The organism is Pseudomonas sp. TH43 (genome assembly GCF_016650635.1).
Lineage (GTDB): Bacteria > Pseudomonadota > Gammaproteobacteria > Pseudomonadales > Pseudomonadaceae > Aquipseudomonas.
Genome location: NZ_JAEKFI010000003.1, coordinates 1 through 56089, shown reverse-complemented (window position 1 = coordinate 56089; position 56089 = coordinate 1). Strand labels below are relative to the sequence as shown.

General features: G+C 58.5%; 55 protein-coding genes, 5 tRNA genes and 1 pseudogene (1 of these 61 cut by a window edge). 49 read left to right on the top strand and 12 right to left on the bottom strand.

What is annotated here, in order from left to right; all coding sequences use genetic code 11:
• From JFT81_RS09900 to JFT81_RS09800, 21 genes are all read left to right on the top strand, one after another.
• On the top strand, positions 1 to 108 hold the 3' portion of the coding sequence (locus tag JFT81_RS09900; protein ID WP_201227167.1) for a class I SAM-dependent methyltransferase. It extends 660 nt beyond the left edge of the window; the window shows 108 of its 768 coding nt (coding positions 661-768); the start codon falls outside the window, past its left edge; it ends in the stop codon at positions 106 to 108.
• A gap of 54 nt (positions 109 to 162) precedes the next feature.
• A complete protein-coding gene (leuB, locus tag JFT81_RS09895) occupies positions 163 to 1245 on the top strand; it encodes a 3-isopropylmalate dehydrogenase (protein WP_201227166.1) in 1083 nt (360 codons plus the stop codon).
• A gap of 66 nt (positions 1246 to 1311) precedes the next feature.
• On the top strand, positions 1312 to 2424 hold the full coding sequence (asd, locus tag JFT81_RS09890; RefSeq protein WP_008083209.1) for an aspartate-semialdehyde dehydrogenase: 1113 nt from the start codon (positions 1312 to 1314) through the stop codon (positions 2422 to 2424).
• A gap of 275 nt (positions 2425 to 2699) precedes the next feature.
• Complete coding sequence (locus JFT81_RS09885) at positions 2700 to 3710, top strand: aspartate-semialdehyde dehydrogenase (protein WP_201227165.1); 1011 nt, start codon at positions 2700 to 2702, stop codon at positions 3708 to 3710.
• Between the two features lie 208 nt (positions 3711 to 3918).
• Positions 3919 to 6690, top strand: a complete 2772-nt coding sequence (locus tag JFT81_RS09880) for a FimV family protein (protein WP_201227164.1) — start codon at positions 3919 to 3921, stop codon at positions 6688 to 6690.
• A gap of 248 nt (positions 6691 to 6938) precedes the next feature.
• Positions 6939 to 7763 (top strand): tRNA pseudouridine(38-40) synthase TruA, encoded by an 825-nt coding sequence (gene truA, locus JFT81_RS09875; protein ID WP_242485610.1) that lies wholly within the window; start codon positions 6939 to 6941, stop codon positions 7761 to 7763.
• Positions 7764 to 7827: 64 nt separating this feature from the next.
• The gene (locus JFT81_RS09870; protein ID WP_201227162.1) at positions 7828 to 8448 is read left to right on the top strand and encodes a phosphoribosylanthranilate isomerase; all 621 of its coding nucleotides are present in this window, start codon (positions 7828 to 7830) and stop codon (positions 8446 to 8448) included.
• Positions 8449 to 8671: 223 nt separating this feature from the next.
• On the top strand, positions 8672 to 9592 hold the full coding sequence (accD, locus tag JFT81_RS09865) for an acetyl-CoA carboxylase, carboxyltransferase subunit beta (protein WP_201147088.1): 921 nt from the start codon (positions 8672 to 8674) through the stop codon (positions 9590 to 9592).
• A complete protein-coding gene (gene folC / locus JFT81_RS09860) occupies positions 9589 to 10896 on the top strand; it encodes a bifunctional tetrahydrofolate synthase/dihydrofolate synthase (protein ID WP_201227161.1) in 1308 nt (435 codons plus the stop codon). Before accD ends, folC begins: the two co-directional genes overlap by 4 nt.
• A complete protein-coding gene (locus JFT81_RS09855; RefSeq protein ID WP_201227160.1) occupies positions 10880 to 11530 on the top strand; it encodes an SPOR domain-containing protein in 651 nt (216 codons plus the stop codon). The genes folC and JFT81_RS09855 overlap by 17 nt, the downstream gene beginning before the upstream one ends.
• A 98-nt stretch (positions 11531 to 11628) precedes the next feature.
• A complete protein-coding gene (locus JFT81_RS09850) occupies positions 11629 to 12189 on the top strand; it encodes a CvpA family protein (protein ID WP_201147085.1) in 561 nt (186 codons plus the stop codon).
• Between the two features lie 41 nt (positions 12190 to 12230).
• Positions 12231 to 13736 (top strand): amidophosphoribosyltransferase, encoded by a 1506-nt coding sequence (purF, locus tag JFT81_RS09845; RefSeq protein WP_007913462.1) that lies wholly within the window; start codon positions 12231 to 12233, stop codon positions 13734 to 13736.
• Between the two features lie 148 nt (positions 13737 to 13884).
• Positions 13885 to 15096: an O-succinylhomoserine sulfhydrylase gene (locus JFT81_RS09840; RefSeq protein ID WP_201227159.1), complete on the top strand. Its 1212-nt coding sequence runs from the start codon at positions 13885 to 13887 to the stop codon at positions 15094 to 15096.
• Positions 15093 to 15869 (top strand): SDR family oxidoreductase, encoded by a 777-nt coding sequence (locus tag JFT81_RS09835; protein WP_201227158.1) that lies wholly within the window; start codon positions 15093 to 15095, stop codon positions 15867 to 15869. Before JFT81_RS09840 ends, JFT81_RS09835 begins: the two co-directional genes overlap by 4 nt.
• 168 nt (positions 15870 to 16037) lie before the next feature.
• A tRNA-Val gene (locus JFT81_RS09830) sits at positions 16038 to 16113 on the top strand.
• 56 nt (positions 16114 to 16169) lie between these two features.
• Positions 16170 to 16246, top strand: a tRNA-Asp gene (locus tag JFT81_RS09825).
• A gap of 94 nt (positions 16247 to 16340) precedes the next feature.
• Positions 16341 to 16417 (top strand) — tRNA-Asp (locus JFT81_RS09820).
• A gap of 497 nt (positions 16418 to 16914) precedes the next feature.
• Positions 16915 to 19746 carry a xanthine dehydrogenase family protein molybdopterin-binding subunit gene (locus tag JFT81_RS09815; protein WP_201227157.1) on the top strand — a complete coding sequence of 944 codons (2832 nt, stop codon included), beginning with the start codon at positions 16915 to 16917 and terminating at the stop codon, positions 19744 to 19746.
• Positions 19739 to 20278, top strand: coding sequence for a (2Fe-2S)-binding protein (locus JFT81_RS09810; protein WP_201227156.1), 540 nt, complete (start codon positions 19739 to 19741; stop codon positions 20276 to 20278). Before JFT81_RS09815 ends, JFT81_RS09810 begins: the two co-directional genes overlap by 8 nt.
• Before the next feature lie 2 nt (positions 20279 to 20280).
• Positions 20281 to 21516 carry a cytochrome c gene (locus JFT81_RS09805; RefSeq protein WP_201227155.1) on the top strand — a complete coding sequence of 412 codons (1236 nt, stop codon included), beginning with the start codon at positions 20281 to 20283 and terminating at the stop codon, positions 21514 to 21516.
• Between the two features lies 1 nt (position 21517).
• The gene (locus JFT81_RS09800; RefSeq protein WP_201227154.1) at positions 21518 to 22489 is read left to right on the top strand and encodes an XdhC family protein; all 972 of its coding nucleotides are present in this window, start codon (positions 21518 to 21520) and stop codon (positions 22487 to 22489) included.
• Between the two features lie 127 nt (positions 22490 to 22616).
• Here the strand turns inward: JFT81_RS09800 and JFT81_RS09795 are convergent, their stop codons facing one another.
• Complete coding sequence (locus JFT81_RS09795) at positions 22617 to 23900, bottom strand: FAD-binding oxidoreductase (protein ID WP_201227153.1); 1284 nt, start codon at positions 23898 to 23900, stop codon at positions 22617 to 22619.
• Between the two features lie 185 nt (positions 23901 to 24085).
• Between JFT81_RS09795 and JFT81_RS09790 the strand changes: the two genes are divergently transcribed.
• Positions 24086 to 24162: transfer RNA gene (locus JFT81_RS09790), tRNA-Val, on the top strand.
• Positions 24163 to 24300: 138 nt separating this feature from the next.
• Here JFT81_RS09790 and JFT81_RS29440 read toward each other — a convergent pair.
• The gene (locus JFT81_RS29440; protein WP_242485599.1) at positions 24301 to 24786 is read right to left on the bottom strand and encodes a hypothetical protein; all 486 of its coding nucleotides are present in this window, start codon (positions 24784 to 24786) and stop codon (positions 24301 to 24303) included.
• A gap of 348 nt (positions 24787 to 25134) precedes the next feature.
• On the opposite strand from JFT81_RS29440, the pseudogene JFT81_RS09780 reads away from it, so the two are divergent.
• Positions 25135 to 25589: pseudogene (locus JFT81_RS09780) on the top strand (DUF2214 family protein).
• 214 nt (positions 25590 to 25803) lie between these two features.
• Here JFT81_RS09780 and csrA read toward each other — a convergent pair.
• A complete protein-coding gene (gene csrA, locus JFT81_RS09775) occupies positions 25804 to 25998 on the bottom strand; it encodes a carbon storage regulator CsrA (protein ID WP_003179932.1) in 195 nt (64 codons plus the stop codon).
• Positions 25999 to 26248: 250 nt separating this feature from the next.
• Here csrA and JFT81_RS09770 point away from each other — a divergent pair, with 250 nt between their 5' ends.
• The gene (locus JFT81_RS09770) at positions 26249 to 26617 is read left to right on the top strand and encodes a hypothetical protein (protein WP_008083248.1); all 369 of its coding nucleotides are present in this window, start codon (positions 26249 to 26251) and stop codon (positions 26615 to 26617) included.
• 87 nt (positions 26618 to 26704) lie between these two features.
• A complete protein-coding gene (locus JFT81_RS09765) occupies positions 26705 to 27616 on the top strand; it encodes a siderophore-interacting protein (protein ID WP_201228078.1) in 912 nt (303 codons plus the stop codon).
• Between the two features lie 54 nt (positions 27617 to 27670).
• On the opposite strand, the gene JFT81_RS09760 is transcribed toward JFT81_RS09765, so the two are convergent.
• The 3 genes from JFT81_RS09760 to JFT81_RS09750 all read right to left on the bottom strand — a co-directional run bounded on the left by JFT81_RS09760 (position 27671) and on the right by JFT81_RS09750 (position 29920).
• Positions 27671 to 28360, bottom strand: coding sequence for an endonuclease I family protein (locus JFT81_RS09760; RefSeq protein ID WP_201227151.1), 690 nt, complete (start codon positions 28358 to 28360; stop codon positions 27671 to 27673).
• A gap of 4 nt (positions 28361 to 28364) precedes the next feature.
• Entirely contained in the window at positions 28365 to 28655 is a 291-nt protein-coding gene (locus JFT81_RS09755; RefSeq protein WP_201227150.1) for a DUF1654 domain-containing protein, read from the bottom strand.
• A gap of 176 nt (positions 28656 to 28831) precedes the next feature.
• Complete coding sequence (locus JFT81_RS09750; RefSeq protein WP_201148250.1) at positions 28832 to 29920, bottom strand: asparaginase; 1089 nt, start codon at positions 29918 to 29920, stop codon at positions 28832 to 28834.
• 349 nt (positions 29921 to 30269) lie between these two features.
• Here JFT81_RS09750 and JFT81_RS09745 point away from each other — a divergent pair, with 349 nt between their 5' ends.
• From JFT81_RS09745 to JFT81_RS09710, 8 genes are all read left to right on the top strand, one after another.
• Positions 30270 to 30716, top strand: a complete 447-nt coding sequence (locus tag JFT81_RS09745; RefSeq protein ID WP_201202310.1) for a hypothetical protein — start codon at positions 30270 to 30272, stop codon at positions 30714 to 30716.
• Between the two features lie 201 nt (positions 30717 to 30917).
• The gene (locus tag JFT81_RS09740; RefSeq protein ID WP_201227149.1) at positions 30918 to 31874 is read left to right on the top strand and encodes a sugar ABC transporter substrate-binding protein; all 957 of its coding nucleotides are present in this window, start codon (positions 30918 to 30920) and stop codon (positions 31872 to 31874) included.
• 56 nt (positions 31875 to 31930) lie between these two features.
• Positions 31931 to 33484, top strand: a complete 1554-nt coding sequence (locus JFT81_RS09735) for a sugar ABC transporter ATP-binding protein (RefSeq protein WP_201227148.1) — start codon at positions 31931 to 31933, stop codon at positions 33482 to 33484.
• Positions 33481 to 34458 (top strand): ABC transporter permease, encoded by a 978-nt coding sequence (locus JFT81_RS09730; protein ID WP_158953852.1) that lies wholly within the window; start codon positions 33481 to 33483, stop codon positions 34456 to 34458. The genes JFT81_RS09735 and JFT81_RS09730 overlap by 4 nt, the downstream gene beginning before the upstream one ends.
• A 3-nt stretch (positions 34459 to 34461) precedes the next feature.
• Positions 34462 to 35481 carry a LacI family DNA-binding transcriptional regulator gene (locus JFT81_RS09725; RefSeq protein ID WP_201227147.1) on the top strand — a complete coding sequence of 340 codons (1020 nt, stop codon included), beginning with the start codon at positions 34462 to 34464 and terminating at the stop codon, positions 35479 to 35481.
• Positions 35482 to 35505: 24 nt separating this feature from the next.
• Positions 35506 to 36423 (top strand): ribokinase, encoded by a 918-nt coding sequence (gene rbsK, locus JFT81_RS09720; RefSeq protein WP_201227146.1) that lies wholly within the window; start codon positions 35506 to 35508, stop codon positions 36421 to 36423.
• Positions 36420 to 36824, top strand: a complete 405-nt coding sequence (gene rbsD / locus JFT81_RS09715) for a D-ribose pyranase (RefSeq protein WP_201227145.1) — start codon at positions 36420 to 36422, stop codon at positions 36822 to 36824. The genes rbsK and rbsD overlap by 4 nt, the downstream gene beginning before the upstream one ends.
• A gap of 31 nt (positions 36825 to 36855) precedes the next feature.
• Positions 36856 to 37884 (top strand): nucleoside hydrolase, encoded by a 1029-nt coding sequence (locus JFT81_RS09710; protein WP_201227144.1) that lies wholly within the window; start codon positions 36856 to 36858, stop codon positions 37882 to 37884.
• A 33-nt stretch (positions 37885 to 37917) separates the two neighbouring features.
• Here JFT81_RS09710 and JFT81_RS09705 read toward each other — a convergent pair whose 3' ends face one another.
• Positions 37918 to 38130, bottom strand: coding sequence for a hypothetical protein (locus JFT81_RS09705; protein WP_201227143.1), 213 nt, complete (start codon positions 38128 to 38130; stop codon positions 37918 to 37920).
• Positions 38131 to 38261: 131 nt separating this feature from the next.
• Between JFT81_RS09705 and JFT81_RS09700 the strand changes: the two genes are divergently transcribed.
• Positions 38262 to 38567 carry a hypothetical protein gene (locus JFT81_RS09700; protein WP_201227142.1) on the top strand — a complete coding sequence of 102 codons (306 nt, stop codon included), beginning with the start codon at positions 38262 to 38264 and terminating at the stop codon, positions 38565 to 38567.
• Positions 38568 to 38733: 166 nt separating this feature from the next.
• The gene (locus JFT81_RS09695) at positions 38734 to 39051 is read left to right on the top strand and encodes an I78 family peptidase inhibitor (RefSeq protein WP_201227141.1); all 318 of its coding nucleotides are present in this window, start codon (positions 38734 to 38736) and stop codon (positions 39049 to 39051) included.
• A gap of 72 nt (positions 39052 to 39123) precedes the next feature.
• On the opposite strand, the gene JFT81_RS09690 is transcribed toward JFT81_RS09695, so the two are convergent.
• Together JFT81_RS09690 and JFT81_RS09685 are read right to left on the bottom strand one after the other, a co-directional pair.
• Entirely contained in the window at positions 39124 to 39336 is a 213-nt protein-coding gene (locus JFT81_RS09690) for a cold-shock protein (RefSeq protein WP_003179963.1), read from the bottom strand.
• Positions 39337 to 39626: 290 nt separating this feature from the next.
• Positions 39627 to 39929, bottom strand: a complete 303-nt coding sequence (locus JFT81_RS09685; RefSeq protein WP_201227140.1) for a hypothetical protein — start codon at positions 39927 to 39929, stop codon at positions 39627 to 39629.
• Between the two features lie 371 nt (positions 39930 to 40300).
• On the opposite strand from JFT81_RS09685, the gene thrS reads away from it, so the two are divergent.
• The 10 genes from thrS (at position 40301) to JFT81_RS09635 (ending at position 51236) form a co-directional block, all read left to right on the top strand.
• Positions 40301 to 42223, top strand: coding sequence for a threonine--tRNA ligase (thrS, locus tag JFT81_RS09680; RefSeq protein ID WP_201227139.1), 1923 nt, complete (start codon positions 40301 to 40303; stop codon positions 42221 to 42223).
• Positions 42223 to 42774, top strand: a complete 552-nt coding sequence (gene infC / locus JFT81_RS09675; protein WP_172668659.1) for a translation initiation factor IF-3 — start codon at positions 42223 to 42225, stop codon at positions 42772 to 42774. The genes thrS and infC overlap by 1 nt, the downstream gene beginning before the upstream one ends.
• Before the next feature lie 60 nt (positions 42775 to 42834).
• The gene (gene rpmI, locus JFT81_RS09670; RefSeq protein ID WP_002553160.1) at positions 42835 to 43029 is read left to right on the top strand and encodes a 50S ribosomal protein L35; all 195 of its coding nucleotides are present in this window, start codon (positions 42835 to 42837) and stop codon (positions 43027 to 43029) included.
• Positions 43030 to 43057: 28 nt separating this feature from the next.
• A complete protein-coding gene (rplT, locus tag JFT81_RS09665; protein ID WP_007913489.1) occupies positions 43058 to 43414 on the top strand; it encodes a 50S ribosomal protein L20 in 357 nt (118 codons plus the stop codon).
• Between the two features lie 109 nt (positions 43415 to 43523).
• Positions 43524 to 44540 (top strand): phenylalanine--tRNA ligase subunit alpha, encoded by a 1017-nt coding sequence (gene pheS, locus JFT81_RS09660; protein WP_003226365.1) that lies wholly within the window; start codon positions 43524 to 43526, stop codon positions 44538 to 44540.
• Between the two features lie 26 nt (positions 44541 to 44566).
• Positions 44567 to 46945, top strand: coding sequence for a phenylalanine--tRNA ligase subunit beta (gene pheT, locus JFT81_RS09655; RefSeq protein WP_201227138.1), 2379 nt, complete (start codon positions 44567 to 44569; stop codon positions 46943 to 46945).
• 3 nt (positions 46946 to 46948) lie between these two features.
• Positions 46949 to 47251 (top strand): integration host factor subunit alpha, encoded by a 303-nt coding sequence (gene ihfA, locus JFT81_RS09650; RefSeq protein ID WP_002553164.1) that lies wholly within the window; start codon positions 46949 to 46951, stop codon positions 47249 to 47251.
• A complete protein-coding gene (locus JFT81_RS09645; RefSeq protein WP_003179985.1) occupies positions 47232 to 47588 on the top strand; it encodes a MerR family transcriptional regulator in 357 nt (118 codons plus the stop codon). Before ihfA ends, JFT81_RS09645 begins: the two co-directional genes overlap by 20 nt.
• 89 nt (positions 47589 to 47677) lie before the next feature.
• Positions 47678 to 47754: transfer RNA gene (locus tag JFT81_RS09640), tRNA-Pro, on the top strand.
• Between the two features lie 299 nt (positions 47755 to 48053).
• A complete protein-coding gene (locus JFT81_RS09635) occupies positions 48054 to 51236 on the top strand; it encodes an AAA domain-containing protein (protein WP_201227137.1) in 3183 nt (1060 codons plus the stop codon).
• A 60-nt stretch (positions 51237 to 51296) separates the two neighbouring features.
• Here the strand turns inward: JFT81_RS09635 and JFT81_RS09630 are convergent, their stop codons facing one another.
• Together JFT81_RS09630 and gspH are read right to left on the bottom strand one after the other, a co-directional pair.
• Entirely contained in the window at positions 51297 to 51908 is a 612-nt protein-coding gene (locus JFT81_RS09630; protein WP_201227136.1) for a prepilin-type N-terminal cleavage/methylation domain-containing protein, read from the bottom strand.
• On the bottom strand, positions 51905 to 52366 hold the full coding sequence (gene gspH / locus JFT81_RS09625) for a type II secretion system minor pseudopilin GspH (protein WP_201227135.1): 462 nt from the start codon (positions 52364 to 52366) through the stop codon (positions 51905 to 51907). Before gspH ends, JFT81_RS09630 begins: the two co-directional genes overlap by 4 nt.
• Before the next feature lie 114 nt (positions 52367 to 52480).
• Between gspH and JFT81_RS09620 the strand changes: the two genes are divergently transcribed.
• A complete protein-coding gene (locus JFT81_RS09620) occupies positions 52481 to 52912 on the top strand; it encodes a type II secretion system protein N (RefSeq protein WP_201227134.1) in 432 nt (143 codons plus the stop codon).
• Between the two features lie 4 nt (positions 52913 to 52916).
• Here the strand turns inward: JFT81_RS09620 and gspI are convergent, their stop codons facing one another.
• Positions 52917 to 53303 (bottom strand): type II secretion system minor pseudopilin GspI, encoded by a 387-nt coding sequence (gene gspI, locus JFT81_RS09615; RefSeq protein ID WP_201227133.1) that lies wholly within the window; start codon positions 53301 to 53303, stop codon positions 52917 to 52919.
• A 147-nt stretch (positions 53304 to 53450) separates the two neighbouring features.
• Between gspI and gspG the strand changes: the two genes are divergently transcribed.
• Genes gspG through gspL form a run of 3 tightly spaced genes read left to right on the top strand, consistent with a single transcriptional unit; the run spans position 53451 to position 56070 of the window.
• The gene (gspG, locus tag JFT81_RS09610) at positions 53451 to 53900 is read left to right on the top strand and encodes a type II secretion system major pseudopilin GspG (protein WP_201227132.1); all 450 of its coding nucleotides are present in this window, start codon (positions 53451 to 53453) and stop codon (positions 53898 to 53900) included.
• A gap of 8 nt (positions 53901 to 53908) precedes the next feature.
• Complete coding sequence (gspK, locus tag JFT81_RS09605) at positions 53909 to 54895, top strand: type II secretion system minor pseudopilin GspK (RefSeq protein ID WP_201227131.1); 987 nt, start codon at positions 53909 to 53911, stop codon at positions 54893 to 54895.
• The gene (gspL, locus tag JFT81_RS09600; RefSeq protein ID WP_201227130.1) at positions 54892 to 56070 is read left to right on the top strand and encodes a type II secretion system protein GspL; all 1179 of its coding nucleotides are present in this window, start codon (positions 54892 to 54894) and stop codon (positions 56068 to 56070) included. Before gspK ends, gspL begins: the two co-directional genes overlap by 4 nt.
• The last annotated feature ends 19 nt before the right edge of the window (positions 56071 to 56089 follow it).

Genomic DNA, 56089 nt, shown 5'->3' with positions numbered 1-56089 from the left:
ATTCGTCAGTTGCAGCAATCGATGGGCAACGAAGTGCGCGAATATTTTGAGATTGATGGCGACGGCTCGTTCAGTACAGATGTAATCGTACTGATGGCTGAGCGATAAGAATTTTTCCGGGCGCGCACTGAGTGGCGCACCGACTGAAGACACGAGGAAAGCATGAGCAAGCAGATACTGATTCTCCCAGGTGACGGTATTGGTCCGGAAATCATGGCCGAAGCGGTCAAGGTGCTGGAGCTGGCCAACGACAAATACAGCCTGGGCTTCGAGCTGAGCCATGACGTGATCGGTGGCGCCGCCATCGACAAGCACGGTGTGCCGCTGGCCGACGAAACCCTCGACCGTGCCCGCGCTGCCGATGCGGTGCTGCTGGGCGCTGTCGGTGGCCCGAAATGGGACACCATCGAGCGTGACATCCGCCCTGAGCGCGGTCTGCTGAAAATCCGTGCGCAACTGGGTCTGTTCGGCAACCTGCGTCCGGCGATTCTGTACCCGCAATTGGCTGACGCCTCCAGCCTGAAGCCGGAAATCGTTGCCGGTCTGGACATCCTGATCGTCCGTGAGCTGACCGGCGGCATCTACTTCGGCGCACCACGCGGCACGCGTACCCTGGAAAACGGCGAGCGTCAGTCCTACGACACCCTGCCGTACAGCGAAAGCGAAATCCGCCGCATCGCCCGCGTCGGTTTCGACATGGCCATGGTGCGTGGCAAAAAGCTCTGCTCGGTGGACAAGGCCAACGTGCTCGCCTCCAGCCAGCTGTGGCGTGAAATCGTCGAAGAAGTGGCCAAGGATTACCCTCAGGTCGAACTGAGCCACATGTACGTCGACAACGCCGCGATGCAACTGGTGCGCGCACCGAAGCAGTTCGACGTGATCGTGACCGACAACCTGTTCGGCGACATCCTTTCTGATGAAGCGTCGATGCTCACCGGTTCCATCGGCATGCTGCCGTCGGCTTCGCTGGACTCCAACAACAAGGGCATGTACGAGCCTTGCCACGGTTCGGCGCCGGACATTGCCGGCAAAGGCATTGCCAACCCGTTGGCGACCATTCTGTCGGTATCGATGATGCTGCGTTATAGCTTCAATCTGCACGATGCCGCCGATGCCATCGAAAAAGCCGTCAGCGTTGTGCTCGACCAGGGGCTGCGCACCGGCGACATCCATTCGGCCGGTTGCACCAAAATCGGTACGCAGGAAATGGGCGACGCAGTAGTCGCCGCGCTGCGGAATCTGTAATCTCTCGGGCCCGCTGCGAAATTCAATACAAAGCAGCGGCCCACTTTTCAAGAAGGTGTAGTTGCGATGAAACGTGTAGGTCTGATCGGTTGGCGCGGGATGGTCGGTTCCGTGCTCATGCAGCGGATGCTGGAAGAGCAGGATTTCGATCTAATCGAGCCGGTGTTTTTCACCACGTCCAATGTCGGTGGCCAAGGCCCGTCCGTGGGCAAGGACATTGCTCCGCTCAAGGATGCTTACAGCATTGATGAGCTGAAGACCCTAGACGTGATTCTGACCTGCCAGGGTGGCGACTACACCAGCGAAGTGTTCCCGAAGCTGCGCGAAGCCGGCTGGCAGGGTTACTGGATCGACGCGGCGTCCAGCCTGCGCATGAACGATGATGCAGTCATTATTCTGGATCCGGTCAACCGCAAGGTCATCGACCAACAGCTCGACGCGGGCACCAAGAACTACATCGGCGGCAACTGCACCGTCAGCCTGATGCTGATGGGCCTGGGTGGTCTGTTCGAGGCTGGTCTGGTCGAGTGGATGAGTGCCATGACCTATCAGGCGGCTTCCGGTGCCGGCGCGCAGAACATGCGTGAACTGATCAAGCAAATGGGCGCGACCCACGCCGCTGTCGCCGATCAACTGGCCGACCCGGCCAGCGCGATCCTCGACATCGACCGTCGCGTTGCTGATGCCATGCGCAGCGAAGCGTACCCGACCGAAAACTTCGGCGTACCGCTGGCGGGCAGCCTGATCCCGTGGATCGACAAAGAACTGCCGAACGGCCAGAGCCGTGAAGAGTGGAAAGCTCAGGCCGAGACCAACAAGATCCTCGGTCGCTTCAAGAGCCCGATCCCGGTCGACGGCATCTGCGTGCGCATCGGTGCTATGCGTTGCCACAGCCAGGCACTGACCATCAAGCTGAACAAAGACGTGCCGATCGCCGACATCGAAGGGCTGATCAGCCAGCACAACCCTTGGGTCAAACTGGTGCCGAACAACCGCGATATCAGCATGCAGGAGCTGAGCCCGACCAAGGTTACCGGCACCCTGAACGTGCCGGTGGGCCGTTTGCGCAAGCTGAACATGGGCTCGCAGTTCCTCGGTGCGTTCACCGTGGGTGACCAACTGCTGTGGGGCGCGGCCGAGCCGCTGCGTCGCATGCTGCGGATCTTGCTGGAGCGTTGATCGCTTGAAGCAATGAAAGAACCCGTACCTTGTGAAAGGTGCGGGTTTTTTTTATGCCCGGAGTTTCTCGGGTGCCTGTACAGGCCTCATCGCTGGCAAGCCAGCTCCCACAGTGGGTGGTGTTGTGCATAAATTTATAGGCACCACAGAAACCTGTGGGAGCTGGCTTGCCAGCGATGAGGCCAGAACAGACACTGCAAATCCCGGCAGAAATTGCCTGTGCGCCAGTCACCCGGTAAAGTGCCGCTCCCCCCGTTTCGCCAGAGGCTCGCACCATGACCCAGACCCTTGATATTGCCGTAATCGGCGCCACCGGTACTGTCGGCGAAACCCTTGTGCAGATTCTCGAAGAGCGCAACTTCCCGGTGGCGAATTTGCATCTGCTCGCCAGCAGCGAATCCGCTGGCAGTTCGGTACTTTTTCGCAACAAGAACGTGCGTGTGCGTGAAGTCGACGAGTTCGATTTCAGCAAGGTCAAACTGGTGTTCTTCGCCGCAGGTCCGGCCATCACCCTGAGCTACGCCGCGCGCGCCCATGCCGCCGGTTGCTCGCTGATCGACTTGTCCGGCGCCTTGCCGGCCGATCAGGCGCCGCAAATCGTGCCGGAGGCCAACGCCGAAGTGCTCGCCAGCCTGAAAGCGCCGTTCCAGGTCAGCAGCCCGAGCCCGTCAGCCACTTCGCTCGCCGTAGTGCTGGCGCCGCTGCTCGATCTGCTTGATCTGCAATATGTCAATGTCACCGCCAATCTGGCCGTTTCCGCCCAGGGTCGTGAAGCCGTTACCGAACTCGCACGGCAGACCGCCGAGCTGCTGAACATGCGCCCGCTGGAGCCGACGTTCTTCGACCGCCAAATGGCCTTTAACCTGTTGGCGCAAGTCGGCACACCGGACGCGCAGGGTCACACGCTGCTGGAAAAACGTCTGGTGCGCGAGTTGCGTCAGGTGCTCGCGCAACCTTTATTAAAGATTTCGGCAACTTGCGTTCAAGCCCCAGTGTTTTTTGGCGATAGCTTTAGCGTGACCTTGCAGTCAACGAAGGCTGTCGACCTGAAAAAGATCAACGCCGCACTCGAAGAAGCGCCGGGTATCGAGCTGGTCGAAGCCGGTGATTACCCGACTGCCGTCGGTGACGCGGTAGGGCAGGATGTTGTCTATGTCGGTCGCGTGCGCAGCGGTGTCGACGACCCGGCGGAACTTAATCTGTGGCTGACGTCAGATAACGTACGCAAAGGGGCGGCGCTAAACGCTGTGCAGGTGGCTGAATTGTTGATAAAAGACCTGCTGTAAAAGATACTTGGCAACAATTTGTCGACTGATTCTAGGTGAGCGCTATGCTTGCCCGAACCGCTTGATAACGTGTCACCCTCCGGGACTTTCCGGGGCATCAAAGAAATGATCGCGCGCGACATCTGTCGTCGTCGCGCGCAATGCCTTACGGCAGCGGTATTCAACATCTTCTCGCTGGCCGAGGAACGTTCAAACAAAGGATGAGGCTATGGTTCAAGTTCGCAAACTGGTGTTAGCAATAGCGGCCGCCTCGGCGCTGTCCTCCGGTATGGCGCATGCCCTCGGGCTCGGGGAGCTGACCCTGAAGTCGACCCTGAACCAGCCGCTGGTGGCTGAAATCGAGCTGCTCGACGTCAAGGATCTCACCGCTGCCGAAGTGGTGCCAAGCCTGGCTTCACCTGAAGATTTTGCCAAGGCCGGTGTTGATCGCCAGGCCTTTCTCAACGATCTGACCTTCACCCCGGTACTCAACGCCAGCGGCAAAAGCGTGCTGCGTGTGACCTCGAGCAAGCCGCTGTCAGAACCGATGGTGAAATTTCTTGTGCAGGTGATGTGGCCGAACGGTCGCTTGCTGCGCGATTACAGCGTGCTGCTGGATCCGTCGAAGTTCTCGCCGCAGACTGCCGACGCCGCCGCGCAACCGGCACCGTCACAGACCATCGCCGCGCCGACCACTGGCGCCACGCACCCAACGCAGTACACCACCACGCCGCGCGACACCCTGTGGGAAATCGCCGCGAAGGCGCGTACTGGCGGTTCCGTGCAGCAGACCATGCTGGCCATTCAGGCGCTGAACCCGGATGCGTTCATCGGTGGCAACATCAATCGGCTGAAAACCGGTCAGGTGCTGCGTCTGCCGGATGCCGTGCAAAGCACCGCGCTACCGCAGACGAAGGCGATTGCCGAAGTCGCGGCGCAGAACGAAGCCTGGCGTCAGGGTCGTCGCTATGTCGCCAAGCCTGGCACTGGCCAGCAGCAGCTCGACGCGACCAACCGTGGTCGCGCCAATACCGGTGCAGCGCCAAACGCCCAGGACAACTTGAGCCTGGTGTCTGCCGAAAGCGCCAAGGCGCGCGGCAAGGGCCCGGCAGGCGACGCCAAGGCGTTGAGCAACAAACTGGCGGTCACTCAGGAAAGCCTCGACACGACCCGTCGTGACAATGAGGAACTGAAAAGCCGCATGTCCGATCTGCAAAGCCAGTTGGACAAGCTGCAAAAGCTGATCGAGCTGAAGAACAATCAACTGGCGAAACTGCAGGCAGAAGGCTCGGGTGCTGCACCCGCTGCAAATGCCTCCGGTGCTGCGGTTCCAGCAATCACCGCGGAACTCGCCGCCACCCCGCCAGCCACACCGGCAGAGGCTGCTGCGTCTCCTACGCCGGAATCGGCTATTGCGCCGCCGGCTGAGACACCGGTTGTCGAGCCCGTTGTGGAGCCGAAGCCGGTTGTTGACGACGAAAAAACCTTCAACGAATTGCTGACCAATCCGATTCTGCTGGGTCTGGTGGGCGGCGGTGCCGTTGTTCTGCTGCTTCTGTTGCTGTTGCTGGCCCGTCGCCGCAAAGCGCAGCAGGAAGCTGAAAAACATCTGCGCATGGCGCGTGCCCTGTCTGAAGAGCAAGAGTTCTCTGCTGAACAGGATCTGCCGGAAAGCAGCTTCGAAGGTCTGGAAACGCCGGCGGCGAGCGTCAAGCTCAACACTCCGTCGCCTGCACCTGCAGTGGCGCCAGTGGTTGCGCCGATTGTAATGGCCGAGCCGATTGCTGCACCGCTGGTGGCTCCGGCCGCAGAGCGTTCTGACGACGTACTCGACAAGGCGCAGTCGCACATCAACGCCGGCCGCTTGAATCAGGCCGCCGCGCTGCTGGAAGAAGGCGTGAGCCTTGAGCCACAGCGCAGTGATCTGCGTCTGAAGCTGATGGAAGTCTACGGTCAGCAGGGCGATCGTGATGCGTTCGTCGGTCAGGAGCGTCAGTTGGTGGCCAATGGCGACAACTTTGCCAAGGTTGAAGAGCTGAAGAGCCGCTTCCCGGCCATGGCCGTTGCCGTTGCTGCTGCCGGTGGTCTGGCCGCTGCGGCCGTGGCTGCCGAGCTGGACGCGCAATACGTCAAGGATCTGCTGCTGGACGAGCCTGAAGCACCTGCGCCGGCACCAGTGGAAGATGACCTGGACAGCGCGTTTGACCTGAGCCTGGACGACCTGGACAACATCACGCCGGTAGAGCCTGCACCGGTGGTTGAGCCTGAAGCGCCGACGCCAGTGGACGATGGTCTCGACAGCGCGTTTGACCTGAGCCTGGACGATCTCGACAACATTACGCCGGTAGAACCTGCGCCCGTGGTTGAGCCTGAAGCGCCTGCTGAGCTGGACGCACCATTGGAGTTGGACGAGTTCCCGGCCGACGACGATTTGAGCTTTGAATCGGTGCTGCAACAGCAGACCGAGATCAAGGAAAACCTCGACGACCTGTCGGACTTCGACCTGGATCTGGATCTCGGCGCCGAGCCGGCACCGGCCGTTGATCTGGCGGACGATGATTTCATGCTCGACCTGGATGAGGGCGTGAAAGACCTCGCTCCCGTCGAACCGCCGGTCGTGGCTAGCGTGCCGCAGGACGATCTGGAGCTGCCGGCCGATTTCGATCTGTCGCTGGCCGACGAAATGGACAGCAACCCGGCGGCCGAGCCTGATGCATTTGCGGCCGAGCTGGACGACGTCAACGCCGAGCTGGATCGTCTGTCGCAAAGCATTGCCGAGCCGACCTTCACCGAAGCCGATGCGGCGGTGGGCGGTGATTTGGGCGAAGATGATTTCGACTTCCTCGCCGGCACCGACGAAGCGGCGACCAAACTCGATCTGGCTCAGGCCTATATCGACATGGGCGACAGTGACGGCGCGCGCGACATCCTCAACGAAGTGTTGACCGAGGGTGACGAGAAGCAGCGTGGGGAAGCCAAGGATATGCTCTCGAGCTTGTAGTCAGTCCAGCGGTAAGCGAAAACGGCAGCCCATTGAGGCTGCCGTTTTTGTTTCTGGGTTTTCCAGATTAAAAGATCGCAGCCTTCGGCATCTCGTGCATGAGATTGCGTTCCCCTGTAGGAGATGCCGAAGGCTGCGATCTTTTGCTCTTGAAACTGGCATCCCCGGTCGACAGCCTTATAATGCCCGCCTTTGCAAAAACAGCAGGCTGTCCCACCTTGGCAAACATAGATAACCCGGTCGCCGAACTGGCCCCTGACGGCTTTTACCGCGTAGCGCTGGGCGTTGAGTACAAAGGTTCGCGCTACAGCGGTTGGCAGCGTCAACTGACCGGTGTAGCGACGGTGCAGGAAGAGCTCGAAAAAGCTTTGTCGAAAGTCGCCAATTCGCCGGTGTCCTTGCAGTGCGCCGGGCGTACCGACGCTGGCGTGCATGCCTGTGGGCAAGTGGTGCATTTCGACACTCAGGTCGATCGCTCGCTGAAGGCCTGGGTCATGGGCGCCAACATCAATTTGCCCCATGACATCAGCGTCAGTTGGGCGCGGGTGATGCCGGCGCATTTTCATGCGCGGTTCAAAGCCATCGCCCGGCGTTATCGCTACGTGATCTACAACGATCAGATCCGGCCGGCGCATCTCAACCAGGAAATCACCTGGAACCACCGCCCGCTGGATGTCGAACGCATGGCCGAGGCCGCGCAGCATCTGATCGGCACCCATGATTTCAGTGCCTTCCGCGCCGGTCAGTGCCAGGCCAAATCGCCGATCAAGAAGATGCACCACTTGCGTGTCACCCGTCACGGCAAGATGATCGTGCTCGACATTCGCGCCAATGCCTTCCTGCATCACATGGTGCGCAACATCGCTGGCGTCTTGATGACCATCGGTGCGGGCGAGCGGCCGGTTGAGTGGATGAAGGAAGTGCTGGAAAGTCGCGAGCGCCGTTCCGGAGGTGTGACCGCGCATCCTTATGGTCTGTATTTGGTGCAGGTCGAGTACCACGACGAATTCCCGTTGCCCGAGCGTTTTATCGGGCCACATTTCCTTACGGGTTTCTCGGAACTTGACGGCTGACGCCCTCGAACGCTTTTGTTACCATCCGGGACTTTCCCGGATTTGCCTTGGAGTTTTTCTCGACATGTCAGCCGTTCGCAGCAAGATCTGCGGGATTACCCGCATAGAAGATGCGTTGGCCGCTGTCGAGGCCGGGGCCGATGCGATCGGCTTCGTGTTCTACGCCAAGAGCCCGCGAGCGGTAACCGTGCAGCAGGCGAGGGCGATCATCAAGGCATTGCCACCGTTTGTGACCACCGTGGGCCTGTTCGTCAACGCCAGCCGCTGCGAGTTGGGGGAAATCCTCGATGCCGTGCCGCTGGACCTGTTGCAGTTCCATGGTGATGAAACCGCTGAGGCGTGCGAAGGCTGGCATCGTCCGTACATCAAGGCGTTGCGGGTCAAGGCTGGTGATGACATCGCTGCCGCCGTGGATGCCTACCCGAGCGCTAGCGGCGTGCTGCTCGACACTTATGTCGAAGGCGTGCCTGGCGGAACCGGAGAGGCGTTTGACTGGTCTTTGATTCCGCAAGCGTTGAGCAAGCCGTTGATTCTGGCGGGCGGCCTGACGCCGGAGAACGTCGCCGACGCAGTGGTTCGAGTAAAGCCGTATGCCGTAGACGTCAGCGGCGGGGTAGAGGCAAGCAAGGGCATCAAGGATCACGCCAGGATCCACGCGTTCATCAACGCCGTAAAAGGCGTTTAGGCACCGGTTCCGATATTGATGTGACGGCTGGCAGTCTGCCGCCGTCCATCAATGCACTTGCACAAAGCAGGCGCGGCTGAGGGTTTGTGGAGGGCACGCAGGTCATGTTTCGCGCTGACCGTGGCTGTTCACCGATCATCGCCACACACATGAATTTAGCTGAAGGGCATACGCGGGGCTGCGAACCAGAGCGTTCGGGCCGCCGGTACTGGAGAAAGAAAGCATGAGCAACTGGTTAGTAGACAAACTGATCCCTTCGATCATGCGCTCGGAGGTCAAGAAGAGCTCGGTGCCTGAAGGTCTGTGGCACAAATGCCCGTCCTGCGAGGCTGTGCTGTATCGTCCGGAGCTGGAAAAGACCCTGGATGTTTGCCCCAAGTGCAACCACCACATGCGCATCGGCGCACGTGCGCGCATCGACATCTTCCTCGATGCTGAAGGTCGCAATGAACTGGGTGCTGATCTGGAGCCGGTTGACCGTCTGAAATTCCGCGACGGCAAGAAGTACAAGGATCGCCTGACCGCTGCACAGAAGCAGACCGGCGAAAAAGACGCGCTGATCTCCGTCAGCGGCACCCTGCTGGGCATGCCGGTAGTGGTTTCGGCATTCGAATTCAGCTTCATGGGCGGTTCCATGGGCGCTATCGTCGGTGAGCGTTTTGTCCGCGCCGCCAACTACGCGCTGGAAAATCGCTGCCCGATGATCTGCTTCGCCGCCTCCGGTGGTGCGCGCATGCAGGAAGCGCTGATCTCGCTGATGCAGATGGCCAAGACCTCGGCTGTTCTGGCGCGTTTGCGTGAAGAAGGCATTCCGTTCATCTCGGTACTGACTGACCCGGTGTATGGTGGTGTTTCCGCCAGCCTGGCGATGCTCGGCGACGTGATCGTCGGCGAGCCGAAAGCCCTGATCGGCTTCGCTGGTCCGCGCGTTATCGAGCAGACCGTGCGTGAAAAACTGCCGGAAGGCTTCCAGCGCAGCGAGTTCCTGCTGGAACACGGCGCGATTGACATGATCGTTCACCGTCAGGAATTGCGCCCACGTCTGGGTAACCTGCTGGCACAGATGACTGGCAAGCCGACGCCGAAATTCGTCGCTGCACCGATCGAACCGATCGTGGTTCCACCGGTACCTGCTGGCCTATGACCGAGCGCACCCTTGGCGAGTGGCTCGCCTACCTTGAACAGTTGCATCCTTCGGCCATCGACATGGGGCTGGAGCGTTCGCAACAGGTAGCGTCCCGCATGGGGCTAGGCCAGCCGGCGCCTCGGGTGATCACGGTCACCGGCACCAACGGCAAGGGTTCGACCTGCGCTTTCGTGGCTTCATTGCTGCGCGCGCAGGGTCTGAGCGTTGGTGTCTACAATTCCCCGCATCTGCTGCGTTACAACGAGCGGGTGCAGCTCAATGGCGTCGAAGCCACTGATGCACAACTGTGCGAAGCCTTTGCTGCGGTCGAGGCCGGGCGCGGCGACATTTCCCTGACTTACTTTGAAATGGGCACCCTCGCGGCGTTCTGGCTGTTTCAACAGGCCGGACTTGATGCGGTGGTGCTTGAGGTGGGGCTGGGCGGGCGTCTGGACACGGTCAACGTGGTCGATGCCGATATCGCCTTGGTCACCAGCATTGGCGTCGATCACGCCGATTATCTGGGCAATACCCGCGAATCCGTGGCCTTTGAAAAGGCCGGGATCTTTCGCCGGGGCAAACCTGCGCTGTGTGGCGATCTGAACCCTCCGCAACCGCTGCTCGACAAGGCGCGTGAGCTGGCCTGTCCATTCTTCCTGCGTGGACGTGATTTCGATCTCGGCATGACCGATCAACATTGGCAGTGGCGCGGCACCGATGCGCAGGGACAGGTTGTCGAGTTGCGTGACTTGCCGCTGCTCGACCTGCCGATGGAGAACGCCGCATTGGCCTTGCAGGCCTATCTGTTGCTCGGTTTGCCGTGGGATCCCCGGCAAATCGTTGCTGCGTTGCAGGACACTCGTGTGGTCGGACGCCTTGATCGCCGTTCGTTCGAGTGGAATGGCAAACGCCTGAATGTGTTGCTGGATGTGGGGCACAATCCGCATGCCGCCGAGTATCTGGCCCGTCGTCTGGCCTCGCGACCACCAGTCGGCAAGCGCCTGGCGGTGTTCGGTCTGCTGGCCGACAAGGATCTGGATGGTGTTGTCGGCGAATTGAGTGCTAGTGTCGAGCATTGGGCGGTGGCGCCGCTGGATTCGCCTCGTTCACGCCCGGCGGTTGAGTTGCAGGCAGCCCTGCAGAACCTTGGCGCTGGCGTCACGTCTTACGACAGTGTCGCCGCTGCGCTGGAAGGGCAGTGCGCCGTGGCGACCACTGACGACGAGATTCTGTTGTTCGGATCATTTTATTGTGTCGCCGAGGCCCTTGAATGGTTGGCCCGGCGCTCCACGGAGGAAGCGGCAAATGGCTTTGCTGGATAAAGCGTACAAGCAGCGCATGGTTGGCGCGTTGGTGCTGGTGGCTCTGGCGGTGATTTTCCTGCCGATGCTGTTTACCCGTCAGGATGAACAGCGTCAGGTGACTGTCGAAGCGCCTGCCGCACCGCAAGCGCCCGTGGTGCCGCAAGTGCAAATGGAGTCGGTGGCGGTGCCTGAGCCGCAAACCTTGCCGCAAGAGCCTGTGCCGACGGATGAGGAGGTCGCAGAAGACACTGCGCCTGCTGCACCCGTTGCGCCGGCACCTACTGCACCGATCTTGATCGCCAAGCCCGCCGCGCCACCAGCGGTGTCCAAGCCGATTCCTGCGCCTGCTCAGCCGATCACTGCCGCTTCGACCAAGCCTGACACCACGCAAAGCCGTATCGATGCCAACGGCCTGTCGGTGAGCTGGTCGGTGCAACTGGCCAGTCTGTCGAGTCGCGCCAGTGCCGAAAGCCTGCAGAAAACCCTGCGCAGCCAAGGCTATAACGCCTACATTCGTTCTGCCGATGGCAAGAATCGGGTGTTTGTCGGCCCGCTGATCGAGCGCGCCGAAGCCGATCGTCTGCGTGATCTGCTGGGTCGCCAACAGAACCTCAAGGGTTTTGTCGTACGTTTCCAGCCTGAGCGCGGCTAAAAACTATCACCTCGATTGAAATGCGCTGACAATCGCAGCTTACCGAGAGGCATGCGCTCTGCTAAAATGCGCCGCCTTATCCGTCTGTAGGCTGCACTGTGCCATTTACCTGGGTTGACTGGGCGATCGTTGCAATCATCGCCATCTCCGCTTTGATCAGTTTGAGCCGCGGCTTCGTCAAGGAAGCATTATCGCTGGTGACCTGGATCATCGCAGGAGCGGTTGCCTGGATGTTCGGTGGCTCACTGTCCGAGTACCTCGCCGGATACATCGAAACCCCATCGGCTCGCGTGATCGCGGGCTGTGCCATCATGTTTGTCGCCACGCTGATCGTGGGCGCAATGATCAATTATCTTATCGGCGAGTTGGTTCGCGTCACCGGGTTGTCCGGGACCGATCGATTCCTCGGCATGGCCTTCGGCGCTGCGCGTGGCGTGTTGCTGGTGGTCGTGGCGGTCGGGCTGTTGAGCCTGGGGCCGGTACAGCAGGACGGGTGGTGGAAAGAATCACAGCTCGTGCCAAAGTTTCTATTGGTCGCCGACTGGTCCAAAAACCTGATCCTCGGGTGGAGCAGTCAGTGGCTTGCCAGCGGAATCAGCGTACCCGCTGATATTCCGTTCAAGGAGCAATTCTTGCCGTCGGCGAAAACGCCACAGTGAGTGTTGTTCAGTTCAGATCCATTAAGTAGGGGTTGCGTCGCATGTGTGGCATCGTCGGTATCGTCGGTAAGTCGAACGTCAATCAGGCGCTGTATGACGCGCTAACCGTGCTCCAGCACCGCGGCCAGGACGCTGCCGGTATCGTCACCAGCCATGATGGCCGGTTGTTCCTGCGCAAGGACAATGGCCTGGTGCGTGACGTGTTTCAACAGCGTCACATGCAGCGTCTGGTCGGTCACATGGGTATCGGTCACGTCCGTTACCCGACCGCGGGCAGCTCGACTTCGGCCGAAGCCCAACCGTTTTACGTCAACTCGCCTTACGGCATTACCCTGGCGCACAACGGTAACCTGACCAACGTTGAACAGTTGGCCAAAGAGATTTACGAATCCGATCTGCGTCACGTCAACACCAGTTCCGACTCGGAAGTGCTGCTCAACGTGTTCGCTCACGAACTGGCCCAGCGCGGCAAGCTGCAACCGACCGAAGAAGATGTGTTTGCTGCCGTGACCGACGTGCATAACCGTTGCGTCGGTGGTTACGCGGTGGTTGCCATGGTGACCGGTTACGGCATCGTCGGTTTCCGCGATCCGCACGGCATCCGCCCGATCGTGTTCGGCCAGCGTCACACCGACGAAGGCGTCGAGTACATGATCGCGTCCGAAAGCGTTTCGCTGGACGTGCTTGGCTTCACCCTGATTCGCGACCTGGCGCCAGGCGAAGCGGTCTACATCACTGAAGACGGCAAGCTGCATACCCGTCAGTGCGCGACCAACCCGTCCCTGACCCCATGCATCTTCGAACACGTCTATCTGGCGCGTCCGGACTCGATCATCGACGGCGTGTCGGTCTACAAGGCCCGTCTGCGCATGGGTGAGAAGCTCGCCGAGAAGATCCTGCGCGAGCGTCCAGAGCACGACATCGACGTGGTCATCCCGATTCCGGACACCAGCCGCACTGCAGCGCTGGAACTGGCGAACCACCTGGGCGTGAAATTCCGCGAAGGCTTCGTCAAGAACCGTTACATCGGCCGTACCTTCATCATGCCGGGCCAGGCCGCGCGCAAGAAGTCGGTTCGCCAGAAGCTCAACGCTATCGAGCTGGAATTCCGCGGCAAGAACGTGATGCTGGTTGACGACTCGATCGTACGCGGCACCACCTGCAAGCAGATCATCCAGATGGCCCGTGAGGCCGGCGCGAAAAACGTCTACTTCTGCTCGGCTGCTCCAGCGGTGCGCTTCCCGAACGTTTACGGCATCGACATGCCGAGCGCTCACGAACTGATCGCCCACAACCGTTCGACTCAGGACGTGGCGGATCTGATCGGCGCCGACTGGCTGATCTACCAGGACCTGCCTGACTTGATCGAAGCGGTCGGTGGCGGCAAGATCAAGATCGAAAACTTCGATTGCGCAGTGTTCGACGGCAAGTACGTCACCGGCGACGTCGATGAGGCTTACCTGAACAAGATCGAACAGGCGCGTAACGACTCCTCGAAGATCAAGACCCAGGCGGTCAGTGCGATCATCGATCTGTACAACAACTAAGTAACCACCGGCCTGTAGGAGCAAGGCTTGCCCGCGAAGACTTTGGCGCTGCCGAAGGACCTTTCTCGGGCAAGTCCTGCGCCTGCAAAGGCATCACGCCTCCGGGCCGGTTTTGTATCTATTTCAGAACAGGGCAAGGAGTGACAGCATGAGTCAGGAATGGGATGCCGGTCGGCTGGACAGCGACCTTGAAGGCGTAGCGTTCGATACCCTGGCCGTACGTGCCGGTCAGCACCGTACGCCGGAAGGTGAACACGGTGATCCGATGTTCTTCACCTCCAGCTACGTGTTCCGTACCGCTGCTGATGCGGCCGCGCGGTTTGCTGGCGAAGTGCCGGGCAACGTCTACTCGCGTTACACCAACCCGACCGTTCGTGCGTTCGAAGAGCGCATTGCCGCGCTCGAAAGCGCCGAGCAGGCCGTTGCGACTGCGACCGGCATGGCCGCGATCATGGCGGTGGTGATGAGTCTGTGCAGCGCTGGCGACCACGTGCTGGTCTCTCGCAGCGTGTTCGGTTCGACCATCAGTCTGTTCGAGAAATACTTCAAGCGTTTCGGCGTCGAAGTCGATTACGTGCCACTGGCCGACCTGTCCGGCTGGGATGCGGCAATCAAGCCGAACACCAAATTGCTCTTCGTCGAATCGCCGTCCAACCCTCTGGCTGAACTCGTCGATATCGCTGCGCTGGCAGAAATCGCTCACGCCAAAGGCGCGATGCTGGTTGTCGACAACTGCTTCTGCACACCTGCTTTGCAACAACCGCTGAAAATGGGCGCGGACATCGTTGTGCATTCGGCGACCAAGTTCATCGACGGCCAGGGCCGTTGCATGGGCGGCGTGGTGGCTGGTCGCAGCGAGCAGATGAAAGAAGTCGTCGGCTTCCTGCGTACAGCCGGGCCAACCCTGAGCCCGTTCAACGCGTGGATCTTCCTCAAAGGTCTCGAAACCCTGAACCTGCGGATGAAGGCGCACTGCGCCAACGCTCAGCAACTGGCCGAATGGCTGGAGCAGCAGGAGGGCATCGAGAAGGTGCATTACGCCGGCCTCAAGAGCCATCCACAGCACGCGCTGGCCCAGCGTCAGCAGAAGGGCTTTGGTGCGGTCGTCAGTTTTGAGGTCAAGGGCGGTAAAGAGGGCGCCTGGCGCTTTATCGATGCCACCCGACTGATTTCGATCACTGCCAACCTCGGTGACAGCAAAACCACCATCACGCACCCGAGCACCACTTCCCACGGCCGCCTGGCGCCGCAGGAACGTGAAGCGGCGGGTATCCGTGACAGCTTGATCCGCATCGCGGTCGGGCTCGAAGACGTGGCCGACCTGCAAGCCGACCTGGCGCGCGGTCTGGCGGCGTTGTGATCGAGTTGTCCACTCCGACCTCGGGTGCCCATGGCCGCGTTGCGCTGGTCACGGGTGCCGCGCGCGGCATTGGCCTTGGCATCGCCGCCTGGCTGATCAGCGAAGGCTGGCAGGTGGTGCTGACCGATCTGGATCGTGCGCGCGGCTCGAAAGTGGCGAAGGTGCTGGGCGAAAGTGCCTGGTTCATTGCCATGGATGTTGCGGACGAAGGTCAGGTCGCGCTCGGTGTGGCTGAGGTGTTGGGTCAGTTTGGTCGTCTCGATGCGCTGGTGTGCAACGCGGCGGTCGCTGACCCGCACAACATCACCCTGGAAAGCCTCGATCTGGCTTACTGGAATCGCGTGTTGGCGGTGAACCTCAGTGGGCCGATGTTGCTGGCCAAGCACTGCGCGCCGTATCTGCGTGCGCACAACGGTTCGATCGTCAATCTGGCCTCGACTCGTGCGCGGCAGTCGGAGGCCGACTCCGAGGCGTACGCGGCGAGCAAGGGCGGCCTGCTGGCGTTGACGCATGCGCTGGCGATCAGCCTCGGGCCGGAGATTCGTGTGAATGCGGTGAGCCCGGGCTGGATCGATGCGCGTGACCCTTCTGCGCGTCGTGCCGAGCCGCTGGCCGATACCGATCATGCTCAGCATCCGGCGGGCAGGGTAGGGACGGTTGAAGATGTGGCGGCGATGGTTGCGTGGTTGCTGTCGAGGAATGCCGGTTTTGTTACCGGGCAGGAATTCGTCGTCGATGGCGGCATGACCAAGAAGATGATTTACACGGACTAAGAAGCAAAGACGCAAACCTGTAGGAGTGAGCCTGCTCGCGATAGCGGTTCCAGGGTTGTTGCTTTCTTCAGGGAATGAAGCAATTTCGTCTTTTTTAGAAAAACTTCAATCCTGCTATTGACTTAGGTTCGCTATCTGCGTAAATTTCGCGGCCTCGGAGATGCAAACGGGTGATTAGCTCAGCTGGGAGAGCGTCTGCCTTACAAGCAGAATGTCGGCGGTTCGATCCCGTCATCACCCACCACTCCCCGAGAAACTTGCGTAAGCAAGAGCGTAGGCTGAAAGTGCCTGCACCGACGCGCAGCGGTAGTTCAGTCGGTTAGAATACCGGCCTGTCACGCCGGGGGTCGCGGGTTCGAGTCCCGTCCGCTGCGCCATATTGAACGAATCAGACACTGTCTGGTTCGCGATTGAAAAGCACCGAAGCTTTCAATCAAAACGAGTTACTTGAGCGCAAGCTCAAAGCGATACGCAGCGGTAGTTCAGTCGGTTAGAATACCGGCCTGTCACGCCGGGGGTCGCGGGTTCGAGTCCCGTCCGCTGCGCCATATCTGCTTCAAGGACCACTGAACGCCTTGAAGCACCGAAGTCAGCATTGCTGAGTCGGATCCGATAGCAAAGACCCTGGTCGAAAGACCGGGGTTTTTTGTGTCTGAAATTTGACCTTTCCCCTCTGCTCCTTCTGCCTGATTCTGGATCCGACACAAATCCCCATGTGCGAGCGAGCCTGCTCGCGAATGCGGTGTATCAGGCAAAAAATGCGCTGACTGACACTACGCCTTCGCGAGCAGGCTCGCTCCCACATGGGGGTGTCGGTTTGTACGGCAACCTCATGCGGTGCCACGTCGCATTGATTTTTTGATTCTTTAGTCAAATTTTTGTAACTGGTTGTTTGCTGCGAGCGCAGAAACCTTTAAAGTTAACCTTTCGGTCAGCTTTGCACTGTCAACACGCCCTTTGTTTAGCCAAAAAGGGCTTCTGCAAGACTCGAGATTCCCAGTAGATAACCAGAAGGGCGGACACATAACCGCCCAGAGGATGATCCATGTCCAACCGTGATATATCCCGGCGCTCGTTCCTCCAGGGCGGGCTGGTGGCGGGTGTGAGCGTCACGCTCACGCCGCTCAGCAGTCAGGCGCTGGCTGCCTTGATGGAAAACAGCGTCACCGTGCCGTCCGAGAAATGGCTCGGCAACAACGGCAAGGCGCGCCAGCGTAACGATGCACTGTCCAAAGTCTGCGGCAGCAAAGTGTTTGCCCGCGACATCCGCTCCAAGGACATGCCGGGCTGGCCTGAGCAGCAAGGTCACGCCATGCTGCTGAAAACCATCAAGGCTGACCGCATCTACGACGGCTACGACCTGTCGTGGCTCGGCGCCGACTTGCAGCCTGACCGCATCGTCACCGCCGCTGATCTGGACAAGGACGGCATCGTCTTCCCGGAAGAGCATGCGCCGGATCCACTGTTGCCTGAAGGCAAGGTGCCGATGTTCATTGGTCACCCGGTGGCCATCCTGATCTGGAATGACTTCGAGCGTTTCCGCCAGGCCAAGAACAAACTCAAATTCAATGACAAGGCGATTCGTTACGGTGCCCAAGTACCGTTCTACGAAGGCGACCCCTACGGTAGCTTCCGCTATGTGCGCGTCGGCGGCCCGACCTCGGCAGACGAAGACGAATTCGCCAGCCTCAAGGACTCGATCCTCTTCCCGATGCTTAAAAACCGTCGCCCGGTGTGGAATTCCCAGCCGAACCTGCACGGTAACCTGACCGAGCGTGGTCTGTTCTACGCCGACCGCATGAAGAAAGAGATCGACACGCCGCCGGACAACTGGCTGGTGTTCGACGAGCGCTACAAAACCCCATCGATCGAACCGGCCGCCATGGAGCCGGACAACGGCAACGGCTGGTACGACCCGAAAACCAAGACCCTGCACTTCGTAGTGGCCACTCAGTGCCCATTGGAAGCGGCGACCGAGACCGCGAAAATGATCGCGCCGTCGCGCTTCGGCCTGGACAACCTGAACATGCACCCCGGTTACACCGTGGGCTACGGTTCCAAAGACCACAACATCTTCGTTTACTACGCAGCCCTCGCTGCACTGTACGGCGCTGGTGTGCCGGTGCGCCTGGCGAACGACCGCTACGAGCAATTCCAGAGCGGCATCAAGCGTCACCCGTTCGACATCCGCTACCAATTGGCCGTGGACAAGAACGACTACAGCTTCAAGATTTTCCGCGCTGAAATGAGCGTCGACGGTGGTGGTCGGATCAACTACAGCCCGTCGGTGGCCGCGGTTGGCGCCACCGCAGCGCAGTCGATCTACTACATGCCGCAGAACGATCTGCAAGTCACCGCGTACCACTCGCGCGGTGTTGAAGCGGGTTCGATGCGCGGTTACGGAACCCTGCAAAGCATGGCGTCGACCGAAATGATGGTCGACGAAATCGCCAATCGCCTCGGTGTCGATGCCATCGATCTGCGTCGCAAGAACGGCCTGCGCTCCGGTATGAAAAACACTCAGGGCGCGATCCCGGCAGGTGCTTTGCGCCTGCACGAGATTCTCGACAAGGCCTCGGTGCACGAAGTCTGGAAAAACCGCGACGCAATCAAAAAGCAACGTGAAGCCGCCGACCCGGACAACTGGTACGGCGTCGGTTTTGCCATTTGCCAGAAAGACTTCGGCACCGGTTCCGAAGCGCCGATGGCGAGCATCGAGTTCACCGCTGAAGGTCGCATTACCCTGCGCCACATCGGTATCGAGATCGGCACCGGCATGTCCACTTCGCAAGCGTTGGTCGTGGCCGATTTCCTCGGCAGCCCGGCGCATGAAGTGAAGACTGGCGAAACCGAATGGAAGGAAATGCAGCTGATCACCAGCGGCAACCCTTACATCATGAGCCAGGCCGAGCAGGACAACCTGCTGCGCAACCCGCGCTGGGTTGGCAAGTTGGCCTCGGCGTCGTCGGCGACCAACTCCGCTTATTACTTCAGCCATGCCACCCGTGAGGCGGCGCGCGTGCTGTTCAACAACGGTTTGTGGCCAGCGGCGATGGAGATCTGGCGCCAGGGCCCGTACGGCGGTCAGGCCAACCCTTACGTGGTGCGTCGCGAAGATGCGCATTGGGTCGACGGCAAGCTGACGGCCAACGGCATGCAGCCGCTGAGCTTCGAAGAGCTGGCCAAACACGCTCACGAGCGTGGTCTGGTGACCGGTGCCACCGTTCACGCCTTCAACCGCTGGAGCTGGGCCGAGGCTGAGTACAGCATCGATGGCGTGCGTGAACGTCTGCCTCTCGACGGTCTGGCGGTGAAGTACGGTGATGGTGCGCCAAAAGCGAAGAAAGCGCTGATGAGCACGGCTGGTTTCCACCTGCTCGATCGCCAGAACATCAACTACCCGGTGACCCAGTTGAACAACGCTGCCGTGACCTACTACAGCCCGGTCGCCACGCTGGTCGAGCTGAAGGTCAACAAGGGCTCGGCGGAAGTCGAAGTGCTCAACCACCATTCGTGGGTCGAGTGCGGTCGTGTGCTGGTCGAAGAATTGGTCAAGGGCCAGATGGAAGGCGGTATCGCCATGGGCATCGGTCACGCCTTGATGGAAGAAATGCCGCTGTACGAAGGCGGGCCGGGGGAGGGTGACTGGAACTTCAACCGTTACCGTCTGCCGATGGCGCGCCACGTTGCCGTGTGGAAACAGACCTCGGAGATTCTCCCGGCGCTGTCGCCAAGCGATCCGTCCAAAGGTATCGCCGAAGTGGTGATGATCCCGATCGTCGGTGCCATCGGTAACGCCGTGGCGCACGCCATCGGTAAACGTGTTCGCGATCTGCCAATCACTGCTGCGCGCATCAAGGAGGCCCTCAATGGCTAACCGTCCGCTTCAACTGACCCTCAATGGTCAATCCGTCGGCCCGGTGGACATCCCTGATGACCTGCCGATGATCGACTACCTGCACGAATACAAAAACCTCACCGGTTCGCGTCTGGGCTGCGGCCAGGGTATCTGCCACGCCTGCGTGGTGATCGTCGACAACCCGGACGGCACCAGCGAAGAAGTGCGCACCTGCATCACTGGCGCGCATTACTTCGAAGGCAAGAAAGTCCGCACCATCGAGTCTCACGCCAAGCGCGATGAGAGCGGTCAGGTGACTGAGCTGAACCCGATCCAGCAGCGCTTCGTCGATGAGTTCGCGTTCCAGTGCAGCTACTGCGCACCAGGCTTCGTCAACGCCGCGACAGTCTTGGTTGAGAAGCTGCAACGTCAGCCAATCGTCAAAAGCCAATTGGAGCGAGTCATCGAGGACAGCCTCGGCCATCACGTCTGCCGTTGCACCGGGTACGTGCGTTATTACAACGCCACCCGCAACGTGCTGACCGATCTCGGCCTGGTCAAGGAGGGTTAAGCATGAAGCTTTTTCTGACCCGCCTGACCCTGGCGGTCGGTCTTGCTGCGCCAGTGTTGTTTGTTCACGCCGAAGATCAGGTCAAGCGCGGCGAGTACCTCGCTCGCGCTGCCGACTGCATGGCTTGCCACACGGCTCCGGGCGGCGCGCCTTTTGCGGGTGGCCTGCCGATCGTCTCGCCGTTCGGCACGATCTACGGCACCAACATCACGCCGAGCAAAGATCATGGCATCGGTTTATACAACGATGACGAGTTCTTCGCTGCGCTGACCGAAGGCAAGCGTCGCGACGGCGCGAACCTGTATCCGGCGATGCCTTACACCTCGTATCACCTGATGCCGCGCGAAGATTCCGACGCGATCCATGCGTACCTGAAAACCATCGAGCCGATCGAACGCGCAGCACCGGTCACCAGCCTGAGCTTTCCATTCAACGTGCGTCCGGGCCTGATCGGCTGGAACATGATGTACGGCAAGGCGCTGAAACTGGAGTCGGCTGAAGGCAAAAGTGAAGCCTGGAAACGTGGCCAGTACATGGTCGAAGTGCTTGGTCACTGCGGCGAATGCCACACGCCACGCGGCCTGCCAGGCGCGATGCAGTTGGATAAACGCCTGACCGGCGGCATTCTCAACGGTTACCTCGCGCCGAGCCTGCTGGCCACTGATCTGGCCGCTCGCGGCTGGAACGAGCAGGATCTGGGTACGTTCCTCAAGCACGGCATGAGCGCGCAAGGGACGATGTTCAACGAGATGTTCCCGGTGTTCCACAACAGCACGCAAGGCCTGAACGATACCGATCTGGCGGCGATGGCAACGTTCCTGCTCGGCGACAAACCGCCGGCAGCCAAAGCGCTGGTTGAAGTGCCAGTCGAGCAACTCAGCGCCAGTGCCCAGCGCGGCCAGCAGGAATACCTGAACGTCTGCGCCGGTTGCCATGCGGTCGGTGGCGAAGGCAAGCCGCACATCGCGGTGGCCATGCGTGGCAACACCACGTTGCGCCTGGAAGACCCGCGCAACCTGTTGCGCGTGATCGAGGATGGTATCGGCGAACAGAAGTTCTCCGGGTTCGAGCACATGCAACCGATGCCGGGTTTCGCCGACAAGCTCAGTCCTGAACAGCTGACCGATCTGCTCAACTACCTGCGTCAAGGGTGGGGCGGGCAGTCTGCCGAGTTGGCAGTGAGTGAAGTGCAAAAGCTGCAAGCTGACGCGCCGTCCATCGAGCACAAGGCACACTGATATGCAGCATCTCGATCTACAAGTGGTGCGGCGGGCGCTGGAGTGGTCGGTGGCGGGGCAGCGCATCTGGCTGTGCACCGTGCTCACCACTTACGGCTCGGCACCGCGTGCGCCGGGTTCGCTGCTGGCGGTGAATGACGGCGGGCAGTGGATCGGGTCGCTGTCCGGCGGCTGCGTCGAGGAAGATTTTCTCGAACGTGTCGCCGAAGGTGCGTTTCTCGATGCCGTCAACGTTGTGCGATACGGCGAGGGCGACGATCCGCGTTCGCGGGTCAGTCTGCCCTGTGGCGGTATTCTCGATGTGCTGGTAGAGAAATTTGACGCCGATTGTGAGGTGCAGGCGCATCTGCGCGAGCTGGAAGCGGCGCTGCTGGGTCAGCGCCGCTTGATTCGCGAGGTCGATCTGGCCAGTGGTGCGCGCAGTCTGTTCGCTGATCGCGAGCAGGGTGCGCGGATCGAACGCGAGATTGATCGGGTGCGAATCCGCGTCGGTGCGGCGCAGCGCTTGTTGCTCGCCGGGTACTCCAGCGTGGCGCAGGCGTGCGCCGAGTTTGCTGTCGGTCTCGGCTTTGAAGTGATTCTCTGCGATCCGCGTGATGAAGTGCTCGAAGGCGTAGTGCTGGATGGCGTGGAGATCCGTCGGCAATTGCCTTCGGTGTTTATCGCCGATGGTGGTTGCCACCGCGATACGGCTGTTGTCGCGTTGACCCATGATCCGCGCATCGACGATCTTGCAATGATGGAGGCGGTGCGCACCGAGGCGTTCTACATTGGCGTGATGGGCTCGCAGCAGACGTCGCAGAAGCGCTTCGAGCGGTTGCGTCGAATCGGTGGGCTGGGGGAGGCGGAGTTGGCGCGGATTCACGCGCCGATTGGTCTTAACCTCGGCAGCAAGACGCCGGCGGAGATTGCCTTGGCGGTACTCGCCGACATCTTGCGGATCCGCAGCGGCATCGCCCGCGACCAACTCTGATACAGGCTTGTATATCTACTTGTGGCGAGGGGATTTATCCCCGATGGACTGCGCAGCATTCCCTTCAGGGGGGCGCTGCGCGACCCATCGGGGATAAATCCCCTCGCCACAGTTGTTTCACGGTCTGTCAGAAGCCCAGTTTATCCCGCAACCCGTAATACCAAGCCCCCAACGCCGCAAACGGCGTGCGCAACATCTGCCCGCCCGGGAACGGATAGTGCGGCAGATCCGCAAACGCATCAAAACGCTCGGCCTGACCACGCAATGCCTCAGCCAGCACCTTGCCGGCTAAATGCGTGTACGTCACGCCGTGGCCGCTGCAGCCCTGCGAGTAGTAAATGTTGTCACCCAAGCGTCCCACTTGCGGCAAACGCGACAGCGTCAGCAGGAAGTTTCCGGTCCAGGCGTAGTCAATCTTCACATCTTTGAGCTGCGGGAAAGCCTTGAGCATTTTCGGGCGAATGATTGCCTCGATGTTCGCCGGATCACGCGCGCCATACACCACGCCACCGCCGAAGATCAGACGCTTGTCGCCAGTCAGGCGGTAATAGTCGAGCAAGTAATTGCAGTCTTCAACGCAGTAGTCCTGGGGCAATAAGGCTTTCGCCAGCTCATCACCCAGCGGTTCGGTAGTGATCACCTGCGTACCGCATGGCATCGATTTGGCCGCCAGTTCCGGCACCAAATTGCCCAGGTAGGCGTTGCCGGCAACGATGATGAATTTGGCGCGCACGCGGCCTTGCGGCGTGTGCACAACCGGATTGGCTCCGCGCTCGATGCGCACGGCAGGCGATTGCTCATAAATAGTACCGCCGAGGGATTCCACGGCCGCTGCTTCGCCGAGTGCCAGGTTCAGCGGATGAATATGTCCGCCGCTCATATCCAGCATCCCACCGACGTACTGATCGCATCCGACCACTTCGCGAATGCGACGTTGATCGAGCAGTTCCAGTTGCGTGTGGCCAAAGCGCTCCCAGAGGCGCTTCTGCGATTCCAGATGGCCCATCTGTTTGGCAGTCAGGGCGGCAAACACGCCACCGTCCTTCAGGTCGCACTGGATGTTGTATTTGGCCACGCGCTCGCGAATGATCCGGCCGCCTTCAAAAGCCATATGCCCGAGTAATTGCGCTTGCTTCGGGCCGACGGTGCGTTCGATGACGTCGATGTCACGGCTGTAGCTGTTAACGATCTGCCCGCCATTACGCCCGGAGGCGCCGAAACCGACCTTGGCTGCTTCGAGCACAGTGACGCGAAACCCGTTCTCCAGCAGGAACAGGGCAGAGGACAGCCCGGTATACCCGGCGCCAATCACACAGACGTCCGTCTCCACATCACCCTGCAGGGCCGGACGTGGCGGTACGGCATTGGCCGACGCAGCATAATAAGACTCTGGGTAAAGGGTGTTCGCCATCCTGCCGCCTCTGTGTTTAATATATTTTACGAGTGCGTCGATCCTACCCGAGTTGAAAAACCTCCGCCAGCCACCGGAAAATCCCGGTTGCTGAGCCGAAATTAAATATTTTGCATATTCATAGGGTTAGGTGAAAAAAAGGTGTTGACACCCCTCCGGAATTCCGTAGAATGCCGCCTCACAGCAGGCACGTAGCTCAGTTGGTTAGAGCACCACCTTGACATGGTGGGGGTCGTTGGTTCGAGTCCAATCGCGCCTACCAAACAAAATCCGCTCTGCTGGGCGGTCTAGAAGGGCTCACCGAAAGGTGAGCCCTTTTTTGTTGTCTGGGGTTTCATGCAGAACGTTCACAAAATCTCGAGTTCGTTCACACCCGGCAATCTCATCGTTCGCAGCGCCCTCACTCTCTCTCGGGGCATTCGAAATTCCATGAGTAGATCTTCATGTCTTTGATCTCTTCGCCCACTGTCGCTACGCCGAGGCAGGTTTGGCCTTTTAAATAGTAGAAGCTGCAGAATTGGATGCCCATCGTGCAGGATTCAATTTCAATGAAGCCTTTTCTTATCAGGATATTTTCGACCCCGATCCTTTCTGAGTCGGTTGGATTCGGCTTCCAGCCATTCTGAATCAAGGCGCGCCTGGCACTCGTAAATGACATCCCCTCTTTGATTGGTATCTCTGTGGCGTTCACTAAAAAACTTGCACAGCACAAGAAGCCGATGAGGGGCCAAGTGCTGATACTGCTGATGTTGAGGATGTGTCCCTGGGGAGTTTTTAGCGGGGAGATTGCCTTGAGGGGGCGTCGTCCATGAGCGGGGTGCTTCATTGTTTTGCGGTCCTTGCTGATTTGCGTGTGGATGATCCAGCGGGTCGGGATGATGGTCAACTAGCGCTGCGGGGAGGGCTTCGGTTGTCAGGCGTAAAGTCACCGTCCGTCGCTAGCATCCTTTAAAAAAATGTGGATATTGAATGACTTACGAGTGTTACTAACCAACCAGTTATCGAAAAAATGTTGTTACCTTCGGGATAAATCAGTAACATTCGCCCCGCGTTCACCACCACGGTTTATGCATTTTTAAATCCCAAGCTTCCATCAGCTGCTTGGGATTTTTTTTGCCTGCGATTTGGCTGTCGCAGCGCCTTGTCTTCTTCTGCCGATGCTGTGCGGGCAAATCCTTACTTTTTCGACTACTACTGACTGGCAATTTCCAACTCTTTCCGAAGGAGTGTGTCGATGCTGGTTCAGTGGTTTCTCGCGGCTATTCATCTATTGGCTTTTGCCTTGGGTTTTTGGGCGGTACTGACGCGCGGTACAGCGTTCCGCCGGTTGGCGGCCGGAACGGGGAGGCCGGGCGGGTGCTGCTCGCCGATAACTTATGGGGCATTTCTGCGCTGATCCTGCTGGTGACGGGTGGGATGCGCGCATTTGGCGGGTATGAGAAAGGCACTGACTATTATCTTCATCAGCCGCTGTTTCATCTGAAAATGACGCTGTTGGTGCTTATTCTGCTGATTGAACTCGCCCCGATGATCACGTTAGTCAAATGGCGGATCGCATCTGCGCGCGGTGCGGCACTCGATACCGGGCGTGCAAAGCTGTACGCACGAATCAGTCATGTCGAGGCGTTGCTGCTTGTATTGATGGTGATAGCAGCCACTGGCATGGCGCGTGGCGTGACATTCGTTTAGGAAGGCGAATTCGCTGTGTTCTATCGGAAATGTCCGACAGCCAGATTCAATAATGGCGGGTAGTATCGCCGGCAACAGGAGGGGGAGTGAGGCGGGAATCGTGTGTCAGGCGCCGTGCCCAAGGGGTTTGGGGAGCGGATGGCAGTACGGCGCGTGAATCTTTAGCCAGTCATTACACGCGGGTAAACGAACTGGCTACTGACTGCTAGGCGAATCAGGGCGTTTGTGGCTTGTCCGGGGCGGTCAGGCCAGCCTGAATGCGCTGGTAAATCTCTTCGCGGTGTACGGCAACGTTCTTTGGAGCGTTAATGCCGATGCGGACTTGTTGGCCGCTTACGCCGAGGATGGTGATCGTAATGTCATCACCAATATTTATGCTTTCACCGACTTTGCGGGTGAGTATCAGCATGGTCTTCTCCTTGATTGCTTTGTAGGGCACCTGATTCAGACAGTGCAGAGGTCGGTGGTACGTATAGATTAGTGCGAAGTCTCACGGTTTGGGTGCCTCTTTCTGACGCGCAGATGCGGCATTAATTCCCAGGGCGTAACTATACAGAGGCTGCAATCATCAATCTCGTTGTTTTGTGCCCATTTTGCGGGGCTCGCGAAGTATTTTTGAATGTTAAGATCGCCGCTTTGAGAATTTCGAGGAAAACGTTGTGCGCAAATTGGTCTGGGTAGTCGCGGCACTGGTTTTGGCCGGTTGTGGTGAAGGCAAGAGTGTAGACGTACCGAAGCCGAAAACGGCAGTGACAGCGGCGCCGGCAGTAGCCTCTGCTCCACAGTGGGATCTTGAGGTGCGCGGTGAAACGCCTCAGGCTGTCAGCGACCTGAGCGGCTGGCTGATCGAACATGCTTTCGTTCCGACGGTCATCAAGGACAGCAGCGGTAAAACGCGGATTCTGATTGGCCCGTTCAACTCCCAGGCCGAGGCCGAAGCTCGCAAGGTGCAAGTGGATGCTGCACTGGTGAAGGCGAAAAAGCAGAATGTCGAATCGGTGTTGGTTGAGCATCCGCTCACGCCATAAGCGATTCATTTGGTGGAGCTGCCTAAAGGTTGTCAGCTGCGATTCGTTCCTATTGAAGTCGCTGATGATTTCCAGAAGGAGCTCCCCATGGCCTCCGCCAATCCCTACAAGTTGTTCGATGTCACCTTGCATCGTAAAACGCATTTGAGCCCGCATATGATGCGGATCACCCTTTCCGGCCCGCCGGTCAATGAAATGGCTACCTGGGCGCCGGATCAACGGGTGAAGCTGTTTTTCCCTGCCGCCGACGGTTCGCAATCACGACTTTCTCAAGGTGAAGGTTGGTACGCCCGCTTCCGGGCGATGCTGGCGGATCGACGTCCTGCGATGCGCACCTACACAATCCGTCACCTGCGCGCTGAACAAGGCGAAGTGGATATCGATTTTGTCCTGCATGGCGAGACCGGCCCGGCATCGCGTTGGGCACTAAGGGCTCAACCCGGTGAGTCGATGCAGATCCTTGCGCCCGACAGCCATTTCTCGGCGCAGGATGCCGGTGGATTCGAATGGAAGCCGCCACAAATTCTCAAGCAGGTTCTACTCGTCGCCGACGCCACGGCGCTGCCGGCTGCCATGGGTATTCTCGATGAGTTGGCGGCGCTCAATGAACCGCCGCAAGTCCAGGCATTCTTTGAGGTGGATAGCGCGCAGGACATGCTTGCCGTTCCTGACTGGCCGGGGCTGTCAGTGCAATGGTTGATCCGTGAACAATCGGGTGAAACCGTCGCCGGAGCGCTGATGGTTGAGGCGGTGCGCGGGGCAACGCTGCCCGTTCATGCGTCGTCAGAGGGGCGTGCAGTCGAGTTGGCCGATGTCGATATCGACAAGGATATTCTCTGGGAAATTGCCGACACCGCACCTGAAGGATTTTACGGCTGGGTCGCCGGTGAAAGTGCGGCAGTCATGAGCTTGCGCAAATACCTGATCAAGGAGTGCGGCATTCCTCGTGAGTCGCTCAATCTGATGGGGTACTGGCGCTACAACAAGTCTGGAAGCTAGTTACAAAAAAGGCCTCGAACATAACATTCGAGGCCTTTCTTTTTTGCGCTGCAATCAGCCGCAGGCTTTCATATTCACCGGGCCGACAAACTCATTACCGCGCCCCATTACACACGCCACGCTCTGATTACGCTGACGTTCCCAGTCTTGCACTGGATAAGTCTTGTCCCACGCCTCATACAATTGCCGATCCTGTTTCGACAGGCGCAAACCGTACTGCTTGCTCATGTAGAAATAGGTGCGGGCGATCATGCCGCGAATCGAAGGGCGGGGCATGACCTTCTTGGCCTTGAAGTCGACTTGGGTCAGGCACGAACCGTACTGACCGGATTGCACCGGCAACCAGCCGTAGCTGAAGTTGCTGCGGTCGCCGTTGACCTCGCCGATGCTTGGCACCAGGTTATGCAGATCGGCTTCGGCCTTTTGGTAAGTCGGGTCATAGCGGGTGCAGTTCTTGCGACCGCCTTCCTGCCAGCATTGGCGCTGATGGCCAAATTGCCACGCTGGCACGATGTGCTCCCACTCGATGCGCGAGGCGCGCTTGGCATTTTTGCGCGGGACGTAACCACACGCCTTCAGATCCACCTTGTTGCCAGTGTATTTGCACCCGCAATAAAACTCGGTGGACTGCGGTGCATACAGCTTCCACGCGACCTTCTTGGCTTCTGTGAATGTGCGGGGCGCGCCAGCCTGGGCACCCATGGTGATGAACAGCAGCAACAAAGCAAAACAGCGGACAATCATTGAATCAATCTTCCTTCGGCACAACCCAAAAAATCTGCACGCCGCCATCGTCTCGATAGGCGAGGGTGACGTTGTCGTTCTCGTCGATTTCCTCGAGCAGGCGCTCCCACTCATCCATCGGTTCGTCCGGCAAGCGGAAGATCAATGCGGCTTTGGCTTTTTGTGCAGTGGGGGAATTGATGATTTTCTGAACGCGCATACCCATGCGTTCATAAGTGTCAGGAGCATCAGGGGAGGTGGCCACGAGGTTATCCTTATTAAGCTGTACGTGCATACAGTATTTAACTGTAAGCATTTTCGCAACTGCTTAAAATTCAAGAAAATCCTCTGACAGCGGTTTTCCGATTTTGGTGTGAGCTGTGTCGAGTTTTTTGTAGGAGGAGTGCGTTCGAACTGTAGGCGACGCTCCATTCACCAGGCAGGTGAATGGAGTGAAGAGTGCCCGACCAGGACCGATCGGGCGAAGGACAATCAGTATTCCCAGAACATGCGTTGCAGTTCTTTGCTGTCGTTGGTTTTGGTCAGAGCGACCATCGCCAGGATGCGGGCTTTTTGCGGGTTCAGGTCGTGAGCGACAACCCAGTCATACTTGTCGTCAGGCTGTTCGGCGTTACGCAGAACGAAGCCGCCAGCGTTGACGTGAGACGAGCGGATGATCTGCACGCCATCCTTGCGCAGTTCCTGCAGAGCCGGAACTACGCGGGACGATACCGAACCGTTGCCGGTACCGGCGTGGATGATGGCTTTGGCGCCGGACTGGGCGAGTGCCTTGTAGGCGGTATCGCTTACGTTGCCGTAGGAATAGGCGATTTCTACGTCAGGCAGGCTCTTGATGTTTTTGATGTCGAATTCCGAATCCATGGTGTGACGCTTGGCCGGCAAGCGGAACCAGTAGGATTTGCCTTCAACCACCATGCCCAGCGGACCCCAGGCGCTTTTGAACGCCTCGGTCTTGATGTTGATCATTTTGCTGACGTCGCGACCGGACTGGATTTCATCGTTCATGGTCACCAATACGCCTTTGCCGCGTGCTTCTTTACTGCTGGCCACGGCCACGGCGTTGTACAGGTTGAGCATACCGTCAGCCGACATGGCGGTGCCTGGGCGCATGGAGCCGACAACGATGATCGGTTTGTCGGTCTTCTCGACCAGATTCAGGAAGTAAGCGGTTTCTTCCAGAGTGTCGGTGCCGTGAGTGATGACGATGCCATCAACGTCTTTGCTGTCCGCCAGTTCGGCGACGCGACGGCCCAGTTGCAGCAGATTGTCGTTGGTGATGCTTTCGGAGGCGATTTGCATGACCTGTTCGCCACGCACATTCGCCAGTTTGTTCAATTCAGGAATGCCGGCGATCAATTGTTCGATGCCGACTTTGGCCGCTTGATAAGTGGCGCTGTTGGCGGCGCTGGCGCCAGCCCCGGCAATGGTGCCGCCGGTCGCGAGCACAACAACGTTGGCCAGTTTGGTCTGGGTTTCGACTTCTTTTGCCTGAAGGGCGGTGGGCAGGAGCAGGAGGAGGGCCAAAGCGCCCGGAACGAAGTTTTTCAAAGCAGATGTCATTATTTTTCTCTCTAGTAGTGAGACGGTGCTGGTGCAGGTTCATCTAGATGCACCCCGCGCTGATCTGGATGCGCGGGGTGCAGTGAAGGGAGCAGGATCTGTACCAGCCATACTTTGCGTGAGAGAAATGTTTAACTTGATGATTTACATCAGTATTTTATGCGTCGGCAAGATTTTTGGTGAATCGTTTATCCGGGTTTCCGAACAATGGGCGCTTTCGCGTTCGGCTCACCGAAAAGGACTACCGCTTCTGTCGAACAGGCCGGGTTGTGAGTTCTGGATTTCCTGCTAAAGAATCCTGTGCGCAGGCCGATGGGTGTTGAAGGAAACTGAAACCTAGGGAGTTCACATGTCACTGACCATCGGTATTTCAAATCCCGCTGCTGTCACCATTGGTGGTAAGACCGCCGCGACGATCAATGCCATAAGTGCAGCAGAAGCGGATGCTTCCGCCGAGGCGCTGGGCATCGAGAAAGAAGAGAGTAATCAGGTCAGAACCGGTGGACCCGCGCAGGAAGAGAGCAAGACTGAAAGCAGCGATAACCTGAGCGTTACTGTCAAGATGCTGCTGAAGCGCATGCAGGAATTGCAGAAGCAAATGCAGGAGCAGCAACAGCAACTCGCTGCCGCGCAGGCTGCGAGCTATCCGACGCCAGAGGCCAAGTCGCAGGTGGTCATGTCCATTCAGGGCCAGATCGCGCAAACCAGCGGCGAAATGATGCAGGTCTCGGCGGCGCTGCTGAAAGAGATGTCCAAGGGTTCCAGCAGCGGAAACCTGGTCAGCACCACCGCATAAACGGTGGCGGGGCGGATCAACAGGTTCGCCCTGCAAGAAATGACGATCTCTGATTGTTGACAAATGTCGACGGGATTCGCATAGTTCGGTCTACGCAAACGTTTGCGCGACGTCCCCGGGACATTCTGTCACCGGCGAACGTGACGTAGCTTACGCCAGCGCAAGCGTTGCTCACAATAATCATAAGATCGGAGTGAACCCATGAAGCTGCCATTCGCTGGACGTCTTCTTGCTGTCGCTATGCTGGCTGCCACAGCCGCCGCACTACCTGTCTCTTCGGCATTCGCCGAATCTGCTGAAAAACCCAAAGTCGCACTGGTCATGAAATCACTGGCCAACGAATTCTTCCTGACCATGGAAGATGGCGCCAAGGCGTATCAAAAAGAACACTCTGCCGATTTCGACCTGATCTCCAACGGCATCAAAGACGAAACCGATACCGCAGGCCAAACGCGCATTGTCGAGCAAATGATCCTGGCGAAGGTTAATGCCCTGGTTATCGCGCCGTCTGATTCCAAGGCCATGGTGCCGGTGATCAAGAAAGCCGTTGATGCCGGTATTACCGTGATCAACATCGACAACCAACTCGATCCGGCAATCGTCAAAAGCAAAAACATCAGCGTGCCATTCGTAGGCCCGGACAACCGCAAAGGCGCGCGTCTGGTCGGCGAATACCTGGCCAAACAGCTCAAGGCCGGTGATGAAGTCGGCATCATTGAAGGCGTGTCGACGACGACCAACGCCCAGCAACGTACCGCTGGTTTCAAGGATGCGATGGACGCCGCGCAGATCAAGATCGTTTCCCTGCAGTCCGGTGACTGGGAGATCGACAAAGGCAACAAGGTTGCCGCTTCGATTCTCAGCGAATACCCGGACGTCAAAGCGTTGCTCGCCGGCAACGACAGCATGGCTGTAGGTGCTGTTTCGGCAGTTCGTGCGGCTGGCAAGGCTGGCCAGGTGCAAGTGGTCGGCTACGACAATATCAATGCGATCAAGCCTATGTTGAAGGACGGTCGCGTATTGGCGACGGCCGATCAGTTCGCCGCCAAGCAAGCCGTATTCGGTATCGAGACTGCGCTGAAGATCATCAAGGGCGAGAAAGTCGACAGCGGTACCAATGGCGTGATTGAAACGCCGGTCGAACTGGTCACCAAGTAAGTCTTCTGGCGACACAACGGCGCTCGTCCGTCCGGGCGAGCGCATGGAGAGTTTTTATGTCAGTTTCCGCCCCGAACGCTGTCCTCTCGGTCAGCGGCATCGGTAAGACCTATGCGCAACCGGTGCTCACTGGCATCGATCTGACGCTGATGCGCGGTGAAGTACTGGCGCTGACCGGCGAAAATGGCGCCGGTAAAAGCACCTTGTCGAAAATCATCGGTGGCCTGGTCACGCCAACCACCGGGCAGATGCAATTCCATGGCAAGGACTATCGTCCGGGCAGTCGTACTCAGGCAGAAGAGCTTGGCGTGCGCATGGTCATGCAAGAACTCAATCTGTTGCCGACCCTGTCGGTAGCGGAGAACCTGTTTCTCGACAACCTGCCGAGCAACGGTGGCTGGATCAGTCGCAAGCAACTGCGCAAAGCGGCGATCGAAGCCATGGCGCAAGTCGGGCTCGATGCGATCGATCCGGATACCCTCGTCGGCGAACTGGGCATCGGGCATCAGCAGATGGTCGAAATCGCCCGTAACCTGATCGGCGATTGCCATGTGCTGATTCTCGACGAGCCGACGGCGATGCTCACCGCTCGCGAAGTCGAAATGCTCTTTGAGCAGATCACCCGATTGCAGGCGCGCGGCGTCTCCATCATCTACATTTCTCACCGCCTCGAAGAACTCGCCCGCGTTGCGCAGCGCATCGCCGTGCTGCGTGACGGCAATCTGGTGTGCGTCGAGCCAATGGCCAATTACAACAGTGAGCAACTGGTCACGCTAATGGTCGGTCGCGAGCTGGGCGAACACATTGACATGGGGCCGCGCAAGATTGGCGCGCCGGCGTTGACGATCAAAGGCCTGACCCGCTCCGACAAGGTTCGCGACGTTTCTTTCGAAGTGCGCGTGGGTGAAATTTTCGGCATTTCCGGGCTGATCGGGGCAGGGCGTACAGAGTTGCTGCGCTTGATCTTCGGTGCCGATATCGCCGACAGCGGCACGATTGCACTGGGTTCGCCGGCTCAAGTGGTCAGTGTGCGCTCGCCGGTTGATGCGGTGCGCAATGGCATCGCGTTGATCACTGAAGACCGCAAGGGCGAAGGTTTGCTGCTCAGTCAGTCGATCAGCGCCAACATCGCACTGGGCAACATGCCGGAAATTTCCAAGGGTGGAGTCGTTAACAACAGCGACGAAATCGCTTTGGCACAGCGTCAGATCGACGCCATGCGCATCCGCAGTTCGAGCCCGACACAGTTGGTCTCAGAGCTGTCCGGCGGCAATCAGCAGAAAGTCGTGATCGGTCGCTGGCTGGAGCGTGATTGTTCGGTGCTGCTGTTCGATGAGCCAACTCGCGGTATCGACGTCGGTGCCAAATTCGACATTTATGCCTTGCTCGGCGAATTGACTCGCCAAGGCAAAGCGCTGGTGGTGGTGTCCAGTGATCTGCGTGAGCTGATGCTGATCTGCGACCGCATCGGTGTGCTGTCGGCCGGGCGCCTCATCGACACCTTCGAGCGTGACAGCTGGACCCAGGATGATTTGCTTGCCGCCGCGTTCGCCGGCTACCAAAAACGTGATGCGTTGCTCAACGAAGCGGCGCCTAGGGATCTCCCATGAAAACTGCATCTCCTGCCGGCAAACGTAGTGGCAATTTCTACGGACTGGGCACCTATCTGGGCCTGGCCGGTGCCTTGCTGGCGATGGTCGCGCTGTTCTCGGTCTTGAGCAGCCACTTTCTGTCCTATAACACCTTCAGTACGCTGGCCAACCAGATTCCTGACCTGATGGTCCTGGCCGTCGGCATGACGTTTGTGCTGATCATCGGCGGCATCGACCTTTCCGTTGGTTCGGTGCTGGCCTTGGCGGCATCGACGGTCAGCGTGGCGATTCTCGGCTGGGGCTGGGGCGTGTTGCCATCCGCGTTGCTCGGCATGGCAGTGGCGGCGCTGGCCGGTACGGTCACCGGTTCGATCACCGTGGCCTGGCGGATTCCATCGTTCATCGTGTCCCTCGGCGTGCTGGAGATGGCCCGAGGCCTGGCCTATCAAATGACCGGGTCGCGCACTGCGTATATCGGTGATTCATTCGCCTGGCTGTCGAATCCGATCGCATTCGGTATCTCGCCGTCGTTCATCATTGCCTTGCTGGTGATCTTCATCGCGCAAGCGGTGTTGACCCGCACCGTGTTCGGTCGCTACCTGATCGGCATCGGTACTAATGAAGAAGCGGTACGGCTCGCGGGGATCAACCCGAAGCCTTACAAGATCCTGGTATTCAGCCTGATGGGCCTGTTGGCTGGCATTGCCGCACTGTTTCAGATTTCGCGTCTGGAAGCGGCTGATCCAAATGCCGGCTCCGGTCTGGAGCTGCAAGTGATCGCCGCCGTCGTGATCGGCGGTACCAGCCTGATGGGCGGCCGTGGTTCGGTGATCAGTACCTTCTTTGGTGTGTTGATCATTTCCGTATTGGCGGCCGGTCTGGCGCAGATTGGCGCGACCGAGCCGACCAAGCGCATCATCACCGGTGCGGTGATCGTCATCGCCGTGGTGCTCGATACTTATCGCAGTCAGCGCGCTAGTCGACGGGGCTAACACATGGCAACGATCAAGGATGTGGCTGCGCTCGCGGGGATTTCCTACACGACCGTCTCACATGTGGTGAACAAGACGCGGCCGGTGAGTCAGGAAGTGCGGCTGAAAGTCGAGGCGGCGATCAAGACCCTCGACTATGTGCCAAGTGCAGTGGCACGCTCATTGAAGGCCAAAACCACTGCAACCATCGGCTTGCTGGTGCCTAACAGCCTCAACCCGTACTTCGCCGAGTTGGCGCGGGGCATCGAGGATTACTGCGAGCGTAACGGCTATTGCGTGATCCTCTGCAACTCCGATGACAACCCGGACAAACAGCGCAGTTATCTGCGCGTGTTGCTGGAAAAGCGCATCGACGGCCTGATCGTCGCCTCTGCTGGTGGTGACAGTGGTCTGGCGCAAGGGCTGGCCGCTGTGAAAACACCGATGGTCATCGTCGACCGAGGTCTGGATGGTGTCGATGCCGATCTGGTGCGCATCGACCACGAATACGGTGCCTACCTCGCCACCCGCCATCTGCTGGAGTTGGGTCATCGCGATATCGCTACCATCGGCGGTCCGGCGAGCACCAGCGTGGCGCAGATGCGTCAGGCGGGTTATTGCCGGGCGCTGAAAGAGGCGGGCATCGAAGTGCGACAAGCGCGCATGCTGGAAAGTGATTTCACCAGCACTGGCGGTTACAACGCGGCGGCGATCTTGCTTGAAAACAATCCGCCGAGCGCGATCTTTGCCGGTAACGACATGATCGGCATCGGTGTGCTGCGTGCGGCGGCTGAACGCAATGTTCGTGTGCCCAGCGAGCTGTCGGTGATCGGCTTCGACGATATCCAGATGAGCCGTTATGTCTACCCGGCGCTGACCACTGTTGGTCAGTCGATCCTGCAATTGGGCGAGATGGCGGCCGAAGTGCTGCTGCGAAGGATTGCGACCCCGACGCTGAGCACTGATCAACGTATCGTGACCCCAAGTATTGTCCTGCGCGAATCGACCGCGCCGTTGTCCGGCGTGTTCACCGAATACCGCTGAAACCGAATTGACGAGTAATGATGTATGCCAGCAAATGTAGTGGTAATAGGCAGCTTGAACATGGACCTGGTCACTCGCGCACCGCGGCTGCCCGTGGGCGGTGAAACGCTGATCGGTCATTCCTTTGCCACGGTTTCCGGTGGCAAGGGCGCCAACCAGGCGGTGGCCGCAGCGAGATTGGGCGCACAAGTGGCAATGGTCGGCTGTGTCGGCAACGACGACTATGGTGTGCAATTGCGCGACGCCTTGCTGGCCGAGCAGATCGATTGTCAGGCGGTGAGTGTCGTTGAGGATTCCAGCGGCGTGGCGTTGATTGTGGTCGATGACAACAGTCAGAACGCCATTGTGATCGTCGCTGGCGCCAACGGTGCGATGACCCCCGCAGTGATCGACCGCTTTGACGCTGTGTTGCAGGCTGCGGACGTGGTCATCTGCCAGCTCGAGATTCCCGATGCCACGGTGGGCCATGCGCTCAAACGGGCACGCGCCCTGGGCAAGACTGTCATCCTCAATCCGGCGCCGGCCAGTCGTCCTTTGCCGGCGGACTGGTTTGCCGCTATCGATTACCTGATACCCAACGAAAGCGAAGCGACGGCGTTGAGCGGATTACCGGTCGATTCGCTGGACACTGCCGAGCGCGCCGCCAGCCAATTGATCGCCATGGGCGCGGGCAAAGTCATCATTACCCTGGGAGCTCAGGGGTCGTTATTTGCCAACGGTACAGGCTTCGAGCATTTTCCGGCGCCGAAAGTACAGGCTGTCGATACCACGGCGGCGGGGGATACCTTTGTCGGTGGGCTCGCCGCTGCACTGGCCAGTGGCAAGACCGAGGCCGAGGCGATTCGTTACGGACAGATCGCCGCTGCGCTGTCAGTCACTCGCGCCGGCGCACAACCGTCCATTCCCACCCTATCCGACGTACAGGCCTTTAAACCCGCATGAAAAAGACTCCTTTGCTCAACGTCGCGCTGTCGCGGCTGATTGCCTCTCTGGGCCACGGCGACATGGTGGTCATCGGTGACGCCGGGCTGCCGGTGCCGCCGGGTGTCGAGCTGATCGATCTGGCGCTGACTCACGGCATTCCGGATTTCGTCAGCACGTTGAAAGTTGTTCTCAGCGAGATGCAGGTGGAAAGCCATGCGCTGGCTAAAGAAATCTTCGACAAGCAACCGACCGCGTTGACTGCGCTCGACGCATTGAATGAAGAGGGCGCTCTGGGGCGTCGCGATCTGCTCAGTCATGAGCAATTCAAGGTTCTCAGTCGACAGGCTCGAGCGATTGTGCGTACCGGCGAATGCCAGCCGTACTGCAACATCGTTTTGTTGGCTGGGGTTACGTTTTAACTTTCGTTTTCACCTGCACAAGGAATGCGCCATGCAACGCCATGCTCACAAACTGCATCAATTCATCCGGGGGCTGCTGCTTTTGTCCGTGATAACTGCGACCGGCGCTCAGGCGGCGGAAAAAATCGACCTGATCATCGATACCGACCCGGGCGCTGACGATGTCGTCGCCTTGTTGTTCGCACTGGCCTCGCCAGAAGAACTGAACATTCGTGCGCTGACGACCGTGGCCGGTAACGTGCGCCTCGACAAGACGTCGCGCAATGCGCGTCTGGCTCGCGAGTGGGCAGGGCGCGAAGATGTGCCGGTTTACGCGGGCGCGCCGAAGCCGCTGATGCGCACGCCAATCTATGCCGAAAACATCCATGGCAAGGAAGGCCTGTCGGGTGTCACCGTGCATGAGCCAAAAAAAGGCCTGGCGGAGGGCAATGCGGTCAATTACCTGATCGATACCCTGAAAAAAGCCAAGCCACACAGCATCACCATTGCCATGCTCGGCCCACAGACCAATCTGGCGCTGGCGCTGATCCAAGAGCCTGAGATTGTTCAGGGCATCAAGGAAGTGGTGGTCATGGGGGGCGCGCACTTCAACGGCGGCAACATCACCCCGGTGGCCGAATTCAACCTGTTTGCTGATCCGCAGGCCGCTGAAGTGGTGCTCAAAAGCGGCGTGAAACTGACCTACCTGCCGCTCGATGTGACCCACAAGATTCTCACCAGCGACGCGCGCCTGAAGCAGATCGCGGCGCTGAATAACAATGCGAGCAAAATCGTCGGCGACATCCTCAACGAGTACATCAAAGGGGATATGGAGCACTACGGTATTCCGGGCGGCCCGGTGCATGACGCCACTGTCGTGGCTTATTTGCTGAAACCGGAGTTGTTCACCGGTCGTTCGGTAAATGTGGCCATCGACAGCCGTGAAGGGATCACTTTCGGTCAGACCGTCGTCGATTGGTACGACGGCCTGAAACAGCCGAAAAATGCGTTTTGGGTCGAGAACGGAGACGCCCAGGGCTTCTTCGATTTGTTGACCGAGCGTCTGAAACGCCTGAAGTAAGGCGAAGGCCCGCAGGTGCCAGCCTGCGGGTCGTTACTCTCTATCGGTGTCTGATGTGCCCTTGTGCTCGTTCTGATACCGCTCCAGCACCTGTTCGATAAACTTTTGCGCACCTTGTGTTCCCATCGTTTTGACCAGCAGATCGATGCTGATCAATGCCAGCTCCTCCGAGCTGCCCGGGCTATACGAACTATGCCCCTTCGGCCACAAGACTTTGATGTCGGCAGTAATGCTTACGGTGCTCATGAGTGCGCTCTGAAAGTCTGGAATGTCTGAGAGCGAGTTAACCATTTTGTCGGGCATTTGGCACTGCGACTTAGGCATGAGCGGAGTGCTATGCGACACTTGGTCTTTTACGGCTTTCCAAGGATCGTGCTGTGCAGATCGATTTGAATACCCCTGACGGCCTCACACTGGACGCAGTGCGCCAATTGCTTGCCTCGGCCAGTGACGACGAACACACCCAGTTGCGCGTGACCAAGGGCGGTATTGCCTATATCTCTTCAGGCATTACGGGTGGGCAGGATATCGACGGCCTGCTGTTTCGACTGGAAACCTGGGCCAAGGGCTCGGGCTATGTGGGTAATGTGGCGGCCAGCGATGAGGTCTGGGTGATGCAGATTTTCAACGCGCTCAATGATAATTGGCCGAATCCGCCGTACGACTACATCGACGTCTATTGAGCGTCGTTAATATTCAGTCACGATTGATTGATGAAGGGGCGGGTATTGCTCAGGCAAACTCGGCGTTTTTCCGATCGTGGGGCAGGATGATGGCATTGCCATGAAACCAAACGCCTGAATGGCGGTCGCACGATCTCAGCTTAATCATAGAAAACAAGGAGGCTTCATGCCTTTGAAGTTCGCGACACTGGGTGCACTTATGGCCGTTGCCATGTTGGCCGGTTGCAGTACGACCTCCAGCGAGTCGGCAAAGGATCCGGTGGCGACCGAAGCCGGGCACAGTCGCTGTGAAGCATCGGCGGCGCAATTCGCCATCGGCAAGAAAGCTTCGCCTGAGCTGCTGGAGCAGGCGCGCGCCAAAGCCGGTGCGCAAAATGCACGCTTCCTCAAGCCGACCGACATGATCACGCTGGAATACCGCTCTGATCGCTTGAACCTGAACACCGACAACAACCTGGTAGTCAACCGCGTGAACTGCGGCTGATTGCTGGCAGCTTTTGTTGCAGGCATAAAAAACCCCGTCACATGGACGGGGTTTTTTTAGTGCGCCGAGAAATTACTCTGGGCGAACCTGTGCAGCTTGCATACCCTTTTGGCCTTTCTCAGCCACGAAGGAGACGGTCTGGCCTTCTTTCAGGCTTTTGAAACCGTCGGATTCGATAGCTTTGAAGTGTACGAACAGGTCGTCACCGCCACCTTGAGGAGTGATGAAGCCGAAGCCTTTTTCATCGTTGAACCATTTAACGGTGCCGGTTTGGCGATTAGACATGGTGTATCTCCAAGAAACATATATTTTCAGTAGTACTGTGCTGCTCAGGCCAACTGGGCACACCGGAGTATCATAGTCGAAATGTTCGCTTTGGTAGCCCCCCGGACGTGCTGTTTGCCAATCAGTCGTGTTTTCTTTGTGGTCTTTTTTCGCTGAAAGCCCCGGTTTAAAAGGCTTTGAGCGGAGAGTAAAGACAATAAAAAAACCTGTAAAACCTGCATAAATCGTCTGAAAAGGCTCAAATTCAGCCTTTTTCAGGGGCGCTTAGCCGATCCAGACGGCTTTTTTTCCTACTTTTTCGCCGGAGTATTCGCCTTGCATTTGGCGATTTGGCCCAGCGCTTTCTGTTGCAGTTCAGGAGTGGCCTTGTTGTCCATCAGTGCCTGAATATCGCTGGCCGGATAGGACTTGATCGCATCAGCGCCACAAGCGCAATGAGATTTGGCAGCGGCGGCACCAATCTGCGGAGTAGCCGCTTGGGTGCACTGCGCCATGTATTTTTCGCGTTCGCCCTTCGGCCAATCGGCATGAGCGCTCAGCGGCAGCAGGAGAACAATGGGGGCGATGGCGGCGAGTAAGGTATTCAGACGCATGCGAAGATGCTCCTTGTGGGTCAATGTCTTGTTATCTGAGGGCTTCAGGGCCTATCAAGTTCAGCACTCTGGCATAAAAACGGACGATTTGCCTTCTGATCAAACAGAGGCATAAGTGACCGCTCATCTGTGCTAGCATGCCGGGCTCAAGCGTTCTCAGGCTCCGGATGGCCTTCAGCCCCGGTAGCGGTCAGCGTGCGAATATTTCGATTTGAATCCCAGTCACTCTGGTTCGGTTTTCCGGTTGGCCGCAAGGCTCCTGCCGCTGTAAGGCAGGCGTTCGTCATTGAATGGCCTGGATCGGATCTTGTACTGGCTCATCCCAACCCACGTGACCTTTGGTAGGGGTCACCACTAGGAGAGGAGGCGCCATGCCAACTATTACTCTTCCCGACGGCAGTCAACGTTCATTCGATCACCCGGTTTCCGTAGCCGAGGTCGCCGCATCCATTGGTGCTGGCCTGGCCAAAGCCACCCTGGCCGGCAAGGTCAATGGTCAACTGGTCGACGCAAGCGACATCATCAGCAGCGACGCGACCCTGCAAATCATCACGCCAAAGGATGAAGAGGGGCTGGAGATCATTCGCCACTCTTGCGCCCACCTCGTTGGCCACGCAGTCAAGCAACTGTACCCGACCGCTAAAATGGTCATCGGGCCGGTCATCGACGAAGGCTTCTATTACGACATCGCGTTCGAGCGTCCTTTCACCCCGGACGACATGGCCGCCATCGAACAGCGCATGCAGCAGCTGATCGAAAAAGATTACGACGTCATCAAGAAAGTCACTCCGCGCGCCGAAGTGATCGAAGTGTTCAAGTCCCGCGGCGAAGACTACAAGCTGCGCCTGGTCGAGGACATGCCGAACGAACAGGCCATGGGTCTGTACTATCACGAAGAATACGTCGACATGTGCCGCGGCCCGCACGTGCCGAACACTCGCTTCCTGAAATCCTTCAAGCTGACCAAACTGTCGGGCGCTTACTGGCGCGGCGATGCCAAGAACGAGCAATTGCAGCGCGTTTACGGCACCGCCTGGGCAGACAAGAAGCAACTGGCGGCTTACATCCAGCGCATCGAAGAAGCTGAAAAGCGCGATCACCGCAAGATCGGCAAGCGTCTCGGCCTGTTCCACACCCAGGAAGAATCCCCGGGTATGGTGTTCTGGCACCCGAACGGCTGGACTCTGTACCAGGTGCTCGAGCAGTACATGCGCAAGATCCAGCACGACAACGGCTATCTTGAGATCAAGACTCCGCAAGTCGTTGACCGCAGCCTGTGGGAGAAATCCGGGCACTGGGCCAACTACGCCGACAACATGTTCACCACGCAGTCGGAAAACCGCGATTACGCCATCAAGCCGATGAACTGCCCTTGCCACGTGCAGGTGTTCAACCAAGGCCTGAAGAGCTACCGCGAGCTGCCGATGCGTCTGGCCGAGTTCGGTGCCTGCCACCGTAACGAGCCGTCGGGTGCGCTGCACGGTATCATGCGGGTACGTGCGTTCACTCAGGATGACGCCCACATCTTCTGCACCGAAGAGCAGATGCAGGCTGAATCCGCCGCGTTCATCAAGCTGACCATGGACGTTTATCGTGACTTCGGCTTCACCGACGTCGAGATGAAGCTGTCCACTCGTCCGGAAAAACGCGTCGGTTCTGACGAACTGTGGGATCGCGCTGAAGCTGCATTGGCTGCAGCCCTTGATTCTGCGGGCCTGCCGTACGATCTGCAGCCGGGTGAGGGCGCGTTCTACGGTCCGAAAATCGAATTCTCGCTGAAAGATTGCCTTGGCCGTGTCTGGCAATGTGGTACCTTGCAGCTCGATTTTAACCTGCCTGTCCGTTTGGGCGCTGAATACGTCTCCGAAGACAACAGCCGCAAACACCCAGTGATGTTGCACCGCGCGATCCTCGGTTCCTTCGAGCGTTTCGTCGGGATTCTGATCGAGCACTACGAAGGTGCGTTCCCTGCCTGGCTGGCGCCAACCCAGGCGGTGATCATGAATATCACTGATAAACAGGCAGATTTTGTTGCAGAAGTAGAAAAAACTCTCAACGAAAGCGGATTTCGTGCCAAGTCCGACTTGAGAAATGAAAAGATCGGCTTTAAAATCCGTGAGCATACTTTGCTCAAGGTTCCCTATCTCTTGGTAATCGGAGATAAGGAAGTCGAGATGCAGACTGTCGCTGTGCGTACTCGTGAAGGTGCTGACCTGGGCTCGATGCCCGTCGCCCAGTTCGCTGAGTTTCTCGCGCAAGCGGTTTCCCGGCGTGGTCGCCCAGATTCGGAGTAATTATTATTAAGCGTGAAATGAGACAAGATAAACGAGCTGCACCGAAAGCCCCGATCAACGAGAATATCTCGGCACGCGAGGTTCGGTTAATTGGGGCTGAAGGTGAACAGCTTGGGATTGTGTCAATTGAAGACGCGCTTCTTAAGGCTGAAGAGGCCAAACTGGATTTGGTGGAAATTTCCGCCGATGCAGTACCCCCTGTTTGCAAACTGATGGACTACGGCAAATCGATCTTCGAAAAGAAGAAGCAGGTTGCCGCAGCCAAGAAAAACCAGAAGCAGATTCAGGTTAAAGAAATCAAGTTTCGTCCAGGGACGGAGGAAGGGGATTACCAGGTAAAACTGCGCAACCTGGTACGTTTCCTGAGTGATGGGGACAGGGCCAAGGTATCCTTGCGATTCCGCGGCCGTGAGATGGCCCACCAGGAGCTGGGGATGGAACTCCTCAAGCGGGTTGAAGGTGACCTGCTCGAGTACGGTTCGGTCGAACAGCATCCTAAGATGGAAGGACGCCAGCTGATCATGGTCATCGCCCCGAAAAAGAAGAAGTAATCAACAGGGCACGGCAGGCCTTCTGATTATGTTTATCAACTGAATGCGGAGTATCCGAACATGCCAAAAATGAAAACCAAAAGTGGTGCTGCTAAGCGGTTTCTGAAAACTGCTAACGGTATCAAGCACAAGCACGCTTTCAAGAGCCACATCCTGACTAAAATGTCGACCAAGCGTAAGCGTCAACTGCGCGGTAGCAGCTTGCTGCATCCGTCTGACGTGGCAAAAGTCGAGCGCATGCTGCGCCTTCGTTAATTTTAGTCAAGAATAGAGGAAGTAACTCATGGCTCGTGTAAAGCGTGGCGTCATTGCCCGTAAGCGTCACAAAAAAATTCTGAAACTTGCTAAAGGCTACTACGGCGCACGCTCCCGCGTATTCCGTGTTGCCAAGCAAGCGGTAATCAAGGCAGGCCAATACGCCTACCGTGACCGTCGTCAGAAAAAACGTCAGTTCCGCGCTCTGTGGATCGCTCGTATCAATGCTGGTGCTCGTGTTAACGGTCTGTCCTACAGCCGTTTCATCGCTGGCCTGAAAAAAGCGTCCATCGAGATCGACCGTAAGGTTCTGGCTGATCTGGCAGTGAACGAAAAAGCGGTGTTTGCTGCGATTGTCGAGAAAGCTAAAGCCACCTTGGCTTAAGTACCCCCGACAATCACCCGGCCCCACTTCCGTGAGGCCAGGTGGTAAACGTCTTAAATAGGGGAAGAGCCTTCAAGCTCTTCCCCTATTTTGTATCTGGAGTCTGTACATGGAAAACCTGGATGCGCTGGTCTCTCAAGCACTAGAGGCTGTGCAAAGCGCTGAAGATATCAATGCCCTGGAGCAAATCCGGGTTCAATACCTTGGCAAAAAGGGTGAATTGACTCAGGTGATGAAGACCCTGGGGAATTTGCCGGCAGAAGAGCGTCCGCAAGTCGGCGCCCTGATCAACGTTGCCAAGGAACGTGTTACAGGCGTTCTCAATGCGCGCATGGCCTTGTTTGAAGAAGCCGAGCTGGCTGCCAAACTGTCTGCCGAATCCATTGACGTGACGTTGCCGGGCCGTGGCCAGACCTCTGGTGGTCTGCATCCGGTCACCCGCACTCTGGAACGCGTTGAGCAGTTCTTCACCCGCATCGGCTACGGCATTGCCGAAGGCCCTGAGGTCGAAGACGACTATCACAACTTTGAAGCGCTCAACATCCCAGGTCATCACCCGGCCCGGTCGATGCATGACACCTTCTATTTCAATGCCAACATGTTGCTGCGCACCCATACCTCGCCGGTACAGGTCCGCACCATGGAATCGAAACAGCCGCCGATCCGCATCGTCTGCCCAGGCCGTGTCTACCGCAGCGACTCCGATATCACTCACTCGCCGATGTTCCATCAGGTCGAAGGCCTGCTGGTTGATCGCGACATCAATTTTGCCGATCTCAAAGGCACCATCGAAGAATTCCTGCGGGTGTTCTTCGAGAAGGAACTGGCCGTACGCTTCCGTCCTTCGTACTTCCCGTTCACCGAGCCATCCGCTGAAGTCGATATGGAATGCGTGATGTGCAGCGGTAAAGGCTGCCGCGTCTGCAAGCAGACTGGCTGGCTGGAAGTGATGGGCTGCGGCATGGTTCACCCGAACGTGCTGCGCATGTCCGGCATTGATCCGGAAGAATTCTCCGGCTTCGCTTTCGGCATGGGCGTCGAGCGTCTGGCCATGCTCCGTTACGGCGTGAATGACTTGCGTCTGTTCTTCGACAACGACTTGCGGTTCCTCGCGCAATTTCGCTAGTCGTAACGAATTCTTAGGAGAGCAGGATGAAATTCAGTGAACAATGGCTGCGTGGCTGGGTTAGCCCGCAGGTAAATCGCGACGAGCTGGTTGCTCGTCTGTCGATGGCCGGTCTTGAGGTCGATAGCGTCACGCTGGCCGCCGGCGTATTCAGTGGCGTCGTCGTGGGCGAGGTGCTGAGCACCGAGCAACACCCTGACGCTGATAAATTGCGTGTTTGCCAAGTCAGCAATGGCGCGGAAACCTTCCAGGTCGTGTGCGGTGCGCCAAACGTGCGTCCGGGCCTGAAGATTCCGTTCGCGATGATTGGTGCTGAGCTGCCAGGCGACTTCAAGATCAAGAAAGCCAAGCTGCGCGGTGTCGAGTCCAACGGCATGCTCTGCTCGCAAGCCGAGCTGCAGGTCGGTGAAGGCAGCGACGGTCTGATGGAGCTGCCGGCCGATGCGCCGGTGGGCGAGGATTTCCGAGTTTACCTGGATCTGGAAGATGCCAGCATCGAGGTCGACCTGACCCCGAACCGTGGCGACTGCCTGTCGCTGGCCGGTCTGGCCCGTGAAGTTGGCGCGCTGTACGACGCTCCGGTCACCCGTCCGGTGGTGATGAGCATTCCTGCAGTGCACGACGAAGTGCGCTCGGTAGAAGTGCTGGCGCCAGCCGCGTGCCCGCGTTATCTCGGGCGTGTCATCCGTAACGTTGATCTGTCCAAGCCGACGCCGCTGTGGATGGTTGAGCGTCTGCGTCGCGCTGATGTGCGTAGCATCGACGCTGCCGTCGACATCACCAACTACGTGATGCTTGAACTGGGTCAGCCACTGCACGCCTTCGATCTCGCCGAAATCAATGGCGGCATTCGTGTGCGCATGGCCGAGGAGGGCGAGAAGCTGGTGCTGCTCGACGGTCAGGAAGTCAGCCTGCGTAGCGATACGCTGGTGATTGCCGACCACACTCGCGCTCTGGCGATTGCCGGTGTGATGGGTGGCGAGCACAGCGGTGTTTCCGCGACCACTCGCGACGTGTTCCTTGAGTCCGCGTTCTTCGACCAGATCGCTGTCGCTGGCAAGGCTCGTTCCTATGGCCTGCACACCGATGCCTCGCACCGCTACGAGCGTGGCGTCGATTGGCAACTGGCCCGTGAAGCCATGGAGCGCGCCACCGGCCTGCTGTTGGAAATCACTGGCGGTGAAGCCGGCCCGATTATCGAGACCGTCAGCGAGCAACATCTGCCGTCGATCGCGCCGATCACTCTGCGTGCCCAGCGCATCGCTCAAATGCTCGGCATGGAAATGGATTCGGCACAGGTCGAGCGTCTGCTCAGCGGCCTGGGTCTTGGCATTACTGCCGATGGTGAAGGCCAGTGGCGCGTAGAAGTGCCAAGTCATCGCTTCGACATCAGCCTGGAAGTCGATCTGATCGAAGAACTGGCCCGTCTGTACGGCTACAACCGTCTGCCAGTTCGTTACCCGCAAGCGCGCCTTGCGCCGCAAGCCAAGGCTGAAGCGCGTAGCGACCTGCCGGAACTGCGCCGTCTGCTGGTGGCTCGTGGTTATCAGGAAGCGATCACTTACAGCTTCATCGATCCGCGTCAGTTCGAACTGTTCAACCCGGGCGTCGAGCCGCTGTTGCTGGCCAATCCGATCTCCAATGACATGGCGGCCATGCGTTCGTCGCTGTGGCCGGGTCTGGTCAAAGCGCTGCAACACAACCTCAATCGTCAGCAGGATCGCGTACGTCTGTTCGAAAGCGGTCTGCGTTTCGTCGGTCAGCTCGAAGGTCTGAAGCAGGAGCCAATGCTGTCCGGCGTGGTCTGCGGTAGCCGTCTGCCAGAAGGCTGGGCACAGGGTCGCGACACCGTCGATTTCTTCGACGTCAAAGCTGATGTGGAAGCAGTATTGGGTTTTGCCGGTGCACTGGATTCCTTCACTTTCACACCGGGCAAACACCCGGCGTTGCACCCGGGTCAAACCGCGCGCATCGAGCGGGAAGGGCGTGAAGTCGGCTTCATCGGTGCCATTCACCCTGAATTGTCGAAAGCTCTGGGTCTGGACCGTCCAGTCTTCGTTTTCGAGCTGGTTCTGGCTGAAGTGGCACTCGGTAAAATGCCGAAATTCCACGAGTTGTCGCGCTTTCCTGAAGTGCGTCGTGACCTTGCATTAATTGCACACAAAGACGTCGCGGCCTCGGCTGTACTGGACGTAATCCGTGAAAATGCAGGCGAATGGCTCACAGATCTCAGGCTGTTTGACGTGTATCAGGGTAAAGGCATTGATCCTGATAGAAAAAGCCTTGCAGTTGGCTTGACCTGGCAGCATCCATCGCGCACTCTTAATGACGATGAGGTGAATTCGACGACGCAAAATATCCTCACCTCGCTCGAACAAAGGTTGAACGCCACGTTAAGGAAGTGACGTATGGGGGCTTTGACGAAAGCTGAGATGGCGGAACGTCTGTATGAAGAGCTGGGCCTGAACAAGCGGGAAGCCAAGGAATTGGTAGAACTGTTTTTCGAGGAAATCAGGCACGCTCTTGAAGACAACGAGCAGGTCAAATTGTCCGGTTTCGGCAATTTCGACCTTCGGGACAAACGCCAGCGGCCTGGCCGCAACCCGAAAACGGGGGAAGAAATCCCGATCACGGCTCGCCGTGTGGTCACCTTTCGTCCAGGGCAGAAGTTGAAGGCCCGAGTTGAGGCTTATGCTGGAACCAAGTCATAACGACGAACTACCCGTCATCCCGGGCAAACGCTACTTCACCATTGGTGAAGTCAGCGAGCTGTGTGCCGTAAAGCCACACGTGCTGCGCTACTGGGAGCAGGAGTTTCCTCAACTCAACCCCGTCAAACGCCGCGGAAACCGCCGGTATTATCAGCGCCAGGACGTGCTGATGATCCGGCAGATCCGCGCGCTGCTTTACGATCAAGGTTTCACCATCGGCGGCGCACGTTTGCGTCTGTCCGGCGATGAAGCCAAAGACGACACTACCCAGTACAAGCAGATGATTCGGCAGATGATTGCCGAATTGGAAGACGTTCTGGTTGTTCTCAAGAAATAAAAAGCGGCGTTTGAATACTTCCAGTTTTCAAAAGCTTGCGCTATATTCTTGAGCGCTCTTCGAGGTGAAGAGCGAGTTGCAAGACCAGTCGGGGCGTAGCGCAGTCCGGTAGCGCACTAGCATGGGGTGCTAGGGGTCGAGTGTTCGAATCACTCCGTCCCGACCATAATTCCTGAGTAAAATCAGACATTTAAGCCGATCACTTGGATCGGCTTTTTTGTGCCTGCGCAAAACCCGCGCAAAACTACCCGGTGTTTTCGCTAATATTCATGTCTGGAACTGCCTCCGGCCAGACGATCTTCGCATGGTCCTTCTGATCGTATTTGGTCATGCTCGCGCTTGCGTGGCAGCCGCTTACTGATACCTTGTTCGCCATCTTTACAGGCTGATCCGGCGCTGCCATCGCGCGGTGCCCTTTGGTCGCTGTATTTTCAGGTTGGAATTGCAAAGGATTTTTTTCTCATCATGACGATGGCCAACAGCGACAGCGTGCTCGATTTCTGGCACAGCATTGAGTTTTTCAACTCTTACGATCTAGATAACAGCCTTGATGAGGCGCGTGCTTCGCGCAGTGTGGAGCTGGTCAGTGCGGCCACTCTGGCCGAGGGGATGTGGGAAAAGCAGCTTGAGCGTCGTCGTGTGCTCTATCTGCTGCCGTTCGATGTGTCCCATGTCACGCTCTTGATAGAACAATATGTTCAAGGCCCAGAGGCCAGCGAAATCAACCGCGTGCGTGACACTGAGATGGCGTCCGCCGGCCTGACCTGTTACGCCAGACTTACGCTGGACCCAAGTGGTAAGCCGGACTTCCAGGGTATGAGCGTTTCCGCGCTGCCCTGGGCGCTGGGCAGGTTGATCGAACATGACCTCGGCGCATTGTGCGCGGTAGATTTCGAAGGCAGCGTGCACGCGCTGAAGCGCGGTTTGGCAGATGATTGGTCGCAATGCCAAGGCAACATGTCGGGGCCTGAACTGATCGATCTGATCGTCACACGTTTGCAGCAATGGGCCATCTTCGACTCGCCGCATTCGGATCTGGCTTACATGGATATCTGGCCGCTGCCCAAGGGTCGAAAAGTGCCAGCGGCAATAGAACCTGCCGAGCCAGAGTCCGAAAGCACGGCCGAACAGGTGCCAGTCGATGACTTGCCGATTCTCAACAGCTTTTATGTGCATGACCTCGCTCAAGCCAAACGCCTGTTGAACAGCGACCGTCCGCCACTCGCCTTGAAGGCTTACCTGGCGCTGGCGGATCGGCAGAAAACCGACCTTGACTCTGAAATAGGACAAGAGGCGATCCGCGTGGCGTTGCAGCCGGAAAAAGGCATCAATGGGCGCTGGCCTTCCGAAAGCCAACACATTCAGTCACTGATGCAGCAGTTCGCGTTGAACAGCATGCGCGACATGCCTGTCGGCGAGGTGCTCGCTGTCAACGGGCCGCCGGGCACCGGCAAAACCACATTGCTGCGTGATCTGATCGCGCATTTGGTGGTCGAGCGGGCCGACGTGTTGTCACGCTTGGCGCGGGCCGAAGATGGCCTGAGTGGTCAGAGCATCACGGCGATTTTCAACAAAAAAAGTTACAAGATTCCGCTGTTGTCCGAGGCACTGACCGGCTTTGAAATGGTGGTTGCCTCTACCAACAATGGTGCAGTGGAAAACCTGTCGCTCGAGTTGCCACAGCTCAAGGGGATTGATGCACGCTTTTCCAGTTGGGGTTACTTCAAAGAGGTAGCAACCCGTTACGCAGGGGCTCACGACACTAAAGCCTGGAAAGCTCCCGAACCCGTTTGGGGGTTGGTGTCGGCCGCGCTGGGCAAGAAAAGCAACCGTAGGCGCTTCCGCGATATTTTTGTCAATCGCGCGGTAACACCTACGGATAAACCGGGTGACAGGTTTCTGAATACTGACAAGGTGGATCTGCCCGCTTGGGAAAAGGTCGGTGCCATGACTTATCGGCACTACAAGTCCAGCTCAAGCACTCAGCGCCCCGATTTCAAAGGCGCCAGGCAGCGTTACATCAAGGCGCGAGAAGCTTATGACGAGCAACTTAAGCATTTGCAGACGCTCTCCACGCTCTATGAGCGGTTGCACCAGATGTTTCCTGCTATCAAGGCCATGTGGCCGGTCGCGCCCGCTCTGAGCCCAGAGAATCTTACCGAGCTGCTCGAAGGCTGCACGCGTTTGATCGGGCGTCTGAAAGACCGGCAGCAGGCGCTTGAGCGCAATCTCGGGCCGGCGCTTTTTCGCTGGTTGGCGCAATGGTTTCGCAAACCGCTCTACAAACAATGGATCGATACCTGTGCCGATGCCGACAAGGCACGAGAATTCGAGAGTGAGTTACGTGATCTGCCAGCGCTGATCAAAACCTGTGACGTGCAGCTTTGGGATGGTAAGCCGCTGGACAGCAAGGCCAACCAGTCGCGTGCCTTCTGGCAGGGCAGCACGTTCAACACGGTACGCAGCGATTTGTTCGTTGCTGCGATGACGCTGCACGAGGCGTTTTTCCTCGAAGTGGCGAACAATGATCTGATATTTGCCTTGACCGCCATTCTCGACCGTCCGCCACTGCAGAGCGCTAGACGAGCTGTGTGGCAGTGGATGTTCATGCTCACGCCTGTGGTGTCGAGTACCTTCGCCTCGATTCGTGCGCAGTTTGCCGGGCTTGAGGCAGAGGACCTTGGCTGGTTGATCATCGACGAAGCAGGGCAAGCCGCACCACAGGCTGCGGTGGGGGCAATCATGCGAGCCAAACGGGTCGTGGTGGTGGGTGATCCGTTGCAGATCGAGCCGGTGGTGACGCAATCGACGCGACTGCTCGACACGCTGGGCCAGCACTGGCTGGGCGACGGCCGTTCGCGCTACGCCATCGACAGTCACTCGGTACAAACCTTCGCCGACCGAGGTTACCGTGAGGGCGTCAAACACCCGCTGGACGAGGAAAAATACATCGGTATTCCATTGGTCATGCACCGTCGCTGTGATAACCCGATGTTCGACATTTCCAACCGTATAGCCTATGCGATGCGAATGCAGCATGCCAAAGAGTCGACCATTGCGGCTCACCCGGTGCTCGGTGTCAGTGCCTGGTGGAGCGTGGTCGGGGAGTCGGAGGACGGAACCAAGTACATCGAGGCCCAAGGGCAACGATTGCTTGGCGAGTTGGTTCGGCTCTATCAATCAGTCGTCAAGGAAGGTGCCGCGTCGCTACCTCTCGTGTTCATTATTACGCCGTTTAGGGAAGTGAAGGCGGGGCTGGTGCGTCTGTTGGGAGATCCGCACACCTGGGCCGCGAAGTTGCCTGCTGACGTAAAGGTACCGGCCAATCTCGCGACATGGGTACGCACTTGCATTGGCACGGTACACACGTTCCAAGGCAAGGAAGCCGATATCGTGTTCTTTGTGCTGGGATGCGACTCGAGTCGTATGGGCGCTATCGACTGGGCCTCATCGAGTCCGAATTTGTTGAACGTCGCAGTGACCCGAGCGAAGAAGCATCTGTACATCGTAGGCGATCAGGCACTGTGGGGCGGGCAGCCGCATTTTGACGTTGCTTTGGATTTCCTGACCAAGGCAAAGGCCAGCCAGCAGGTAGTGGTGCCCGAGACTTTTTCAGGGGCTGCTCAGTCAACTGGAAGCACAGCCTGACGAAGGCCAAAGTTTGTAGCTGTTTCGATGTTTGCAGGGGGAAGGCGCTTCATTCTTCCCCTAGTCCAGCGGCCCTAATACCTGCCGATAGTGCTCCTCCCCCTGAGGAGTCACTCGGGTCAGGCGAATCTCCAGACCTGGCGGGTCTTCGATGCGGTTACCACTGAGTTGGCGCCAACCCATATCCGGTTCCCAGACGCGCACTTGCAGATCACTGATGCTGTCGAGCACGGCCACGCCTTCCTTGGGGGCGGGCAGGGGATAGCGATCCCTGGCCGGAGCAGCGGCGCGATACAGGGTTTGACCTTTCAGCCACCAGCGAACGCGCTGCAGACCGGCCTGCTGCGCTGCTGCACTGCGGATCACGTCGAGGCGGAAAGTCTGATTGTCAGCGCTGCGCACAGTGATAGCGCCCGGCCCGGCAGGTGGCCCATCGTCGTTGTTCGTCAGGTCAGGTTCGCGCAGTTCGATGCTGACGCGCAGGGCGATATCCCGTTCCAGTTGATGCAACGTGCGCAACAGCTCTTCGGTTTGTGCCGTGCTGGCCTGCAAGTGAGTATCGGCGCGGGTCACGCTGTCCAGTCCGCGCCAGGCGATCAGACTGACGATCGCCATCAGCATGATCGCGACCATGACTTCGATCAGCGTGAAACCTGCTTGACGGTTACTCATGGCTGGTTTGCCAAGTGTAATTTTCCGGTCGCCGTGCGTTGCACGATGAGCTTGTTCTGGCCGTCCGAGAGCAGCAGTTGCAAGGGTGAATCAAACCACTCGGCATACAACACAACCGGCCGTTTGGGCGTGACTCGTACGTTCAGTGATGGGGTTTCCCATGTGCGAGGATGCAGTTGCGGATCGGCAATAAAGTGATCGAAACCGATGCCCTGTTCATTGCGACGGCTAAAGCGAAAGCCGTGCTTGTCCGCCAGCCAAGTGATCGGGCGACCATCGGCCAGAGCTTCGGCCTGGGCGATTTGCAGCAACTGGATCAAGCGATTGGCGTCCTTGCGCAGACTCTGCGCCGGGTCGGGTTTGATGCTCAGGCTGACGGCTGCACTGGCGATGCCGATGATGATCAGCACCACCATCAACTCGATGAGGGTGAAACCCTTTTGTCTGTCCTTGATCATGCTGCAACGTTCCTTCGTGGTGAATCTGTCCTGTCAGACCTGGATGCTCAGCCTGGGTAAAAAACCGTTGGTTGTCCTGTAGACTGCGACGCAGGACAACAGGGAGGTTTGGTCTTGGCATTCACTTTTCGTTTATCGGCTCCGCAACTTTTGCAGTCGGCGGCGTTGGTCGCTGCTTTGGCAGGAGGGTTGGTGTGGTCATCGCTTCTGCTGACGACGGCAGAGTCCCACGCCCCGATCGTGGCGCCACAGATAGTGGCTGCGCGCGTCGACACCACAGCTTTGCAGTGGTTTTCCAGCCAGCCTGCACCAATGGATATCAAGGTGTCCGGGGTGTTGGCTGGAGCGCGCGGCGCGGTAGCGATCCTCAGCCTCAACGACGGCCCGCCGCGCAGTTTTCTGGCGGGCGAGCGTCTAAGCCGGGGTGTGCGCTTGGTCGCTATAGAGGCGGATGCAGTGGTGATCGAGCGAGGTGCGCAACAGAGTCGATTGAAGATCAGCACGCTGCCAGACGCCCCGGCACTGCCTCGATTGACCCGCCCCTGAGCCCTCATAGGCGCTTTTCCAGCGGCTGGCCGAGCAGTGTTTCCAGGCGCGCCAAGGGCGGCGATTGAGTTTCGCGATCAGTCACCAGCAACCTCACGCGCAACAAACGGCCATCGCTAGTCGCAGTGATGGTTTGTTCGCAACGTAGCTGCAAGCGCCCCTGATCACACTCAAATACTTTCAATCCTGCGGAAAATCGTCCTTCCAGGCGCAGCTCGGCGAGCCGACTTTGCGCTGCCAGTAACGCGATCGAGCGATCACGCAACAACCCGTTACTCTGAGTCATCAGACCGGCGACGCGTACTGCCGCGGACATGGCCACAGCGATGATCGCCAAGGCCACCAGCACCTCGATCAGGGTAAAACCTCGCTCCTTGCGCATTGCTTCCATAGCAGACTCTGGGGGTGAAACAGGCCCGCAGAATAGCACTCGACTCTCGACCGATGTGCAGAAAAACAGTGCGTTATTCAGTGTTGTACGATGACTGGCTTTTGTTACACTGCGCGCCGAATTGTAATCAAGCCAAGGAAGGTCGAAATGGATTTCGCGCGCGTCAAATCTCAATCCGCAGGCCGACGCGGTCAGCAGGGTTTCACCCTGATCGAGATCATGGTGGTGGTGGTCATCCTCGGCATTCTTGCGGCGATGGTCGTGCCCAAAGTGCTTGATCGCCCCGATCAAGCCAGGGCGACTGCGGCGAAACAAGACATCGCCGGCCTGATGCAGGCACTCAAACTTTACCGTCTCGACCACGGCACTTACCCAAGCCTGAACCAAGGGCTCAAGGTGTTGGTGGAACGTCCGGCTGACGCTAAAAACAGCAACTGGCGTTCCTATCTGGAGCGCTTGCCCAATGACCCTTGGGGTCGTCCTTACAACTATCTGAATCCCGGCGCGAACGGCGAAGTCGACATCTTCTCGCTCGGTGCAGACGGACAGCCAGACGGCGACGGCGTGAACGCCGATATCGGTTCCTGGCAGCTCTAAGCGTCGCCATGAAATCGACGTCGCCGACAGCGGCGAAACAGCGCGGCATGGCGATAATCAGCGCTTTGCTGATTGCCGCCGTGGTCGCGGTGATTGCGGGCGGCATGCTCACCCGTCAGAGCGTTTTTACCCGTTCTCTTGAAGCTGAGCAGTCTCGTGTGCAGGGTGGTGCCGTGCTTTTGGCCGGACTGGAAATCAGCCGCCAATTGTTGAACGACGCCCGCCAGCAAGGCGCTCTGACCAGGCTCGATCAGCCATGGGCGCAACCTGTCAAAAGCAGCCTGGCGAACTCGCTGGGCGGTGCTTTTGAAGGGCATCTGGAAGACCAGCAAGGCAAGTTCAATCTGCGCAATTTAATGAGCAACGAGCGTGTCGATCTCGGTCAGTTGCGCAGCTTCGAAAGGCTCTGCGAAATGATCGGCATCGAGGCCAGCCTCGGTCAACGCATCAGCGAACGCGTCATTGCCGCTTACCCGAGAGTTGTGAGTTCGCCCACCTCCGGGCAAAGCACTGCCGTGACGGGTTTCGACAGCGGTCGAGCGACTTCGCCAAACGCCAGTCGTCGGCCGTTGCCCGCTACCAGGCCGATGTTGCGCAGTCTGGAGGACTTGCGTGATCTTCAAGGTATGAGCGATCAGGCGTTGGCCCGGTTGGATCAATTCGTGAGCATTGTTCCGGCCAAGACCTGGGTCAACGGCAACACGGCCAGCGCCGAGGTTCTGGCGGCGGTGGTGCCTGGGCTGTCGCTGTCACAAGCCAAGGCAATAGTGGTCGAGCGCGACCACGGCCAGTGGTTTATCAACCGGGGTGACTTCGTCAATCGTCTGCGCTTACCGCATCTGAAGGTCGACGGGCTCAACGTCGGGATCAGCAGTGAATGGTTCCTGCTGCGCGGGCACGCGCGTCGTGATCAGCGCCGCGTGAGCGTCGATGCGTTGCTGCATCGTCCCCAGAACGACATGCCCAAAGTGGTCTGGTCGAGGCTCGGAGTATGAGCCGCTTGCGAATTGCCTTGCCGCCGCTTGATCAATTGACGTCGCACACAGCGTTGCAATTTGCACGTCTGGATCACAGCGGTCGCGTCAGCCAGACCGGTGTCAGTACGTTGCTGCTGTTGGGGCAGGAATCTTCGTCGCCGGCGCTGGAGTGTTTTCTGCATCCCGTCGACAGCGTGCTCACCAGCCTGCCGTTGCCGCCGCTGTCGGCGGTGAAGATCGCCGCAGCAGTGGCCTGTGCGGCGCAGGCGCTGATACTCGGTGGCAGTGCGCACATGCACGTCGCCCACAGCGCTCGGGATGGCAATGGTCAGGTCTATCTGGCCTGGCTTCCCAAGGCTGTTCTGGCGCGTTTCGGTGAATTATTGAACCTGCATCACCTGAAGCTGCGGGGCCTCTACCCAGCGCCTTTTGCCTTGCCGGTACCACCGACCGGACAGATCAGCGCGAGCGTGCTGGATGAGCAATTGTTGCTGCGCCTCAGCAGCGAGCAGGCCTCGGTTGAGCCATTGGTTCAAGAGCGTCTGGAGGTGCTTTTAGCCAATGGCAGCGCTGTGCAATGGATCGGTGACGACACACCTGCGGCCGTGCTTGAGCAAAGGCCTGCGGATCAGCGCTGGTCTGGGGCTGCGCCAGGATGGGGGTTGCATGGCGGCGTCGGCAAGCCTGCCGGACCTACACCGGGTTGGGGCAGGGCTGCGATCTGTTGTGCCTTGGCGGTGGCTGTATGGGTTTTCGGTCTGAACCTTTACGCCGCTCGTGAAGCCAGCCAAGGCCAGCAACTCAAGGCACAGATGAGTCAGCGAGTGAAGCAGGCTTTCCCTGAGTTGCCGGTGATTCTCAACCCGTTGCAACAGGCCCGTCAGCAGTTGGCGGCGCGACAGAGTGGGGCGGCGACGGATACCCATGATGGTTTTGCCTACTTGGTACAGCACGCCGCAAGCACGATGTCTTTCATGGCTGGCACCGTTCAACGGCTGACATTCGATCAAGGCCGTTTGCAGTTGGAATTGGCCGCCGATACGACGCACTCGACAGCCGACGGCGCGATGACGGGGGCGCTCGATCAGGCAGGGCTGACGGCCGTGCGTGAAGGCAACGTCTGGACATTGAGTTCGCAAGTCGAGCCCGCTTCGGCTGACAGCGGCGCCAGTATGGATAACGACGATGAGTGAATGGTTGACGCTGTATCGA

What these genes read in the sequence shown, in the direction of transcription:
- leuB (WP_201227166.1), top strand. Translation starts at nt 163, where the DNA reads ATGAGCAAGCAGATACTGATTCTCCCAGGTGACGGTATTGGTCCGGAA.
- asd (WP_008083209.1), top strand. Translation starts at nt 1,312, where the DNA reads ATGAAACGTGTAGGTCTGATCGGTTGGCGCGGGATGGTCGGTTCCGTG.
- JFT81_RS09885 (WP_201227165.1), top strand. Translation starts at nt 2,700, where the DNA reads ATGACCCAGACCCTTGATATTGCCGTAATCGGCGCCACCGGTACTGTC.
- JFT81_RS09880 (WP_201227164.1), top strand. Translation starts at nt 3,919, where the DNA reads ATGGTTCAAGTTCGCAAACTGGTGTTAGCAATAGCGGCCGCCTCGGCG.
- JFT81_RS09870 (WP_201227162.1), top strand. Translation starts at nt 7,828, where the DNA reads ATGTCAGCCGTTCGCAGCAAGATCTGCGGGATTACCCGCATAGAAGAT.
- accD (WP_201147088.1), top strand. Translation starts at nt 8,672, where the DNA reads ATGAGCAACTGGTTAGTAGACAAACTGATCCCTTCGATCATGCGCTCG.
- folC (WP_201227161.1), top strand. Translation starts at nt 9,589, where the DNA reads ATGACCGAGCGCACCCTTGGCGAGTGGCTCGCCTACCTTGAACAGTTG.
- JFT81_RS09855 (WP_201227160.1), top strand. Translation starts at nt 10,880, where the DNA reads ATGGCTTTGCTGGATAAAGCGTACAAGCAGCGCATGGTTGGCGCGTTG.
- purF (WP_007913462.1), top strand. Translation starts at nt 12,231, where the DNA reads ATGTGTGGCATCGTCGGTATCGTCGGTAAGTCGAACGTCAATCAGGCG.
- JFT81_RS09840 (WP_201227159.1), top strand. Translation starts at nt 13,885, where the DNA reads ATGAGTCAGGAATGGGATGCCGGTCGGCTGGACAGCGACCTTGAAGGC.
- JFT81_RS09815 (WP_201227157.1), top strand. Translation starts at nt 16,915, where the DNA reads ATGTCCAACCGTGATATATCCCGGCGCTCGTTCCTCCAGGGCGGGCTG.
- JFT81_RS09810 (WP_201227156.1), top strand. Translation starts at nt 19,739, where the DNA reads ATGGCTAACCGTCCGCTTCAACTGACCCTCAATGGTCAATCCGTCGGC.
- JFT81_RS09805 (WP_201227155.1), top strand. Translation starts at nt 20,281, where the DNA reads ATGAAGCTTTTTCTGACCCGCCTGACCCTGGCGGTCGGTCTTGCTGCG.
- JFT81_RS09800 (WP_201227154.1), top strand. Translation starts at nt 21,518, where the DNA reads ATGCAGCATCTCGATCTACAAGTGGTGCGGCGGGCGCTGGAGTGGTCG.
- JFT81_RS09795 (WP_201227153.1), bottom strand. Translation starts at nt 23,900, where the DNA reads ATGGCGAACACCCTTTACCCAGAGTCTTATTATGCTGCGTCGGCCAAT.
- csrA (WP_003179932.1), bottom strand. Translation starts at nt 25,998, where the DNA reads ATGCTGATACTCACCCGCAAAGTCGGTGAAAGCATAAATATTGGTGAT.
- JFT81_RS09765 (WP_201228078.1), top strand. Translation starts at nt 26,705, where the DNA reads ATGGCCTCCGCCAATCCCTACAAGTTGTTCGATGTCACCTTGCATCGT.
- JFT81_RS09760 (WP_201227151.1), bottom strand. Translation starts at nt 28,360, where the DNA reads ATGATTGTCCGCTGTTTTGCTTTGTTGCTGCTGTTCATCACCATGGGT.
- JFT81_RS09755 (WP_201227150.1), bottom strand. Translation starts at nt 28,655, where the DNA reads ATGCTTACAGTTAAATACTGTATGCACGTACAGCTTAATAAGGATAAC.
- JFT81_RS09750 (WP_201148250.1), bottom strand. Translation starts at nt 29,920, where the DNA reads ATGACATCTGCTTTGAAAAACTTCGTTCCGGGCGCTTTGGCCCTCCTC.
- JFT81_RS09745 (WP_201202310.1), top strand. Translation starts at nt 30,270, where the DNA reads ATGTCACTGACCATCGGTATTTCAAATCCCGCTGCTGTCACCATTGGT.
- JFT81_RS09740 (WP_201227149.1), top strand. Translation starts at nt 30,918, where the DNA reads ATGAAGCTGCCATTCGCTGGACGTCTTCTTGCTGTCGCTATGCTGGCT.
- JFT81_RS09735 (WP_201227148.1), top strand. Translation starts at nt 31,931, where the DNA reads ATGTCAGTTTCCGCCCCGAACGCTGTCCTCTCGGTCAGCGGCATCGGT.
- JFT81_RS09730 (WP_158953852.1), top strand. Translation starts at nt 33,481, where the DNA reads ATGAAAACTGCATCTCCTGCCGGCAAACGTAGTGGCAATTTCTACGGA.
- JFT81_RS09725 (WP_201227147.1), top strand. Translation starts at nt 34,462, where the DNA reads ATGGCAACGATCAAGGATGTGGCTGCGCTCGCGGGGATTTCCTACACG.
- rbsK (WP_201227146.1), top strand. Translation starts at nt 35,506, where the DNA reads ATGCCAGCAAATGTAGTGGTAATAGGCAGCTTGAACATGGACCTGGTC.
- rbsD (WP_201227145.1), top strand. Translation starts at nt 36,420, where the DNA reads ATGAAAAAGACTCCTTTGCTCAACGTCGCGCTGTCGCGGCTGATTGCC.
- JFT81_RS09710 (WP_201227144.1), top strand. Translation starts at nt 36,856, where the DNA reads ATGCAACGCCATGCTCACAAACTGCATCAATTCATCCGGGGGCTGCTG.
- JFT81_RS09705 (WP_201227143.1), bottom strand. Translation starts at nt 38,130, where the DNA reads ATGAGCACCGTAAGCATTACTGCCGACATCAAAGTCTTGTGGCCGAAG.
- JFT81_RS09695 (WP_201227141.1), top strand. Translation starts at nt 38,734, where the DNA reads ATGCCTTTGAAGTTCGCGACACTGGGTGCACTTATGGCCGTTGCCATG.
- JFT81_RS09690 (WP_003179963.1), bottom strand. Translation starts at nt 39,336, where the DNA reads ATGTCTAATCGCCAAACCGGCACCGTTAAATGGTTCAACGATGAAAAA.
- JFT81_RS09685 (WP_201227140.1), bottom strand. Translation starts at nt 39,929, where the DNA reads ATGCGTCTGAATACCTTACTCGCCGCCATCGCCCCCATTGTTCTCCTG.
- thrS (WP_201227139.1), top strand. Translation starts at nt 40,301, where the DNA reads ATGCCAACTATTACTCTTCCCGACGGCAGTCAACGTTCATTCGATCAC.
- rpmI (WP_002553160.1), top strand. Translation starts at nt 42,835, where the DNA reads ATGCCAAAAATGAAAACCAAAAGTGGTGCTGCTAAGCGGTTTCTGAAA.
- rplT (WP_007913489.1), top strand. Translation starts at nt 43,058, where the DNA reads ATGGCTCGTGTAAAGCGTGGCGTCATTGCCCGTAAGCGTCACAAAAAA.
- pheS (WP_003226365.1), top strand. Translation starts at nt 43,524, where the DNA reads ATGGAAAACCTGGATGCGCTGGTCTCTCAAGCACTAGAGGCTGTGCAA.
- pheT (WP_201227138.1), top strand. Translation starts at nt 44,567, where the DNA reads ATGAAATTCAGTGAACAATGGCTGCGTGGCTGGGTTAGCCCGCAGGTA.
- ihfA (WP_002553164.1), top strand. Translation starts at nt 46,949, where the DNA reads ATGGGGGCTTTGACGAAAGCTGAGATGGCGGAACGTCTGTATGAAGAG.
- JFT81_RS09645 (WP_003179985.1), top strand. Translation starts at nt 47,232, where the DNA reads ATGCTGGAACCAAGTCATAACGACGAACTACCCGTCATCCCGGGCAAA.
- JFT81_RS09635 (WP_201227137.1), top strand. Translation starts at nt 48,054, where the DNA reads ATGACGATGGCCAACAGCGACAGCGTGCTCGATTTCTGGCACAGCATT.
- JFT81_RS09630 (WP_201227136.1), bottom strand. Translation starts at nt 51,908, where the DNA reads ATGAGTAACCGTCAAGCAGGTTTCACGCTGATCGAAGTCATGGTCGCG.
- gspH (WP_201227135.1), bottom strand. Translation starts at nt 52,366, where the DNA reads ATGATCAAGGACAGACAAAAGGGTTTCACCCTCATCGAGTTGATGGTG.
- gspI (WP_201227133.1), bottom strand. Translation starts at nt 53,303, where the DNA reads ATGGAAGCAATGCGCAAGGAGCGAGGTTTTACCCTGATCGAGGTGCTG.
- gspG (WP_201227132.1), top strand. Translation starts at nt 53,451, where the DNA reads ATGGATTTCGCGCGCGTCAAATCTCAATCCGCAGGCCGACGCGGTCAG.
- gspK (WP_201227131.1), top strand. Translation starts at nt 53,909, where the DNA reads ATGAAATCGACGTCGCCGACAGCGGCGAAACAGCGCGGCATGGCGATA.
- gspL (WP_201227130.1), top strand. Translation starts at nt 54,892, where the DNA reads ATGAGCCGCTTGCGAATTGCCTTGCCGCCGCTTGATCAATTGACGTCG.